The organism is Streptosporangium sp. NPDC048886, assembly GCF_055586905.1.
The window spans coordinates 280,276-336,577 of sequence record NZ_JBVJHH010000003.1; the positions used below are offsets into that span (position 1 = coordinate 280,276).

Annotated in this window: 53 protein-coding genes and 1 tRNA gene (1 of these 54 cut by a window edge); 32 read left to right on the plus strand and 22 right to left on the minus strand. The window is 71.0% G+C overall.

Annotated elements, in window-relative coordinates; genetic code table 11:
* Positions 1 to 200 precede the first annotated feature (200 nt).
* On the minus strand, positions 201 to 974 hold the full coding sequence (locus ACZ6R6_RS05365) for a Fic family protein (RefSeq protein WP_470090341.1): 774 nt from the start codon (positions 972 to 974) through the stop codon (positions 201 to 203).
* A 314-nt stretch (positions 975 to 1,288) separates the two neighbouring features.
* Between ACZ6R6_RS05365 and acs the strand changes: the two genes are divergently transcribed.
* Positions 1,289 to 3,274, plus strand: a complete 1,986-nt coding sequence (gene acs / locus ACZ6R6_RS05370) for an acetate--CoA ligase (protein WP_470090343.1) — start codon at positions 1,289 to 1,291, stop codon at positions 3,272 to 3,274.
* Positions 3,275 to 3,409: 135 nt separating this feature from the next.
* On the opposite strand, the gene ACZ6R6_RS05375 is transcribed toward acs, so the two are convergent.
* Entirely contained in the window at positions 3,410 to 3,649 is a 240-nt protein-coding gene (locus ACZ6R6_RS05375; RefSeq protein WP_470090345.1) for a hypothetical protein, read from the minus strand.
* 411 nt (positions 3,650 to 4,060) lie between these two features.
* On the opposite strand from ACZ6R6_RS05375, the gene ACZ6R6_RS05380 reads away from it, so the two are divergent.
* From ACZ6R6_RS05380 to ACZ6R6_RS05390, 3 genes are read left to right on the plus strand one after another with little or no spacing between them, the layout of a single operon-like run.
* The gene (locus tag ACZ6R6_RS05380) at positions 4,061 to 4,534 is read left to right on the plus strand and encodes a phage holin family protein (RefSeq protein WP_470090347.1); all 474 of its coding nucleotides are present in this window, start codon (positions 4,061 to 4,063) and stop codon (positions 4,532 to 4,534) included.
* A complete protein-coding gene (locus tag ACZ6R6_RS05385) occupies positions 4,531 to 5,454 on the plus strand; it encodes an alpha/beta fold hydrolase (protein ID WP_470090349.1) in 924 nt (307 codons plus the stop codon). Before ACZ6R6_RS05380 ends, ACZ6R6_RS05385 begins: the two co-directional genes overlap by 4 nt.
* A gap of 38 nt (positions 5,455 to 5,492) precedes the next feature.
* Entirely contained in the window at positions 5,493 to 6,014 is a 522-nt protein-coding gene (locus ACZ6R6_RS05390) for a DUF309 domain-containing protein (RefSeq protein WP_470090351.1), read from the plus strand.
* A 47-nt stretch (positions 6,015 to 6,061) separates the two neighbouring features.
* Here the strand turns inward: ACZ6R6_RS05390 and ACZ6R6_RS05395 are convergent, their stop codons facing one another.
* Positions 6,062 to 7,261, minus strand: a complete 1,200-nt coding sequence (locus ACZ6R6_RS05395; RefSeq protein ID WP_470090353.1) for a MarP family serine protease — start codon at positions 7,259 to 7,261, stop codon at positions 6,062 to 6,064.
* Positions 7,262 to 7,333: 72 nt separating this feature from the next.
* On the opposite strand from ACZ6R6_RS05395, the gene ACZ6R6_RS05400 reads away from it, so the two are divergent.
* Positions 7,334 to 7,885: a HEAT repeat domain-containing protein gene (locus ACZ6R6_RS05400; protein WP_470090354.1), complete on the plus strand. Its 552-nt coding sequence runs from the start codon at positions 7,334 to 7,336 to the stop codon at positions 7,883 to 7,885.
* Here ACZ6R6_RS05400 and ACZ6R6_RS05405 read toward each other — a convergent pair.
* A complete protein-coding gene (locus tag ACZ6R6_RS05405) occupies positions 7,835 to 8,476 on the minus strand; it encodes an NUDIX hydrolase (RefSeq protein WP_470090356.1) in 642 nt (213 codons plus the stop codon). The genes ACZ6R6_RS05400 and ACZ6R6_RS05405 overlap by 51 nt on opposite strands.
* A 75-nt stretch (positions 8,477 to 8,551) precedes the next feature.
* On the minus strand, positions 8,552 to 9,277 hold the full coding sequence (gene nth, locus ACZ6R6_RS05410) for an endonuclease III (protein WP_470090358.1): 726 nt from the start codon (positions 9,275 to 9,277) through the stop codon (positions 8,552 to 8,554).
* An 81-nt stretch (positions 9,278 to 9,358) separates the two neighbouring features.
* On the opposite strand from nth, the gene ACZ6R6_RS05415 reads away from it, so the two are divergent.
* Positions 9,359 to 10,039 carry a Crp/Fnr family transcriptional regulator gene (locus ACZ6R6_RS05415; protein WP_012887240.1) on the plus strand — a complete coding sequence of 227 codons (681 nt, stop codon included), beginning with the start codon at positions 9,359 to 9,361 and terminating at the stop codon, positions 10,037 to 10,039.
* A gap of 87 nt (positions 10,040 to 10,126) precedes the next feature.
* On the opposite strand, the gene ACZ6R6_RS05420 is transcribed toward ACZ6R6_RS05415, so the two are convergent.
* From ACZ6R6_RS05420 to ACZ6R6_RS05435, 4 genes are all read right to left on the minus strand, one after another.
* Positions 10,127 to 10,915 carry an MBL fold metallo-hydrolase gene (locus ACZ6R6_RS05420; RefSeq protein WP_470090360.1) on the minus strand — a complete coding sequence of 263 codons (789 nt, stop codon included), beginning with the start codon at positions 10,913 to 10,915 and terminating at the stop codon, positions 10,127 to 10,129.
* Positions 10,912 to 11,739 (minus strand): NUDIX hydrolase, encoded by an 828-nt coding sequence (locus tag ACZ6R6_RS05425; protein ID WP_470090362.1) that lies wholly within the window; start codon positions 11,737 to 11,739, stop codon positions 10,912 to 10,914. The genes ACZ6R6_RS05420 and ACZ6R6_RS05425 overlap by 4 nt, the downstream gene beginning before the upstream one ends.
* A gap of 191 nt (positions 11,740 to 11,930) precedes the next feature.
* A complete protein-coding gene (locus ACZ6R6_RS05430; RefSeq protein ID WP_306860652.1) occupies positions 11,931 to 12,389 on the minus strand; it encodes a RidA family protein in 459 nt (152 codons plus the stop codon).
* Positions 12,386 to 12,541, minus strand: a complete 156-nt coding sequence (locus tag ACZ6R6_RS05435) for a DUF4177 domain-containing protein (RefSeq protein WP_306860654.1) — start codon at positions 12,539 to 12,541, stop codon at positions 12,386 to 12,388. The genes ACZ6R6_RS05430 and ACZ6R6_RS05435 overlap by 4 nt, the downstream gene beginning before the upstream one ends.
* A 147-nt stretch (positions 12,542 to 12,688) precedes the next feature.
* Here ACZ6R6_RS05435 and bagA point away from each other — a divergent pair, with 147 nt between their 5' ends.
* Complete coding sequence (gene bagA, locus ACZ6R6_RS05440; RefSeq protein ID WP_470090364.1) at positions 12,689 to 13,693, plus strand: ATPase BagA; 1,005 nt, start codon at positions 12,689 to 12,691, stop codon at positions 13,691 to 13,693.
* The gene (gene bagB, locus ACZ6R6_RS05445; protein WP_470090366.1) at positions 13,690 to 14,877 is read left to right on the plus strand and encodes an ATPase BagB; all 1,188 of its coding nucleotides are present in this window, start codon (positions 13,690 to 13,692) and stop codon (positions 14,875 to 14,877) included. The genes bagA and bagB overlap by 4 nt, the downstream gene beginning before the upstream one ends.
* Positions 14,878 to 15,058: 181 nt before the next feature.
* Here the strand turns inward: bagB and ACZ6R6_RS05450 are convergent, their stop codons facing one another.
* Complete coding sequence (locus ACZ6R6_RS05450; RefSeq protein ID WP_306860659.1) at positions 15,059 to 15,355, minus strand: WhiB family transcriptional regulator; 297 nt, start codon at positions 15,353 to 15,355, stop codon at positions 15,059 to 15,061.
* A gap of 394 nt (positions 15,356 to 15,749) precedes the next feature.
* Here ACZ6R6_RS05450 and ACZ6R6_RS05455 point away from each other — a divergent pair, with 394 nt between their 5' ends.
* Entirely contained in the window at positions 15,750 to 17,852 is a 2,103-nt protein-coding gene (locus ACZ6R6_RS05455) for a transglycosylase domain-containing protein (protein WP_470090368.1), read from the plus strand.
* A 187-nt stretch (positions 17,853 to 18,039) separates the two neighbouring features.
* Here the strand turns inward: ACZ6R6_RS05455 and ACZ6R6_RS05460 are convergent, their stop codons facing one another.
* Positions 18,040 to 18,495, minus strand: coding sequence for a GatB/YqeY domain-containing protein (locus ACZ6R6_RS05460; RefSeq protein WP_306860663.1), 456 nt, complete (start codon positions 18,493 to 18,495; stop codon positions 18,040 to 18,042).
* A gap of 124 nt (positions 18,496 to 18,619) precedes the next feature.
* Between ACZ6R6_RS05460 and ACZ6R6_RS05465 the strand changes: the two genes are divergently transcribed.
* Positions 18,620 to 19,498 (plus strand): metallophosphoesterase, encoded by an 879-nt coding sequence (locus ACZ6R6_RS05465; protein ID WP_470090484.1) that lies wholly within the window; start codon positions 18,620 to 18,622, stop codon positions 19,496 to 19,498.
* Between the two features lie 33 nt (positions 19,499 to 19,531).
* A tRNA-Pro gene (locus ACZ6R6_RS05470) sits at positions 19,532 to 19,605 on the plus strand.
* Between the two features lie 41 nt (positions 19,606 to 19,646).
* Here the strand turns inward: ACZ6R6_RS05470 and ACZ6R6_RS05475 are convergent.
* The 4 genes from ACZ6R6_RS05475 to ACZ6R6_RS05490 all read right to left on the minus strand — a co-directional run bounded on the left by ACZ6R6_RS05475 (position 19,647) and on the right by ACZ6R6_RS05490 (position 23,102).
* Positions 19,647 to 20,612 carry a GDP-mannose 4,6-dehydratase gene (locus ACZ6R6_RS05475; protein WP_470090370.1) on the minus strand — a complete coding sequence of 322 codons (966 nt, stop codon included), beginning with the start codon at positions 20,610 to 20,612 and terminating at the stop codon, positions 19,647 to 19,649.
* Positions 20,613 to 20,615: 3 nt separating this feature from the next.
* Positions 20,616 to 21,821, minus strand: coding sequence for a class I SAM-dependent methyltransferase (locus ACZ6R6_RS05480; protein WP_470090372.1), 1,206 nt, complete (start codon positions 21,819 to 21,821; stop codon positions 20,616 to 20,618).
* Positions 21,822 to 21,999: 178 nt separating this feature from the next.
* On the minus strand, positions 22,000 to 22,683 hold the full coding sequence (locus ACZ6R6_RS05485; RefSeq protein ID WP_470090374.1) for an NAD-dependent epimerase/dehydratase family protein: 684 nt from the start codon (positions 22,681 to 22,683) through the stop codon (positions 22,000 to 22,002).
* 8 nt (positions 22,684 to 22,691) lie between these two features.
* A complete protein-coding gene (locus ACZ6R6_RS05490) occupies positions 22,692 to 23,102 on the minus strand; it encodes a cupin domain-containing protein (RefSeq protein WP_470090376.1) in 411 nt (136 codons plus the stop codon).
* A 377-nt stretch (positions 23,103 to 23,479) separates the two neighbouring features.
* On the opposite strand from ACZ6R6_RS05490, the gene ACZ6R6_RS05495 reads away from it, so the two are divergent.
* The 19 genes from ACZ6R6_RS05495 (at position 23,480) to ACZ6R6_RS05585 (ending at position 43,098) form a co-directional block, all read left to right on the plus strand.
* Positions 23,480 to 24,325: a phytanoyl-CoA dioxygenase family protein gene (locus ACZ6R6_RS05495; protein ID WP_470090378.1), complete on the plus strand. Its 846-nt coding sequence runs from the start codon at positions 23,480 to 23,482 to the stop codon at positions 24,323 to 24,325.
* 16 nt (positions 24,326 to 24,341) lie between these two features.
* The gene (locus tag ACZ6R6_RS05500) at positions 24,342 to 25,424 is read left to right on the plus strand and encodes a methyltransferase (protein ID WP_470090380.1); all 1,083 of its coding nucleotides are present in this window, start codon (positions 24,342 to 24,344) and stop codon (positions 25,422 to 25,424) included.
* A complete protein-coding gene (locus tag ACZ6R6_RS05505) occupies positions 25,393 to 26,139 on the plus strand; it encodes an rRNA methyltransferase (RefSeq protein WP_470090382.1) in 747 nt (248 codons plus the stop codon). The genes ACZ6R6_RS05500 and ACZ6R6_RS05505 overlap by 32 nt, the downstream gene beginning before the upstream one ends.
* A 186-nt stretch (positions 26,140 to 26,325) precedes the next feature.
* Positions 26,326 to 27,348 carry a GDP-mannose 4,6-dehydratase gene (locus tag ACZ6R6_RS05510; protein ID WP_306875422.1) on the plus strand — a complete coding sequence of 341 codons (1,023 nt, stop codon included), beginning with the start codon at positions 26,326 to 26,328 and terminating at the stop codon, positions 27,346 to 27,348.
* Positions 27,349 to 27,388: 40 nt separating this feature from the next.
* Positions 27,389 to 28,774, plus strand: coding sequence for an NDP-hexose 2,3-dehydratase family protein (locus ACZ6R6_RS05515; RefSeq protein WP_470090384.1), 1,386 nt, complete (start codon positions 27,389 to 27,391; stop codon positions 28,772 to 28,774).
* Positions 28,775 to 28,779: 5 nt separating this feature from the next.
* Entirely contained in the window at positions 28,780 to 29,808 is a 1,029-nt protein-coding gene (locus ACZ6R6_RS05520) for a Gfo/Idh/MocA family protein (protein ID WP_470090386.1), read from the plus strand.
* Complete coding sequence (locus ACZ6R6_RS05525; RefSeq protein WP_470090388.1) at positions 29,805 to 30,776, plus strand: NAD-dependent epimerase/dehydratase family protein; 972 nt, start codon at positions 29,805 to 29,807, stop codon at positions 30,774 to 30,776. Before ACZ6R6_RS05520 ends, ACZ6R6_RS05525 begins: the two co-directional genes overlap by 4 nt.
* Before the next feature lie 491 nt (positions 30,777 to 31,267).
* On the plus strand, positions 31,268 to 32,335 hold the full coding sequence (locus tag ACZ6R6_RS05530; protein WP_470090390.1) for a glucose-1-phosphate thymidylyltransferase: 1,068 nt from the start codon (positions 31,268 to 31,270) through the stop codon (positions 32,333 to 32,335).
* Positions 32,335 to 33,333 carry a dTDP-glucose 4,6-dehydratase gene (rfbB, locus tag ACZ6R6_RS05535; RefSeq protein ID WP_470090392.1) on the plus strand — a complete coding sequence of 333 codons (999 nt, stop codon included), beginning with the start codon at positions 32,335 to 32,337 and terminating at the stop codon, positions 33,331 to 33,333. The genes ACZ6R6_RS05530 and rfbB overlap by 1 nt, the downstream gene beginning before the upstream one ends.
* A 25-nt stretch (positions 33,334 to 33,358) precedes the next feature.
* On the plus strand, positions 33,359 to 34,387 hold the full coding sequence (locus ACZ6R6_RS05540) for an NAD-dependent epimerase/dehydratase family protein (RefSeq protein ID WP_470090393.1): 1,029 nt from the start codon (positions 33,359 to 33,361) through the stop codon (positions 34,385 to 34,387).
* 316 nt (positions 34,388 to 34,703) lie between these two features.
* Positions 34,704 to 35,360: a phytanoyl-CoA dioxygenase family protein gene (locus ACZ6R6_RS05545; RefSeq protein ID WP_470090395.1), complete on the plus strand. Its 657-nt coding sequence runs from the start codon at positions 34,704 to 34,706 to the stop codon at positions 35,358 to 35,360.
* Between the two features lie 35 nt (positions 35,361 to 35,395).
* On the plus strand, positions 35,396 to 36,667 hold the full coding sequence (locus ACZ6R6_RS05550; RefSeq protein ID WP_470090397.1) for a nucleotide disphospho-sugar-binding domain-containing protein: 1,272 nt from the start codon (positions 35,396 to 35,398) through the stop codon (positions 36,665 to 36,667).
* Positions 36,664 to 37,662, plus strand: a complete 999-nt coding sequence (locus tag ACZ6R6_RS05555; protein ID WP_470090399.1) for an SDR family NAD(P)-dependent oxidoreductase — start codon at positions 36,664 to 36,666, stop codon at positions 37,660 to 37,662. The genes ACZ6R6_RS05550 and ACZ6R6_RS05555 overlap by 4 nt, the downstream gene beginning before the upstream one ends.
* Positions 37,659 to 38,381 (plus strand): class I SAM-dependent methyltransferase, encoded by a 723-nt coding sequence (locus tag ACZ6R6_RS05560; RefSeq protein WP_470090401.1) that lies wholly within the window; start codon positions 37,659 to 37,661, stop codon positions 38,379 to 38,381. The genes ACZ6R6_RS05555 and ACZ6R6_RS05560 overlap by 4 nt, the downstream gene beginning before the upstream one ends.
* On the plus strand, positions 38,378 to 39,379 hold the full coding sequence (locus ACZ6R6_RS05565) for an aldo/keto reductase (protein WP_470090403.1): 1,002 nt from the start codon (positions 38,378 to 38,380) through the stop codon (positions 39,377 to 39,379). Before ACZ6R6_RS05560 ends, ACZ6R6_RS05565 begins: the two co-directional genes overlap by 4 nt.
* Complete coding sequence (locus ACZ6R6_RS05570) at positions 39,369 to 40,070, plus strand: FkbM family methyltransferase (protein WP_470090405.1); 702 nt, start codon at positions 39,369 to 39,371, stop codon at positions 40,068 to 40,070. The genes ACZ6R6_RS05565 and ACZ6R6_RS05570 overlap by 11 nt, the downstream gene beginning before the upstream one ends.
* Positions 40,064 to 41,011, plus strand: a complete 948-nt coding sequence (locus ACZ6R6_RS05575; RefSeq protein ID WP_470090406.1) for a phytanoyl-CoA dioxygenase family protein — start codon at positions 40,064 to 40,066, stop codon at positions 41,009 to 41,011. Before ACZ6R6_RS05570 ends, ACZ6R6_RS05575 begins: the two co-directional genes overlap by 7 nt.
* A complete protein-coding gene (locus ACZ6R6_RS05580; protein WP_470090487.1) occupies positions 41,008 to 41,829 on the plus strand; it encodes a class I SAM-dependent methyltransferase in 822 nt (273 codons plus the stop codon). Before ACZ6R6_RS05575 ends, ACZ6R6_RS05580 begins: the two co-directional genes overlap by 4 nt.
* A gap of 75 nt (positions 41,830 to 41,904) precedes the next feature.
* The gene (locus ACZ6R6_RS05585) at positions 41,905 to 43,098 is read left to right on the plus strand and encodes a twitch domain-containing radical SAM protein (RefSeq protein ID WP_470090408.1); all 1,194 of its coding nucleotides are present in this window, start codon (positions 41,905 to 41,907) and stop codon (positions 43,096 to 43,098) included.
* A 180-nt stretch (positions 43,099 to 43,278) separates the two neighbouring features.
* Here ACZ6R6_RS05585 and ACZ6R6_RS05590 read toward each other — a convergent pair whose 3' ends face one another.
* The 4 genes from ACZ6R6_RS05590 to ACZ6R6_RS05605 all read right to left on the minus strand — a co-directional run bounded on the left by ACZ6R6_RS05590 (position 43,279) and on the right by ACZ6R6_RS05605 (position 51,376).
* Positions 43,279 to 47,082 carry a type I polyketide synthase gene (locus ACZ6R6_RS05590; RefSeq protein WP_470090410.1) on the minus strand — a complete coding sequence of 1,268 codons (3,804 nt, stop codon included), beginning with the start codon at positions 47,080 to 47,082 and terminating at the stop codon, positions 43,279 to 43,281.
* Positions 47,083 to 47,129: 47 nt separating this feature from the next.
* Positions 47,130 to 48,164, minus strand: coding sequence for a ketoacyl-ACP synthase III family protein (locus ACZ6R6_RS05595; RefSeq protein ID WP_470090412.1), 1,035 nt, complete (start codon positions 48,162 to 48,164; stop codon positions 47,130 to 47,132).
* A gap of 258 nt (positions 48,165 to 48,422) precedes the next feature.
* Positions 48,423 to 49,901 (minus strand): multicopper oxidase family protein, encoded by a 1,479-nt coding sequence (locus tag ACZ6R6_RS05600; protein ID WP_470090414.1) that lies wholly within the window; start codon positions 49,899 to 49,901, stop codon positions 48,423 to 48,425.
* Positions 49,902 to 49,927: 26 nt separating this feature from the next.
* Positions 49,928 to 51,376 carry an NAD(P)/FAD-dependent oxidoreductase gene (locus ACZ6R6_RS05605; protein ID WP_470090416.1) on the minus strand — a complete coding sequence of 483 codons (1,449 nt, stop codon included), beginning with the start codon at positions 51,374 to 51,376 and terminating at the stop codon, positions 49,928 to 49,930.
* A gap of 194 nt (positions 51,377 to 51,570) precedes the next feature.
* Here ACZ6R6_RS05605 and ACZ6R6_RS05610 point away from each other — a divergent pair, with 194 nt between their 5' ends.
* Together ACZ6R6_RS05610 and ACZ6R6_RS05615 are read left to right on the plus strand one after the other, a co-directional pair.
* Positions 51,571 to 52,509 (plus strand): putative sugar O-methyltransferase, encoded by a 939-nt coding sequence (locus ACZ6R6_RS05610; RefSeq protein WP_470090418.1) that lies wholly within the window; start codon positions 51,571 to 51,573, stop codon positions 52,507 to 52,509.
* Positions 52,494 to 53,456 carry an NAD-dependent epimerase/dehydratase family protein gene (locus ACZ6R6_RS05615; RefSeq protein WP_470090420.1) on the plus strand — a complete coding sequence of 321 codons (963 nt, stop codon included), beginning with the start codon at positions 52,494 to 52,496 and terminating at the stop codon, positions 53,454 to 53,456. Before ACZ6R6_RS05610 ends, ACZ6R6_RS05615 begins: the two co-directional genes overlap by 16 nt.
* Here ACZ6R6_RS05615 and ACZ6R6_RS05620 read toward each other — a convergent pair.
* The 3 genes in view from ACZ6R6_RS05620 to ACZ6R6_RS05630 are tightly spaced (at most 14 nt apart) and all read right to left on the minus strand, a layout consistent with a single transcriptional unit that may run on beyond the window.
* Entirely contained in the window at positions 53,416 to 54,030 is a 615-nt protein-coding gene (locus ACZ6R6_RS05620) for a dTDP-4-dehydrorhamnose 3,5-epimerase family protein (protein ID WP_470090422.1), read from the minus strand. The two genes, ACZ6R6_RS05615 and ACZ6R6_RS05620, sit on opposite strands and share 41 nt — an antisense overlap.
* Positions 54,031 to 54,036: 6 nt before the next feature.
* Positions 54,037 to 55,290, minus strand: a complete 1,254-nt coding sequence (locus tag ACZ6R6_RS05625) for a methyltransferase domain-containing protein (RefSeq protein ID WP_470090423.1) — start codon at positions 55,288 to 55,290, stop codon at positions 54,037 to 54,039.
* A gap of 14 nt (positions 55,291 to 55,304) precedes the next feature.
* A protein-coding gene (locus ACZ6R6_RS05630) for a DegT/DnrJ/EryC1/StrS family aminotransferase (protein ID WP_470090425.1) crosses the window boundary here: on the minus strand, positions 55,305 to 56,302 show its 3' portion. The gene runs 124 nt beyond the window's last position; 998 of the gene's 1,122 nt are visible here — the last part of the coding sequence; its start codon lies off the right edge, out of view — the gene reads right to left on this strand; the stop codon is at positions 55,305 to 55,307.

Genomic DNA, 56,302 nt, shown 5'->3' on the forward strand with positions numbered 1-56,302 from the left:
GTGCGGGCCCACCGGGACGCGGGCCCACCGAGACGCGGGCCCACTGAGTCCACCGAGGCGCGGACCCGCTGCTGTGCGGGCCCGCTGAGACACGGATCCACTACGGCGCGGACCCGCGGGGACACGGGTCCGCTACAGCGCGGGCGAAGATCTCCGTGATCAGCCCGCGAGCGATCGCTGTCGGCCGCAGGCTGTCGAGATCAGCCGCGCTGCATGGCCTCGCATATCGCCGTGGCCTCCCGGACACCGAGGGTGACCGCCGAGGCGCAGTGCCGCACCCACTCCGCGACCCCGTCGGGGGTCCCGCCCAGATAGGCCCGCAGGCTCTCGGCGTAGGCCGCCCCGAGTTCGAGATGGCCCAGCTCGACGGCCGCCAGTGACTTCGGGTCCAGGCCGAACTCCACGAGCGTCAGCCGTTCGGCCGCCCGGGCGACCACCCCGTCCGCCGACCCGAACGGGCGCAGCACCACCAGTTCGGCGTGCACGATGGCGGCCAGCACCAGCGCGGGCGCCTTGGAGGTCCTGGTGACCAGGTCGACCAGCCCGTCGACCCGGGCCACGGTCTCCTCCGGCCCCGGCGCGGCGCCCAGGCCGAGGGGGTCGGGCGTCTCGGCGGCGGTCCGGGGACGGCCGAGGTCTTCGGTGAGACCGGCGGCCGCGAGGGTGTGCAGCCTGGCCAGCACCTGGCGGGGGGCCGCGCGCCAGGTCGGGCCGAGCCGCCCCAGCTCGGCCGAGACCCGCAGCGCCCCCTGGACGACGGGGTCGGTGACCTCCGGGATGGCCTCAAGCGGGACGTCCACACCGTCGAGGGCGGCGGACGCGCGGGCGCCGCGCAGCGCCGATCTGGCCGACACCTCCGGGCTCTTGCGCCGTAGCACGCGATGCCCGTAAAGCCGGTCCACGGCCTTGCGCGTGTCGGTGACCGCCTCAGGCACTCCGGGAAGTTCGGCGATGACAGCCAATGGGTCGCTCACGTTCCCCGACCCTACCGGCCGGTCAACAAGGCCCCGACCGCGCCACCGAAACCGGCGGCGGACCGTTCGGCGAACGCATACCGCCGTCCAGCGCACCGCCGTACTAAAGCGCACGGAATAACGCCTTCTACATTCCTATGGTGTCGAAAAGGCAACGTTTCTGCCCCACGATTACCCGGCGTTAAGGCGTTTGTGAACCGCTATGACCCCTATCACCGATTGGTACAGACCTGTCTAGACCTCTTGTGGCAAGCCCCTCTGGCCTGGTGAAGTGGGACACGACCAGTCACCTAGCAGTACGTAAGGAGTGCGCAGTGGCCCCGGAGACACCTGGTTCCGAGTCGCGTGAGACCCAGGAGACCTTGTCGAACCTGCTGCACGAGACCCGGCGGTTCGCACCTCCTGCCGACCTGGCCGCGGCCGCGAACGTGACCATCGACGCCTACGCCGAGGCGGAGCAGGACCGCCTCGCGTTCTGGGAGAAGCAGGCGGACCGACTGAACTGGTCCAAGCGCTGGGACTCCCCCCTCGAATGGAACGCGCCCTTCGCCAAGTGGTTCGTCGGCGGAGAGCTCAACATCGCCTACAACTGTGTCGACCGCCATGTCGAGGCCGGTCGTGGCGACAAGATCGCCTACCACTGGGAGGGCGAGCCGGAAGGCGACAGCCGCACTCTCACCTACTCGGACCTGCAGCGCGAGGTCGCCAAGGCCGCCAACGCGCTGCAGGAGCTCGGCGTCGGCAAGGGCGACCGGGTCGCCGTCTACATGCCGATGATCCCCGAGCTGCCGATCACCATGCTCGCCTGCGCCCGCATCGGCGCGATCCACTCGGTGGTGTTCGGCGGCTTCTCCTCCAGCGCGCTCAGCGGCCGGATCCAGGACGCCGACGCCAAGGTCGTGGTCACCGCCGACGGCGGCTACCGCCGGGGCGCGCCCAGCGCCCTCAAGCCGACCGTGGACGAGGCGGTCAAGGAGTGCCCGGGCATCGAGCACGTCCTGGTCGTGCGCAGGACCGGTCAGGAGGTGGCCTGGACCGAGAAGGACGTCTGGTGGCACGACCTCGTGGACCGGCAGTCCGACGCCCACCAGGCGCAGGCCCACGACTCCGAGGACCCGCTCTACATCCTCTACACCAGCGGCACGACCGGTAAGCCCAAGGGCATCCTGCACACCACCGGCGGCTACCTGACCCAGGTCGCCTACACCCACCACGCGGTGTTCGACCTCAAGCCGGAGACCGACGTCTACTGGTGCACCGCCGACATCGGCTGGGTGACCGGCCACTCCTACATCGTGTACGGCCCGCTGGCCAACGGCGCGACCAGCGTCATCTACGAGGGCACCCCGGACACCCCGCACCGCGGCCGGTTCTGGGAGATCGTGCAGAAGTACAAGGTCACGATCCTCTACACCGCCCCCACGGCGATCCGCACCTTCATGAAGTGGGGTGACGACATCCCCGCCAAGTACGACATGTCGTCCCTGCGCATCCTGGGCAGCGTCGGCGAGCCGATCAACCCCGAGGCCTACGTCTGGTACCGCGAGCACATCGGCGGCGAGCGCTGCCCGGTCGTGGACACCTGGTGGCAGACCGAGACCGGCGGCATCATGATCAGCCCGCTGCCCGGCGTCACCGCCGCCAAGCCCGGCGCGGCGATGCGCCCGCTGCCCGGCATCAGCGCCGACGTGGTCGACGACCAGGGCAACACCGTCGGCAACGGCGGCGGCGGCTTCCTGGTGCTCCGCGAGCCGTGGCCGGCCATGCTCCGCACGATCTGGGGTGACGACCAGCGCTACATCGACACCTACTGGTCCCGCTTCGAGGGCATGTACTTCGCCGGCGACGGCGCCAAGAAGGACGAGGACGGCGACCTGTGGCTGCTCGGCCGCGTCGACGACGTCATGCTCGTCTCCGGCCACAACATCTCCACCACCGAGGTGGAGTCGGCCCTGGTCTCCCACCCGAAGGTCGCCGAGGCGGCCGTGGTCGGCGCGACCGACCCGGTGACCGGCCAGGCCATCGTGTCGTTCGTGATCCTGCGCGGCAACGCCGAGGAGAGCGCCGACATCGCCACCGAGCTCCGCAACCACGTGGCCAAGACCTTGGGCCCGATCGCCAAGCCGCGCCAGATCCTGGTCGTCCCCGAGCTGCCGAAGACCCGCTCGGGCAAGATCATGCGGCGCCTCCTGCGTGACGTGGCCGAGAACCGCAGCATCGGCGACGTCACCACGCTGGCCGACAGCACGGTGATGAACCTCATCTCCGAGCAGCTCCCCAGCGCCAAGAGCGACGACTGAGCGGCGGCTGAGCGGCGGCGAGCGCCGTCCGGAAGGCGCGGTCCCCGACGCCGGGGCCGCGCCTTTCCCGTGCGGGCCGCCGCTGCCACCGGCCGCCCCCCGCCTCGCCCGATGTCTCGTCGGGACCGGCGGCGTTCACACGGCCGTCGCCGGGGTAGCGCCGGGCCTGATGACCAACGCGCACAGCGGCCCAGGCGAGGGGAGCTCCCCCGCCGAGCCGGCCGACCACCGCGTCCGCCCGTTCTCGGCGGGCTGCACGGCGTCCGCGTCCGTGCCTGCGTCCGCGTCCATGCCCGCGTCCGTGCCTGCGTCCGCGTCCATGCCCGCGTCCGTGCCTGCGTCCGCGTCCATGCCCGCGTCCGTGTCTGCGTCCATGCCTGTCCCTGTGTCCGTGTCCGTGCCCGCGAGGGGCACGCTCGGCGCTGAGGTCGTCGGCCCAGTGGTGCCGGGGGTGATCGCCGGACCGGTAGTGGGTAAGTTCCTCCATGTCTCCGGCGGGGCGCGGCCGGCCGTACGGCCCGGCTTGGCCAGACTGTCGGGGGAACTGCGCCGGCGGAGACATGGCCACCGTCTCGATACCGGCCGCAATCGGGTTCGCCGTGTGCCTGCTCATCGGCGACCGGGCCTACTGCGACGGCCCGGAACGGGTGAACGCGGTGACCGTCGGGGTGCTCCTGGTGAGCACCACGGCACCGGCCTCGCGGCGATCCTGCTCCGGGGGCGCGTGCACAACCACCTCAACGCGCAGGATGATGTCTGATACCGGCGCTTGATAGGAGATCGTTCATGACACTGAATCCACCCACGGAGCCGCAGGAGGAGTCGCTGGGCGCGCTGGTCGCCGCGGCCAGCGACCAGATCTCCACCCTGGTGCGCGCCGAGATCGAGCTGGCGAAGAGCGAGCTGAGGTTCGACGCCAAACGGGCCGGCATGGCCGCGGGGCTCTTCGGCGCCGCCGCGTTCATGGCCCACCTGTGCCTGATCCTGGCCTCCTTCGCCATCGCCTACGCCCTGGTCGAGCTGGGCGTGTGGACATGGCTGGCCTTCGCCATCGTCACCGTGTTCTACCTGGTCGTGGCCGGGCTGCTGGTCTTCCTCGGCGTCCGGCGGCTCAAGGGCCTGACCGGGATGAAGCGGACGCTGCGCTCGCTCAAGACCATCAAGAGCGGCGAGAGCGGGCTCGGCCCCGCCGCGCCGCCCGCTCCCCCCACCGCGGGCCAGGTCGGCACGCACCGCGAACCGGTGAGACCAGGCCAGTGAGCCGCCCCGACGAGTCCCTGGTCAGGGTGGAAGGCCCGTGGACCCACCGCTCCGTGCACGCCGGGGGCACCCGCTTCCACATCGTGGAGGCCGGCAAGGGCCCCCTGGTGCTGCTGCTGCACGGATTCCCGCAGTTCTGGTGGAGCTGGCGCAACCAGCTCGTCTCGCTGCCCGCGGCGGGCTACCGCGCCGTCGCCGTCGACCTGCGGGGCTACGGCGCCAGCGACAAACCACCGCGTGGCTACGACCTGCCCACCCTGGCCGGTGACGCGGCCGGGCTGGTCCGGGCGCTGGGCGAGACCGGCGCCATCGTCGTCGGCCACGACTGGGGCGGGCTGCTGGCCTGGACGATGTCCGTGCTCGACCCCAAGGCGGTCCTGCGGCTCGTCCCCGTCTCGGCCCCACATCCGCGCAGGCTCCGCTCGGCGCTGTTCGGCGACCCGTTCGGTCAGCTCAGGGCGGGCGCCTACGCGCTGGGGTTCCAGCTCCCCTTCCTGCCCGAGCGCCGCCTGACCGCCAACGAGGGCGCGATGGTGGGACGGCTGCTGGAGGAGTGGTCCGGGCCGGGCTGGCCGGAGAAGGAGGTGGCGAAGATCTACCGCGACGTCTTCCGCATCCCCACCGTCTCCCACTGCGCGGTGGAGTATCACCGCTGGTTCGCCCGCTCCCAGCTCCGCCCCGACGGGCTGCGCTACGCCAGGACCATGCGGAGCGAGATCGCCGCGCCCACTCTGCAACTGCACGGCGAGCTGGACCGGCACATCCTGCCCCGCACCGCCCAGGGCTCCAGCCGCTACGTGGCCGCCCCCTACCGGTGGCGGCTGATCGAGGGGGCGGGTCACTTCCCGCACGAGGAGCGGCCGGAGGAGTTCGACGCCGAGCTCATCGGCTGGCTGTCCGACCCCGAGCCCGACCGATGACCGTGAGACCCACCCCCGGAGGGGAGGCTCCGCGACCGATGAACGCGAAATACCAGGATCCCGACAGCAGGCCCCCGACCGCGAGAGACCAGGGTCCCGACGGCAGGCCCCCGACGGCGAGAGACCGGGATCCGGACGGCAGGCCCCGCAACCGGCGTCCCCGGGACGCCTTCGGCCGGCCGCTGCCCCGCGGGGCGGAGGGCGTGGAGCGCGTCCCGGACGACTACGCGCCCAGCGCCGACGAGGCCCTCGCCGAGGCGCGCCGGCTGCTCGGCGAGAGCCGGCCGTTCCACGCCCACGAGGTTCTCGAAGGCCGCTGGAAGACCTCTCCGGAGCAGGAGCGGGAGCTCTGGCAGGGACTGGCGCAGATCTGCGTCGGCCTCACCCACCTCCAGCGGGGCAACCGGCGCGGGGCCACGGCGCTGTTCGCCCGGGGCGCCGACCGGATCAGCCGGTACGGCATGCCGTACGAGGAGATCGCCCTGACCGCCCGGAAGCTGGGCGGCGTGGACGGTCCGGACGCCGGGGCGGCCATCGCCGCGATCAGGGACCTGCTCTAGCGGAGCCCGGCCCGCACGACCAGGGACCCGCTCCAACGGGACCCGGCCTAGTCGTTCTGGTCGCACTCCTGGGTGTCGACCCGGTTGAACAGCTTGGAGCCGTCTTCGGCGTCCGGCGACACCTCGGCCGCGGTCAGGACGTAACCGGTCTCCTGCTGGTCGAGCGCCGCCGCGAAGACGACGCCGTAGACGCGGCCGTCGGGGGTGAGCAACGGCCCGCCGGAGTTGCCCTGCCGGACCAGGCCGCGGATGGCGTAGACGTCGCGGACGACGGTCTTGCGCTCGTAGATGTCGCCGCCCTTGGCCTTCTGCTGGACCCGGATGCGGGCGGCGTTCATGGTGAAGCCGTGGCCGTGCGGGAAGCCCGCGACGATGGCGTCGTCGCCCTTCTTGGCGGTGCCGTCGAAGCGCAGGATGGGCATGTTCAGGCCGGGGACGTGGAGGATCGCGATGTCCCTGTCGGGGTTGTAGAGCACCACCCTGGCCGGGTGGGCGTTGTTGAGGTAGTCGGTGACCTGGAGGTCCTGGTCGACCCCCGCGACCACGTGGGCGTTCGTCATGATCTTGTTCTGGGAGTAGACGAACCCGGTGCCCTCGATGTGCCGGCGGCAGCTCGACGCGACGCCCTGGACCTTGACGATGCCCCGGCGGGCCCGGGAGAGCTGCGCGCCCTTGGGCACGCTCTGGTCGGGCGGTTCGACCTCGACGAGCTGGCTGCCCCCTATGGCGTCGAACACCTTGGGGAAGCCGGAGGTGTCGATGAAGTCCTTGAACGGCTTCTGGAAGTCCTTGGCCGCCTTCGGCATCGCCTGGTCGACGGTGCTGATCAGCAGGGACTTGTTGACCTGCTCGCTCAGCAGGGTGAACTGCGAGAAAGTGATCAGTGACCCGATCAGCCAGGCGATGATCAGCACCGAGAACGCGCTGGCGAAGGTGCCGCCGACCGCGTCGACCACCTTGGCGGGCTCCCAGGTGACGTGGCTGCGGACCACCGCGCCGATCGTCGAGGACGCGAACTGCCCGATCGTCGCGGTGAGGAAGACGATGACGATGGCCAGCAGCGCCCGCTCGGTCTCGCCGTCGATGATGGCGCCGGCGATCGGCGGGGCGATGAAGATGCCCAGCAGCCCGCCGCCGACGAATCCGACAAAGCTCAGGGCCCCGATGATGAACCCCTGGCGGTATCCCGACACCGCGAAGGCCACCATCAGGGCGATCAGGATGAGATCGAGGAGATCACCGCTCACCCCTTTACGGTATCCAGCCGCCGCCCCGCGCGTGCACCCCTTCTGGTAGGTCCCTGCGGTTATCGTGGTCATATGGCAACGATCGGGGGGTCGGCGGCCGTGGAGTCTCTCATCGAGACCGCGCTGCGGGACCAGGACCACGACGGCACGATCCGCTGGCACGCGATCACCATGCTGCACGCGCGGGGCGACCTGGAGACCTTCACCGCGGCCCGGCGGCTGTGCGCGGGCGACAGCGCCGCCGAGCGGATGCTCGGGGTCGACATCCTGGGCAGGCTCGGATTCGTCGACCGGAGCCTGCCGGTGCTGCGCTTCCTGGCCGCCAGCGAGGACGACCGCATGGTCCTCTACTCCGTGCTGATCGCCTTCGGCCATCTCAGAGACCGCCGCGCGCTGCCCTCGGTGATCGCCCTGGGCGAGCACATCGACCCCAGGGTCCGGTACGGCGCGGCCTACGCCCTGCCCAACATCATGGGCAGCCCGCCCGACCCGATGGGCCTGGCGGCTCTGCAGCGGCTGGCCAAGGACCCCGACGACGACGTGGCCGACTGGGCCCGCCTCGGCCTGGCCCTGTCAACGGGAGGCGAGGTTGACGACGTCGGGGGGCAGATCCTCGATCCGTGACCGGTCCCAGGGGAGCGCGAAGCCCGAGTCGGCGAGCACCCCGTCGAGCACTCCCGCGGTGAACCCCCAGACCAACAGCCCCCGCACCCGGAACGCGGGGCTGGAGTAACCGCTCGGGGTGCGCAGGTTGAGCCGGTTGGCCGGGTCGACGAGCTCGTTGATCGGGACGCGCTCCACCGACTCCACCTCGTCGGGTGAGGCCGCGTGCACCACGCAGGGGGTGTGCCACCAGCCCAGCACCGGGGTGACCCGGTTCTCGCTGTGCGAGACGTACAGTTCGGGCATCGTGCCGACCACGTGGACGCCGGACGGGTCGAGGCCGGTCTCCTCCCGGGCCTCGCGCAGCGCGGCGGGGATCGGGCCGCCGTCCTCGGGATCCACACCGCCGCCCGGGAACGCTGGCTGCCCGGCGTGCCGCCGCCCGCGTGAGCTGCGCTGGATCAGCAGCACGTCGGGGCCGGACGGCCCCTCGCCGAACAGCATCAGCACGGCCGCCGGACGCCCGCCCGAGACCGGCGGGCGCAGCCGCCGGGGCACCGGTGCCCGCGCGACCCGTTCGGCCAGCGTCTCCAACCATCCGGGCACTTCCACGGGCACACCTCCGGTCTCTGCAACACGGCGGCCCGTCCTGTGCTTCCCGGATCGCGGGAGCGGTCGCGGGAGCGGTTACGAGAAGGGGCCGGGGCGTACCAGTTTGGCGGCCTGGACGGGGTCGGTGGGGCCGATGCCGTACGAAGGGCAGAGCGCGGCGAGCGGGCAGACGCCGCAGGCGGGCCGGCGGGCGTGGCAGATGCGGCGGCCGTGCCAGATCAGCCGGTGGGACATCATCGTCCAGTCCCGTTTCGGGATGAGCCCCGCGACGACCTGTTCGATCTTGACCGGGTCGGTCTCCTCGCTCCAGCCGAAGCGGTGGGTGAGCCGCTGGAAGTGCGTGTCAACGGTGATACCGGGGACCCCGAAGGCGTTGCCGAGCACCACGTTGGCGGTCTTGCGGCCGACGCCGGGCAGCGTGACGAGGTCTTTGAGCCTGCCGGGGACCTCACCGCCGTGCCGCTCGCACAGGACCTGGGCCATGCCGATGATGCTGTTGGTCTTGGCCCGGTAGAAGCCCGTGGACCGGATGATGTCCTCCATCTCGGCCCGGTCGGCGCCCGCGTAGTCCTCCGCGGTCTGGTACTTCGCAAAAAGGATTGGGGTAACCATGTTGACCCTTTTGTCCGTACACTGCGCAGATAAGATCGTCGCGACCAGCAGCTCCAGAGGGTCGCGGAAGTCGAGTTCGCAGTGTGCGTCTGGGTAGGTTTCCGCCAGGATGCGATCCATCCGCCGGGCGCGACGGACCAGGGCAAGCTGGGATTCACCAGCGCGGCTGACGTTGCGGGGCACCCGCACAGCCTACGCGCATGGCCCCCTTGAGAGCTGCTCGGTGGGATAGGTCACAATGACTGCGTGAGCCGTGAAACAGGAGGCACTGTGAACACCGACGACGTGCTGGGCAAAGCCCCTCTGTTCTCGGCGCTCGACCGTGAGGGCGCCGCCGCGCTGCGCACGAGTGTCTCGGAAGTGGAGCTGTCCAAGGGCCAGACCCTGTTCAGCGAGAACGAGACCGGAGACCGCCTCTACGTGGTGCTCGAAGGCAAGATCAAGCTGTCCAGGACCGCGCCCGACGGCCGGGAGAACCTACTCAGCGTGCTCGGCCCGGGCGAGATGTTCGGCGAGCTGTCGCTGTTCGACCCCCGCCCCCGTACGGCGTCGGCCACCGCGCTGACCGACGTCCGCCTGGCGGGGCTCGGCCACGACGACCTCCGCCCCTGGCTGACCGGCCGGCCCGAGGTGGCCCTGCACCTGCTGCGGGCCCTGGCCCAGCGGCTGCGCCGTACCAACGACGTGCTGGCCGACCTGGTCTTCACCGACGTCCCCGGCCGGGTCGCCAAGGCCCTGCTCGACCTGGCCGAGCGCTTCGGCCAGCGGATCGACGACGGCGTCCGGGTCCACCACGACCTCACCCAGGAGGAGCTGGCCCAGCTGGTCGGCGCCTCGCGCGAGACCGTGAACAAGGCCCTGGCCGACTTCGCCCAGCGCGGCTGGCTGCGCATCGAGGCCAAGGCCGTGGTCATCATGGACCTGGAGCGGCTGCACAACCGCTCGCGCTAGGCCTGTCACCGGGGCTGCCCGGCGGTCGCGGCAGCCGGCGGGCGGGCTCGGCCGGCCGTCGAGACAGCCGGGCTGGGCGGGCTCAGCTCAGCCGTCGAGATAGGCGAGCTGGGCGCGGACCGACATCTCCGCGGCGGGCCAGAGCGACCTGTCGACCTCCGCGTAGACGATCTCGACGATCTCCGCCGGTGTCTTCGCGCCCCGTTCCCGCGCGTCGCGGATCTGGTCCAGCCGCCGCCTGCGGTGGGCGATGTAGCCCTCCAGCGCGACGGCCGGGTCGGGCAGCACCGGGCCGTGGCCGGGCAGCAGCGCCTGGGCCCCGACCTGCTCGACCCTGGCGCGCAGCCGGTCCAGGGACCGCAGATAGTCGGCGAGGTCACCGTCCGGGGCGATGACGGTGGTGCCCCGGCCGAGCACGGTGTCGCCGGTCAGCATCGCCCGGTCCTCCGGCAGCCAGAAGCAGAGCGAGTCGAACGAGTGGCCGGGCGTGCCCACGACGTGGAGCTCCAGCCCGCCCACGGTGAGCACGTCGCCGTCGGCCAGGCCCTCCTCGCCGAGCCGGTGGCCGGGGTCCAGGGCCCTGACCGGCGCGCGGACCAGCTCGGCGAAGCCTCTCGCGCCGCCGCTGTGGTCCTCGTGCCCGTGGGTGAGCAGGATCGCCGTCACCCTGCGCCCGCGGAGATGGTCGGCGACCCGCCGCAGGTGCGGCCCGTCGTCCGGTCCCGGGTCGACGACCAGCACCTCCTCCCCGCGGCCGATCACCCACGTGTTGGTGCCCTCCAGGGTCATCGGGGACGGGTTCGGGGCGAGCAGGCTGAGCGCGTGGGCCGTGCCGGACCCGTCCGGCCCGTCGAGGGGGATCCGCAGTCCGCTCATGCGGGACCGAGTCCGTAGTCGTCGTCGAGCACGATGCGCATCTCCCCGTCCACCTCCGCGATCTCGGGCATGAAGGTGACGATCTCACGCTCGGCCCCGAGCACGTCGGCCACGGTCGGGTAGTCGCTCAGCTCGCCGAGCGTGCGGTAGGTCGGGGGCATCAGGAAGATCTGGCCGTTCTTGGCCTGGTCGACCGCGTCCGCGGGCCGTACCCAGACGACCTGGTCGGCCTCGCCTCCGACGTCACGGGTGCGCTGGCCGGGCGGGAGGGCGGCGACGAAGAACCGGGTGTCGAAGCGCCGGTGCTCGACCTCCGGCGTGATCCAGTGCGCCCACGGACGGAGCAGGTCGGAGCGGAGGACCAGGCCCCGCCCGTCGAGAAAGTCGGCGAACGACAGGCTCCGGTCGATCAGGGCGAGCCGGTCGGCCTCCCAGTCGTCGCCGGTGGTGTCGGCCACGACGGACCGCGGGGACGGCCCGGCGAGCAGCACGCCCGACTCCTCGAACGTCTCCCGCACCGCGGCGCAGACCAGGCCGCGCGCGGTCTTCTCGTCCGCCCGGAAGACCGCTCCCCACTCCGCGGGCGAGGGGCCCGCCCAGGCGACTGCGTGGTCGGCGTCGCGGGGGTCCACCGAGCCCCCCGGGAAGACGTAGGCGCCCGCCGCGAAGGCCATGCTCGCCTTGCGCCTCAACAGGTAGACCTCGACGCCCTCGCGGAGGATGACCACGGTGGCGGCATCCCGGGCCGGGGCGGGCTCCAGCCGCCCGGCCAGGATGTCGCGCGCACGCTCACCGAACTCACCTGGGAGCGGAATACCACCCATTCAGACCCTCCACCCGAACAACACTCGGTTTCAGGTCCATCATGTGGCACCGCTCCCGCTCCGGACAATCGCCGGCGGACCGCGGCGACCGCCCGCGGACCCCGGCGGCCGCTCCAGCCGCCGGTGATCCCGGCGGCCGCCTCGGCCGCCGGGAGACCCCGGTGGTCGGCCCCCGGCGGCCTTCTCGACCGTCAGCGGACCTCGACGATCATCTCGACCTCGACCGGCGCGTCCAGCGGGAGGACGGCCACGCCGACCGCGCTGCGGGCGTGCTTGCCCGCCTCCCCCATGACCTCGGTGAGCAGCTCGCTGGCACCGTTGATCACCTGAGGCTGGCCGCTGAAGGCGGGGTCGCTGGCCACGAAGCCGACGACCTTGACGATCCGGACGATGTTCGACAGCCCTCCGGCCACCGAGGCGGCCGCCGCGAGGGCGTTGAGCGCGCAGGTCCGGGCGAGCTCGCGGGCCTCCTCGGCGCTGACCTCGGCACCGACCTTGCCGGTCGCCACGAGCTTGCCGTCCACCATCGGGAGCTGGCCCGAGGTGTAGACATGGTCGCCCGAGCGGATCGCCGGGACGTAGGACGCCAGCGGCGCGACGACTTCGGGCAGCGTCAGGCCGAGCTCGGCCAGCTTCTCCTGCGGCGTCACGGCTTGGGCCGCTTCAGGTAGGCGACCAGCTGCTCGGGGTTCGGCCCGGGCACGACCTGGACGAGCTCCCAGCCGTCCTGGCCCCAGTTATCGAGAATCTGCTTGGTCGCGTGGACCAGCAGAGGCACCGTCGAGTATTCCCATTTCGTCATGTGGGACACATTAGCGAGGCGGCCCCTGAACCCGCCCCTGGCGCCGTTCTCCGAGTGGGCAGGATCACTGTCACAATCCGTACCTGGAGCCCCGCCAGTGGACAGCTCCGACGAATCGTCAAGTAGTCGTTGGGTAGCCTTCGAGACGTGAGAGCTCGCGACACCGATTGGGACGGCGTACGCCTCCATGTCGTCACCGGTAAGGGCGGCACCGGGAAGACCACGGTCGCCGCCGCCCTCGCCCTCGCCCTCGCCGCGGACGGCCGCAAGGTCCTGCTGGTGGAGGTCGAGGGGCGGCAGGGGATCGCGCAGGTCTTCGACCTGCCGCCGCTGCCGTACGAGGAGCGGAAGATCGCCGTCGCCCCCCGTGGGGGGGACGTCTACGCGCTGGCCATCGACCCCGAAGAGGCCATGCTCGACTACCTCGAGATGTTCTACGGCATGCGCCGGGCGGGCAAGGCCCTGACCAAGATGGGGGTCGTCGACTTCGCCACGACCATCGCCCCCGGCTTCCGCGACGTCCTGGTCACCGGCAAGACGAGCGAGGCCGTCCGCCGCAAGGACAAGGACGGCCGGCGGATCTACGACGCGGTGGTGCTCGACGCGCCGCCGACCGGCCGGATCACCCGTTTCCTCAACGTCACCAACGAGGTGGCCGGGCTGGCCAGGGTGGGTCCGATCAAGAACCACGCCGACCTGGTGAACGGCGTCGTCGCCTCCCCCGAGACCGCGGTGCACTTCGTCACGCTCCTGGAGGAGATGCCGGTCCAGGAGACCCTGGACGGCCTCGCCGAGCTCCGCGCGGCCGGGCTCCCGCCCGGCGGGATCTTCACGAACATGGTCAGGGAGTCCCTGCTGCCCAAGTCCGTCCTGGACGACGTCGGCAAGGGCCGGTTCGACCCGGCCGAACTGGCGCTCGGCCTCAAGGCGTCCGGACTGGCGGACGGCAGCTCCGACGCCGCCGTCGTGGCCGAGGCCCTCGCCGAGGAGATCGTCGAGCACGCCCACCGCACCGGACTGGAGCGGCGCGAGAGGCTGTCGCTGACCAAGGCCGGCCGCCCCCGCTACGAGCTGCCGCTGCTGGCCGACGGGGTGGACCTGGCCGGGCTGTACGAGCTGGCCGAATCGATCCACACGCAGGGAGCAGCATGAGCGAGCGCAGCGAGCGGTCCGGCAGGCAGCGGGCCGTCCCCGTCCTCGACCTCGACGCCATCATCGACGACCCGGGCACCCGGATCGTCGTCTGCTGCGGCTCCGGCGGCGTCGGCAAGACCACCACCGCGGCCGCGCTGGGGCTGCGCGCGGCCGAGCGCGGCCGGTCGGCCGTGGTGCTCACCGTGGACCCCGCCCGGCGGCTGGCGCAGTCGATGGGCCTGACCGAGCTCGACAACACCCCCAAGCCCGTCGCGGGCGTGCGGGGCGAGGGCCGGCTGCACGCCATGATGCTCGACATGAAGCGGACCTTCGATGAGATCATCGAGGCCCACGCGGACCCCGAGCGGGCCCGCCAGATCCTGACGAACCCCTTCTACCAGTCCCTGTCGTCCAGCTTCTCCGGCACGCAGGAATACATGGCCATGGAGAAGCTCGGCCAGCTCCGCCGGTCGGGCGACTGGGACCTGATCATCGTGGACACCCCGCCCTCCCGCTCCGCGCTCGACTTCCTCGACGCGCCGGAACGCCTGGGCCGCTTCCTCGACGGCCGGTTGATCCGGCTGCTGATGGCCCCCGCCAAGGCGGGCGGCCGCAGCGCGTTCAAACTGCTCAACGCCGGGTTCGGCCTCGTCGCCGGGGCCATGACCAAGCTGCTGGGCGCGCAGGTGCTCAAGGACCTGCAGACGTTCGTCTCCGCCCTCGACGCCGTCTTCGGCGGGTTCAGGGTCCGCGCGGAGCAGACCTACCGGCTCCTGCAGGCCCCCGGGACCGCGTTCGTCGTCGTGGCCGCGCCCGAGCGCGACGCGATGCGCGAGGCGTCGTACTTCGTGGAGCGGCTGGCCGAGGAGCGCATGCCCCTGGCCGGGCTGGTGGTCAACCGGGTGCACCGCGCGCCGGCGGCCGTGCTGTCGGCGGCGCGCAGCACCGCCGCCGCCGAGGACCTGGAGTCGCGGGGCGAGCACGAGCTGACCGCCGCCGTGCTCCGGCTGCACGCCGGCCGGATGCAGCTGGCCGCCCGCGAGCACCGCGAGCAGGAGCACTTCTTCTCCGCCCATCCCACGGTGCCCGTGGCCCAGGTCCCCGCCATGTCGGAGGACGTGCACGACCTGGAGGGGCTGCGTCGGGTCGGCGAGCTCCTGGCCGCCCAGCAGGACCTGGAGGGCGTCCAGCAGAGCGCCTGAACGGCGGGGTCCGTAACCGGGCAGCACGCCCGCGAGGCTCCGGAGCACTCCGCTCCGGAGCCTCGCGGCGGAGCACGCCTCCGGCCTGAGCGGACCCCGGGCCCCAGGGCACGCCCCGGGGACTCCGGACATGAGAAAGGTACGGCTGGCGCGGGGCGCCAGCCGTACGGGATCGGCGGGCTCAGCCGGCGATCAGCTCATTCGTCCGTTCGTACTCCTCCTTGGCGACCTCCAGGAGGTCCCGCCAGGAGTCGACGTCCGGCCGCCGGCGCAGCAGCGCCCGGCGTTCGCGCTCGGTCATCCCGCCCCACACCCCGAACTCGATGCGGTTGTCCAGCGCGTCGGCGAGGCACTCGGTCCGGACCGGGCATCCTCGGCAGATCAGCTTCGCTCGGTTCTGGGCAGCGCCCTGAACGAACAGCGCGTCAGGATCCGCACCCTTACAGGCAGCACGGGAGGTCCAATCCGTGATCCACATTCGACCCCACTCCCCTTAGGTGGTCAGTCGTGACTTGGGGCCGACGGGCGCGGGCGTCGAGCCTCCGTATTCAATTGCCGCAGAAGGAGAACGTACGCAACCAGACGTTCGGGCCGACAGACCCCGGCGGGACCAATTTCTCGCATGGTCATCAGCGGCCATGTGGCCGGGAATGACTAGTCACCTGACCCGGTACGTACTCGACGCGAGCTGAAATAGTGTTCCGTTACCGTTTGGGTCATCCGTCCGACGTACCCTTGGACTCGTGCAGGCTCAAGGCAAAGATCAGAAATCGGCGGTCGGCAACGTCGCGCGGCTGCTCGCCGCGGCTGTCGCCGCAGGCGTATTGGTCGCTGCCATCGCGCTTCCGGCGGTGGGTGGCGCGGGGTTGACCGTGAATTCCACCACGGAGGAGCTGCACCTGCTCCCCGAGGAGCTCAAGGAGCCCCCTCTCCCGGAGAAGACGACCCTGCTGGACGCGGACGGCAAGCAGTTCGCGCAGTTCTACTACGAGAACCGCGAGTCGGTGACGCTCGACCAGGTCGCCGACATCATGAAGACCGCGATCGTCTCGATCGAGGACTTCCGGTTCTACGAGCACGGCCCGATCGACATCGAGGGCACCTTCCGCGCGGCGGTGAAGAACGCCACGGGCAGCGGAGGCATCCAGGGTGGCTCCTCCATCACCCAGCAGTACGTCAAGCAGGTGCTGTTCAACAGCGCGGAGACCGAGGAGGAGAGAGAGGCCGCGATCGCGCCGACCTTCTCCCGCAAGCTGAACGAGCTGCGCTACGCGATGGCCATCGAGGAGAAATACACCAAGGCCGAGATCCTCGAGCGCTATCTCAACATCTCCTACTTCGGCGCGAGCGGCTACGGCATCCAGGCCGCGTCCAAGCGGTTCTTCGGCAAGCCCGCCGCCAAGCTGAACCTGTGGGAGGCGGCCACCCTCGCCGGGGCCGTGCAGGACCCGAACGGGACCGACCCCAACGGGGGCAAGGCCAAGCAGCGGCTGCTGCTGCAGCGGCGCAACATCGTCCTGGACCGGATGGCCGAGCTCGGCAAGATCACAACGCAGGAGGCCGCGGAGGCCAAGGCCAAGAAGCTCGGATACAAGGACATCTCCGCCCCCGGCGGCTGCGAGACGAGCCCGTATCCCTACTTCTGCGTCTACGTCCGCGAGGAGATCCGCAACAACCCCGAGTTCGGCAAGACCCCCGCGCAGCGCGAGAAGCGGCTCCAGCGCGGCGGCCTGACGATCAAGACGACGCTCGACCCGAAGACGCAGAAGGCCTCCGAGAAGGCCCTGCGCGAATACGTCAAGACCAGCGACAAGCCCGTCGCCGCGCAGGCGATGGTCGTCCCCGGCACCGGCGCCATCAAGGCGATGGCCACCAGCCGGAAGTTCGGCAGGGACAAGAAGAAGAACGAGACCAGCATCAACTTCGCCGCCGACGGCCTGCACGGCGGCGGCGCGGGCTTCCAGGCCGGCTCCACCTTCAAGCCCTTCACCCTGCTGACCGCGCTGGACAAGGGGATGAAGCTCAACGACGGCAACAGCACCGGGTCGGTCTACTACGCCCCCAGCTACGGCGCCTTCCGCGACTGCGAGGGCAACCGGGTCGGCGACCCCAAGCACGACGTCCACAACTCCAGCGAGGGCGGCGGCGGCTTCAAGACCCTGACGACCGGCACGCTCGGCTCGGTGAACACCTTCTTCCTGAAGCTCGAGGAGCAGGTCGGCCTCTGCGACGTGGTCAAGATGGCCAAGAAGCTGGGCATCAAGCGGGCCGACGGGGGCAAGCTCCGTGAGGTCCAGACGTTCACGCTCGGCGTCAACGAGATGGACCCGGTGACCGTGTCGGCCGCCTACGCGACGATCGCCGCCCGCGGCACCTACTGCAAGCCCATGGCCATCACCGAGATCCGCGACCGCGACGGCAAGATCACGCCGTACAAGCCGAAGTGCAGCCAGGTCCTGGACGAGGAGGTCGCCGACGCGGCCACCCACATCATGTCCGGGGTGTTCACCAAGGGCACGATGACCGAGGTCGGCGGGATCGGCCGGCCGGCGGCGGGCAAGACCGGCACCACCGACGGCTACACCGCCGCCTGGTTCGCCGGCTTCACCCCCGACCTCGCCTCCGCGGTCAGCCTCGGCGACCCGCGCGGCGCCTTCAAGCACGACCTGGTCGGCGTGACCATCGGCGGGCGCTACTACAGCTACGTGTACGGCGCCTCGATCTCCGGCCGGATCTGGAAGAGCTCCATGCTGGGCGCCCTGAAGGGCGTCGATCCGAGCTCCTTCACCCCGGTGAACACGGGCCGCTTCGGGGGCTGCTCCGGCGCCTGCGCGCCGCCGCCCGTCAGGAAGCCCGGCAACGTGGACGGCGACGGGCCGCCCCAGGACAACGGCAACATCATCATCGACGACGCCAACGGCGGCCTCCCGAACGACGGCGACCCCGGTGAGCTGACCATCCCCGTCATCCCGTAGAACCGGCGGGGCCCGCGCGGACGCCGGAGCCCCCCGTAGAGACGCCGGAGCCCTCCCTGAGACATCGGGGAGGGCTCTCGTCACACCAAAGGTCATACCGCCGCCAGGCGGGCCCACAGCGCCGCCCAGGGCGGGCGTGCGGCCCGGCTCGGGACCCCGCTGCCCGGCTCGGGACCTACGGCCCGGCTCAGGCCGTCAGGCGGGCGCGCACGGCCTGCGCCACCCGGCCGCCCTCCGCCCGCCCGGCGACCTTGGGGTTGAGGACCTTCATGACCTGCCCCATCGCCTGAGGCCCGGCGGCGCCGGTCTCGGCGACGGCCTCGTCCACGAGCTTGCCGAGCTCCTCGTCGGAGAGCTGGGCCGGGAGGTATTCCTCCAGCACGGCCTGCTCGTCCACCTCGGCCTGCGCCTGCTCCGTACGGCCGGCGCCGCTGAACGCCTCGGCCGCCTCCCGGCGCTTCTTGGCCTCCTTGGTCAGCACCTTGATGATCTCGTCGTCGGAGAGTTCGCGGGCCGTCTTACCGGCGACCTCCTCGACGTTCACGGCCGCCAGGGCCATGCGGATCGTCCGCGTGCGGATCTCGTCCCTGCTCTTCATCGAGGCCGTGAGGTCGGCCTTCAGCCTGTCCTTCAATGTGCTCATGTGCTCCATCTTGCCGTCTCACCAGCTCGCCACAGCCCAAGTCTCCTTCAGGGAGCTCGATGTCGGGCATGATGAAAGGGTGAGGAAAGCAGCCGCGGTGCCCCTGTCCCTGCTCGGTGTCGGCATGGCCGGCCTCGCCTACGCCTCGGTCGTCGAGCGCAACGCCTTCCGTCTGCGCCGCTTCGACGTGCCCGTGCTGGAGCCCGGCCAGCGCCCGGTGCGCATCCTGCAGCTGTCCGACCTGCACCTCACCCCGGGCCGGCGGATGCTCATCAACTGGGTCCGCTCGCTGGGCGACCTCAAGCCCGACCTGGTGGTCAACACCGGCGACTCCATCGCCCACCCCGACGCGATCGGCCCGCTCCTGCACGCCCTGGAGCCGCTGCTGTCGCGTCCGGGCCTGTTCGTCTACGGCTCCAACGACATGTACGCCCCGCGCCCCAAGAACCCCGCGCGCTACCTCTGGCGCACCTCCAAGGGCGACCACGCCCAGAAGATCCCCTCGCTCCCCTGGGAGGAGCTGGGCTCCGCCATGGCCGTCGAGGGCTGGCTGGACATGAACAACACCACCGCCCGCATCAAGGTCGGCGATCTCGACGTGGCCGTGGGCGGCATCCACGACTCCCACATCAACCTCGACCGCTACGACCTGATCGCCGGCCCCGCTCCCGCCGAGGCCGACCTCCGCCTCGGCGTCATGCACTCCCCCGAGCCCCGGAACATGACCCGCTTCGCCTCCGACGGCTACCAGCTGCTGCTCGCCGGCCACACCCACGGCGGCCAGCTCTGCATCCCCTTCTACGGCGCCCTGGTCACCAACTGCGGCATCGACCGGGCCCGCGTCAAGGGTCTGAGCCGCCACGACTCCGCCTACCTCCACGTCTCCGCCGGGCTCGGCACCAGCCCCTACTCCCCCGTCCGTTTCGCCTGCTTCCCCGAGGCCAGCCTCCTGACGCTGGTGCCCCGCCGCCGAAGTGACGCAAGCACCCGCGAAGTCCGCTAGACTTTCCCAAGCACGAGCAAGACCGACGTGCACCGGGGTGTGGCGCAGCTTGGTAGCGCGCTTCGTTCGGGACGAAGAGGTCGCAGGTTCAAATCCTGTCACCCCGACGTAGCAGTACTTCCCGAGGTGAAGGGCCATCTCTGAGAGATCAGAGGTGGTCCTTTTCGCTTTCCGGCCACCGGGGGGCGGTTCCGTCCGCGGACTGGTCCCCGCACCGCGCCTCTCCGCCCGGTCCGGCTCCGCCCAGTTCGGCCTGGAGCAGCCTGCGGATCATGCCGGTGAAGTCCACCGTGGGCCGCCAGCCGGTGACCGCGCGCAGGCGGCCGGCGTCGCCGACCAGAGGCCTGCCGCCGCGGTGCGGCAGGGCGGGGTCCTGGCGGACGTAGCGCCGCCAGTCGAGCCCGGCGAGGCCGAAGGCGGTGGCGGCGAACTCCTCGACCGTGTGCGGTTGTCCGGTGGCCACGACGAAGTCGCCGGGGCCGTCCGCCTGGAGCACGGCGGCCATGGCGGCCACGTAGTCGGGGGCGTACCCCCAGTCGACGGTGGCGCTCAGCGAGCCGAGCGTGACCTCTTCCGCCCGCGCCGCGGCCCGTACGATCTTCCGCGAGACGAAGCCCGGCCGCCGCAGCGGCGACTCGTGGTTGTAGAGGATCCCCGCTGAGACGAAGACCCCCCGTTCCCGGTAGGCACGGCAGTGCAGGAGCCCGGCCGCCTTGGTGATCCCGTAGAGCGAGGTCGGGCGGAGCGGGGTGGACTCGTCCTGCACGGCCGTCTCCGGCTCTCCGAAGACGTGGGAGGAGGCGGCGTAGAAGAGCCGCCCCGCCGGGGCGTGCGCCAGCAGCGCCTCGGCGAAGTACACCACCGGCAGGGTGTTGACCTCGTAGGAGGCGCGGGCGTCCGCGGGCCCGTCCTGCGCCGGGCCCTGCACGGCCGCCAGCAGGTAGACCTCGTCGGGCCGGACCGTCTCGACCAGCCGGACCACCTCGTCCCGGCGGGTGATGTCGGCGACCTCACCTCTGCCCACGGCCACGACGGCGTCGCCCCGCCGGGCGAGCAGCTCGCGCAGGAGCGTGCCGTCCTGGCCGTGGGCGCCGACCACGAGGCAGGTCGCCACGGTTCACACCACTTCCAGCTCAGGCAGCGGGAAGACGAGCTTCCCGCCCGACCGCAGGAAGTCGCGCTCCCTGGCGATCATCGACTCCCGGTAGATCCACGGCAGGACCAGGAACTGGTCGGGGCGGCGCGCCCGGGCCTCCTCCTCGGAGACGATCGGGATGCCGGTGCCGGGGGTGTAGCAGCCGAACTTGTCCTGGTTGACCTCGGCGACGCAGGGCAGGTCGGCCTCGCCGAGCCCGCAGTACTGCAGGATCACGTTGCCCTTGGTAGAGGCGCCGTAGCCGAGGGTGAGCAGGTCCCGCTTCCGTGACTCGTCGAGGAAGTCGAGCAGCCGGTCGCGGTGCTCCCTGGTCCGGCGGGCGAACGCCGCGTAGGGGAGGTCTTCCTCACCGGCGCGGATCCGGGCCAGGGCCGGTCCGTCGGCCCTGCGGCCGGCTGTGTTCCTGGCCAGGACGACCGAGAGGCTGCCGCCGTAGACCGCGTTCAGCTCGGCGTGGACGACCATCAGGCCGGTGCGCTCGGCCATCCACTCGATCTGGCGGAGCGCGTAGTAGTCCAGGTGTTCGTGGCAGACCACGTCGTAGGCGGTGGAGTGGAGCATCGCGGGCAGGTAGCTCTGCTCGATCACCCAGATGCCGTCGTCGGTCAGGAGGTCGCGTACCTCCTCCATGAAGTCCATCGGGCGCGGCAGGTCGTAGAACATCGCGATGGAGGTGACGACCTTGGCGCGGCGCCCGCCGAGCAGGTCGCGCGCGAAGAAGTCGGGGATCAGCTCGACGTGCGGCGGATAGAACTCGGCGAAGGCGGCGGCCGCGGGATCCACCCCGACCAGGGCGGGGCCGTCGGCGGGATAGGCCGACAGCAGGGTGCCGTCGTTGCTGCCGATGTCCACCACCAGGTCGCCGGGGCCGAGATCGACCAGGTCCCTGATGGCGGCGACCTTGCCGCGCAGGTGGTCGGCCATGGAACGGTTGAGACTGGAGCGGTAGCCGTAGTGCTCGCCGTACATGAGCCCGAAGTCGGCGGTGTGGCGCAGCTGCACCAGGCCGCAGCCGCTCGGCGAGCAGACCACCAGCTCCAGCGGGACCTGCGGCACGGGCTCGTCGCGGGTCCGGGGGAAGACCCCGGTGAGCGCCTGCGGGCCGAGGTCGAGCACGGGCAGCAGCTCGGTGTTGTCGCAGATGCGGCAGCGGTCGATGACCGTCATGTGACCTCCGCCGGTCCGGTGACCGGTCGGCCGGCCCTTGATGCCGTCACCTCGTTCGGACGTTGTCATGCTTCTCCAGATCGTGCTCGACCATGAGCTGAGTGAGTTCGTTCGACCATGAGCTGAGTGGGTTCGGTGGAACGGGTCCGAGAGGCCGCCGGAGAGTCCGCTGAGCGCTTCATCCTCGGCCGGCTCCGCATCTCGCGCTGAGCCAGCCGACCACGTCCGCGGCGACCGGCCAGTCCGCCTCAGGTGTGGTGACCAGGGGGAACTGGTCGTCGATCCGGTCGCTGTCGAAGGTGGAGCGCGAGCCGACGGCGTCCCTGATCTCCCGTAGGGTGATCGTCGTCCTGGCGCCCACCTCCCACAGGCCCTCGGCCTCCAGGTGGGTGGCCACCCACCGGCCGCACCACTCGACCGGGGCGAAGCTCTGGCGTGACTCGCCCGCCGTGTAGACCGGCTGGTTTCCGATCATGTCCATCAGGACGCCCTTGACGTAGGCCGTGCCGTACATGGGGCCCAGGCGGACGACCAGGTTGCCCGCGCAGAGCTCCTCCGCCTCGGCCCGGTGCCCGCCGTAGGGGGTGTCCGGCTGGGTGCGCGCGGAGATGCTGCTGATCTGGACGAACCTGTCCCACTCCCACTCGCGCAGGAACGCCCGGGTCTTGACCACCGTCTCGCGGTGGTCGTCGGCCGGGTGGTGCCGCGCCCAGTAGCGGCGTGACGGGCAGGCCGCGTTGATCAGCACGTCGAACGGGCCGCTGCGCCGTACTTCCTCGTAGTTCTCGCGGCTGACGGGGACGGCCACGGCCCCGAGCGCCTGGGTGATGGCCGCTCCGACGAAGCCCCGTGCGCCGGCCACCGCGACCCTCACACGCGCCCCAGGGTGTGCGGCAGGGGCTCGACCTGCACCAACGGGGGGTCGCACTCGTCCCAGGGCTTGGTGAGCATGGCGATGAACGTCAGCGACGAGACGGCGTGGACGGTGTGCATGACCCCGCTCGGCGTCCTGGTGCAGACTCCCCGCGAGACGTGGATGAACTCCTCGGGACAGTCCGGGTCGTCGGCGTCGTCCTTGGTGACCAGCACGCCTTCGCCCTCGACGAAGAGCAGGTATTCGACGAAGTGCGGATGGTAGTGCAGGCCGCGCACCTTTCCCGGGTGCAGGTGCAGCATGTTGAATTCCAGGATGGGATCGGGTGGCACCCAGGTGAAAATGCCGCCGCGCCCGTCCCTGATCGTCTCCAGATTGCAGGACGGTTTGAGCACTTCGATTTTCATGCGGCCTCCACGGGTGAAAGACGTTGGGCTGCCCATAAGAAAAGCCGCGATCCGCCCCGGACGGCGTCTCCGCCGATTCTCCGGAAAGGTGCCGCGGACCGCGTGGTCGAAGGCCCCGGCCTCCGGTCCCGCCCGGGGTCCGGGGGTCGAGCCGGCGGGCTGCCACCGGCCGGCGACGACGGGCCTGCGATCAGCCGCCACGTCACGGATCCACCTCCCGTTCTATTGGGCGCAGGAGTTATCGAGGCTAACTCCCCCCGGGGGAATCGGATCTGAGGGAAATGCTAGTTCTTGGCCCGCGCGGGCCGCCGTGGGTTGGTTCCGGGATATAACGATCTCCAGGCGGCGGATTACTTGCCTATTCCATAAGGAGTGCGATGGGCGCCCAGGTACTCACAGATGAGCAGATCGAGAGCTTTGTCTCAGACGGCTTCATCCGGCTGGAGGGCGCGTTTCCCAAGGAACTCGCCGCCCAGGCTCGCGACATCCTCTGGAAGCAGCTCGGCATGGATCCGGACGATCCCACGACCTGGACCAGGGAGGTGGTCAGGCTGGGGGCCCAGGCCGACGAGCCGTTCGTGCGCAGCGCCAACACCCCCGCCCTGCACGCCGCCTACGACCAGTTGGTCGGGCCCGGGCGGTGGAGGCCCATCGAGCAGGTCGGGACGTTCCCGGTCCGCTTCCCCGGCGCCCGGAGGCCGGAGGAGGCCGAGGACTACGGCTGGCACATCGACGCCGGTTTCCTGGCCGCCGAGGCGGAGGCGGCCGGCGGCCCGGACTGGGAGGGCGAGCAGGCGCTCGTCCCACCCGACTACGACAAGATCTTCCGGTGCAACACGGTGTCGCGCGGGCGGTCGCTGCTGCTGCTGTTCCTGTACTCCGACACCGGGGACCGGGACGCCCCCACGCTCATCCGCGTCGGCTCCCACCTGGACGTGCCGCCCCTGCTCGAGCCGTACGGCCCGGAGGGGACATATCTGAAGGCCGGCGACGTGGGCGCGGGCCGGCCGCTCGCCTCGGCCACGGGTGAGGCGGGCGACGTCTACCTGTGCCACCCGTTCCTGGTGCACACGCCCGTCTCCAACACCGGCACCCGGCCCCGGTTCATGGCGCAGCCGTCCCTGCAGCCGGTCGGGGAGCTGGAGCTCGCCCGGGCCGACGGGCGGTATTCGGCGGTCGAGCGCGCGATCCGCCTCGGCCTGGGCCGGGAGGACGGGCGCTAACGCCATGGAGGAGCAGGTGGAGAGGAACCCGTGGCCGGACCTGTTGCGGCTCGTCTTCGGCGGCAGGGCCACCCAGGTGGTCGGGCTGGGCATCCGGCTGAAGCTGCCCGAGGCGATCGGTGACGGCGAGCGTTCGTCGACGGACCTCGCGGCCGAGTACGGCGTGCCGGAGCGCACGATGCTGCGGCTGCTGCGCGGGCTGGCCGCGCTGGAGGTGCTCACGGAGACGGGCCCGGGCCGCTTCGCGGTGGCCCCGGTGGGGGCGCTGCTCCGCGGTGACCGGCCGGGGTCGCTGTACGCGCTCGCCCGCATGCTCACCGACCCCGCGATGCTGACCGCCTGGCAGAACCTGGAGTTCAGCGTGCGCACCGGCCGCCCCGCGTTCGACGAGGCGTTCGGCACCGACTTCTTCGGCCATCTGAGCGGCGACCCCGAGCTGTCGGAGCTGTACAACACCGCGATGAGCCAGGGGACGCGGGGCGTGGCCGGGGCCCTCGCCCAGAGCTACGACTTCGGGCGTTTCGCAACCGTCGTGGACGTCGGCGGCGGTGACGGAACGCTGATCGCCGCGGTCCTGCGCGAGCACCCCGGGCTACGGGGAGTGATCTACGACAGCCCCACCGGCGCGTCCCGGGCGGAGGAGACCCTGCGCCGGGCCGGTGTCGCCGGACGCTGCCGGATCGAGGCCGGCGACTTCTTCGCCGGCGTCCCGGACGGCGCCGATCTCTACCTGCTCAAGAGCGTCGTGCACGGCTGGGGCGACGAGCGGGCGGCGACGATTCTCCGGCACTGCGCGCGGGGCGTCACCGAGCACGGGCGGATCCTGATGATCGAGCACGTCCTCCCCGACACGGTGCCGCCGGGCGCGGACCCTCTCCCCTACCTCAACGATCTCAACCTGCTCGTCAACGGCAGCGGTCTGGAGCGGACCCGGGGCGACTTCGAGCGACTGTGCGGGAAGGCCGGCCTCACCCTGGGTGAGGTCACGCCGCTGCCGCCGACCGACTTCTGCCGGCTCGAGGCGCGACCCGGGATAACATGGGCGCTGAACGAGGAGGACGGGCAGGTTGGCGTACCGGTACGAGACGACGCGGGCTGACTACAGCGATCTCGCCAGCGGCGCCGTGCTCCACTCGGCCCCCGGTTTCCCCGCCTTCCCCGTGCGGCTCGTCTCCGAGATCTTCCAGCGGGCGCTCGCGCTACGGGGTGGCGACGAGCCCGCCGTGGTGTGGGATCCGTGCTGCGGGAGCGCATACCTGCTGACCGTCCTGGGGCTCCTGCACCGCCGCCGCATCGGGGCGCTGCTGGCCTCGGACGTCTCCAGCGAGGCGCTGCGGATCGCGCGGGCCAACCTCGACCTGCTGACCGACACCGGGCTGCGGGCCCGGGCCGCCGAGCTGACCGACCGGGCCGAGCGTTTCGGCAAGCCCGGCTACGCCGAGGCCGCCGAGGCGGCCGGGCGGCTGGCCGGACGGCTCGCCGCCGACGGCGGGCCGGTGCCGTACGCCCTGCAGCAGGCCGACGTCTTCGACCGGGCCGGGCTGGCGGCGGCGATCGCCGGGCACCGGCCCGACGTGGTGATAACCGATCCGCCCTACAGCGAGCAGACCGTGTGGCAGGGGAGCCGCGCGGACGAGGGCCTGCCGGAGATGCTGTCGGCGCTGGCGGCGGTCCTCCCGCCGCGCGCGGTGGTCGCGGTGACCGTCCGGGGTCGCCGGGTGCCCGCCGGCGCGGGCATGCGCCCCCGCCAGTCGTTGCGCGTCGGCACCCGGGCCGTGGCCCTGTTCACCGCAGCCGACCTCACCGGGGCCTGAGCATCACCGCCGCCGGCCTCGCCGGGGCCTGAGCCGCCCACCGGTCCACTAGTAAATTCACTATATTGCTTTCGCAATTAGTGATACCGGTAAGAATGTCGCGTATCGTGAGCGGCGGCAACGGGTGATGCGCCCATTTTTCTATGGTCTCATGGCTGGGAGATTATCCTGACTAGGCGAGCACTGATCACTGGGATTACCGGCCAGGATGGCACCTATCTCGCGGAACACCTTCTCGATGCCGGTTATGAAGTATTCGGAATGATACGCGGACAGGCCCCGCCGGCCGTCCGCGGCGGGCGGCGGCCGAACCCGGAGGTCAGGCTCGTCAGCGGCGACCTGCTGGACCAGGCCAGCCTGGTCGCGGCGGTGGACCAGGTCCGGCCCGACGAGGTCTACAACCTCGGGGCCCTGTCCTACGTCCCCATCTCGTGGCGGCAGTCGGCCACTACCGCGGAGATCACCGGGATGGGCGTGCTGCGCATGCTGGAAGCCCTCAGAATCGTCGGCGGCATAACGGCGTCGCGGACCCCGGGGCCGGGGCAGCCGCGCTTTTATCAGGCGTCCTCCTCGGAGATGTTCGGGAAGATTAGGGAAACCCCGCAAAATGAGCTCACGCCGTTTCATCCGCGTAGCCCGTACGGCGTCGCGAAGGTGTTCGGCCATTACACGGTGCAGAACTACCGTGAGTCGTACGACATGTTCGCGGTCTCCGGCATTCTCTTCAACCACGAATCACCGGTGCGCGGTCCGGAGTTCGTGACCCGGAAGGTGTCGCTCGCCGCGGCCGCCATCAAGCTCGGCCTGCGGGACTCCCTCCGGCTGGGGAACCTGGAGGCCGAGCGCGACTGGGGGTTCGCCGGCGACTACGTGCGCGGCATGGTGCTGATGCTCGGCCAGGAGAAGCCGGAGGACTTCGTCCTGGGCACCGGCGTCACGCACAGCGTGCGCGAGCTGGTCTCGATGGCCTTCGCCCACGTCGGCCTCGACTGGCGCGAGCACGTGGTGGTGGACCCGGCCCTGTTGCGCCCCGCGGAGGTCGACCTGCTGTGCGCCGATCCGGCGAAGGCCAGGGAGCGGCTCGGCTGGAAGCCCGTGGTCTCCTTCGAGGAGATGATCGCCCTGATGGTCGACAGCGATCTGCGGCTGCTGTCGGACTCGCGGCACGCCTCCGACGGTCACGTGACCGAGTTGGCCGCACTGTGGTGAGCCGCCGTACCGTACGGCTCCAGACACCTAAGGACACGTGATGACGTCGGCAGATCTGGATAGCCACCGTAATATCGACGCCCGGGTGGACGGAGTGGGCGAGGGATTCCTGTCCTGGTTCGCCGAGCGGGTCCGGATGTCCGGCTGCCAGGTGGATCTCACCCCGCTGAACGAGCTACGCGGGTGGGCGTTCGACGAGGCCACGGGGAACCTGGCGCACGAGAGCGGCCGGTTCTTCGTGGTCGAGGGCCTGCACATCCGCACCACCTACGGCCCGGTCCACGAGTGGAGCCAGCCCATCATCAACCAGCCGGAGATCGGCATCCTCGGCCTGCTGGTGAAGACGGTCGACGGTGTGCCCTACTGCCTCGTGCAGGCCAAGATGGAGCCCGGCAACCTCAACACCATGCAGCTCTCGCCGACCGTCCAGGCCACCCGGAGCAACTACACCCGCATCCACCGGGGCGGCGGCACCAAATACCTGGAATACTTCACCCGCCCGCGGGCCGGGCGGGTCCTGGTCGACGTCCTGCAGTCCGAGCAGGGCTCCTGGTTCCTGCGCAAGCGGAACCGGAACATGGTCGTCCAGGTCGACGACACCGTGCCCGCCGCCGACGGGCACTACTGGCTCTCCCTCCACGAGATCCGGCAGCTGCTGAGGGTCGACGGGCTGGTCAACATGGACACCAGGACCGTGCTGTCCTGCCTGCCCGACTCCTTCCTGGCCGGCCCCGGCGGCGCGCTCGCCGAGGAGGGGGTGGCCGCGGCGCTGGTCCGGTCCGTCAGCGGGGAGGGCAGGCCCCATCACAGCGCGGCGGCCGTGCTGAGCTGGTTCACCTCGGCCAAGTGCCGGCACGAGCTCGCGGTACAGCGCGTGCCGCTGCGCGGGCTGCCCGGGTGGCGGCGCACGCCGGAGGAGATCACCCATGACGACGGACGCCACTTCAGCATCGTCGGGGTGACCGTGCGGACCAACCATCGCGAGGTGGCCGAGTGGAACCAGCCGCTGCTGTATCCCCAGGGGCGCGGGCTGGTCGCCTTCGTGGTGAAGAGCATCGGCGGCGTGGCCCACCTGCTGGTCCACGCGCGGTTCCAGGCGGGCCTGCTGGACATCATGGAGATGGGGCCCACGGTCCAGTGCAACCCGGAGAACTATCCGGGCGCCCGGCCGGAGTTCCTCGACTACGTGCTGCAGGCGCCGGCCGAGCGGATCGTCTACGACACGGTCCTCGCCGAGGAGGGTGGCAGGTTCTACCACTCGCAGAACCGCTATCTGCTGCTGGAGGCCGGTGAGGACTTCCCGCTGGAGGTGCCGGACGACTTCTGCTGGGTCACCGCCCACCAGCTCACCACCCTGCTGCGGCACGGCTACTACATCAACGTGGAAGCACGCAGCCTGCTGGCCTGCCTGCACAGCCTGTGGTGACCAGCGTGTCGGAGAGAACCCCGGCCCCGCGCCCGGTCCGGCTCGGCCTGCTCGGCTGCGCCGACATCGCGCGGCGCCGTACCCTTCCGGCGATCCTGCGCGAGTCCTCGGCCGAGCTGGTGGTCATCGCCGCCCGGGAGAGGGCCAAGGCCCGCATGTTCGCCGACGAGTTCGGCGGCGAAGCCGTCAAGGGCTACCAGGCTCTCCTGGACCGGCTGGACGTCGACGCCGTCTACATCCCGCTCCCGGCCGGGCTGCACCACAAGTGGATCGTCCGGGCGCTGTACGCCGGCAAGCACGTGCTCGTGGAGAAGCCGCTGACCACGCGGTACGCCGACACCGTGGAGGTCGTGGAGCTCGCCCGGTCGCGGGGCCTGACGCTGATGGAGAACCTCACCTTTCTACGGCACGGCCTGCACGCCGCCGTCCAGCGCCTGGTGGACGCCGGGGAGATCGGCGAGCTGCGCATGGTCGACGGCGCCTTCGGCTTCCCCCCACTCGATCCCAGGGACATCCGCTACCGGCCGGACCTGGGGGGCGGCGCCCTGCTCGACGTCGGCGTGTACCCCCTGAGCGCGGCCCGGCTCTTCCTCGACTCCGACCTGGAGGTGGTCGCCGCCACCCTGAAGGAGGACCCGGAACGCGGCGTCGACGTGGCGGGCAACGCGCTGCTGTGCACGCCGGACGGCCGGACGGCGCAGATCTCCTTCGGGTTCGAGCACTCCTACCGGTGCGAGTACACGCTGTGGGGGAGCCAGGGGCGGATCTTCGTCGACCGCGCCTACACTCCCCCGCCGACGTGGCGTCCGGTGATCCGGCTGGAGCGCCAGCAAGAGAGGCGGGAGCTTGTCCTGCCGCCCGAGGACCAGTTCGCCAACACGCTCCGCGCGTTCGTCCGGGCCGTGGGCGCTGCCGAGCGGCCCGAGCAGCCGGCCGACACGGCGGCGATCCGCGTTCAGGCGCGGCTGGTCGACCAGATCCGGGACCGGGCGCGGCTCCTGCGGGACCATGAGCTGAGTAGGGGGCACAGGTGAGTGACGGTCGCGTCATCGTGCTGGGCGGCACGGGGTTCTTGGGCCGCCAGGTGTGCATGGATCTCGCCGCCTCGGGCGATGACGTGCTCGCCGTGGCCAGGACCGCGCCCCGCCCCGCCCCGCCCTACCGGTTCCGCTCCCTTGACGTCTCCCGGCTGCCGACCGGGGACCTGGCCTCGGTTCTGGCCGCCGAGCGCCCGGACGCCGTGGTCAACGCCACAGGCGGCAAGTGGGGGCTGTCCGACCGCGAGCTGGAGGCCAGCTGCGTGGTGCCGACCCGCCGCCTCCTGGCGGCGCTGGAGCGGCTCAGATACCGGCCGCGCCTGGTGCACCTGGGTTCGGTGCTGGAGTACGGTCCGATCGCTCCCGGCGGCCGGACGTCCGCGGCGCAGCCGCTCCGCCCCACGACCACCTACGGCAAGACCAAGCTGGCCGCGACCCAGGCCGTCCTGACGGCGGCCGCGGCGGGGACCGTGGACGCCATCGTGCTGCGGATCGCGAACGTGGCCGGTCCCGGCACGCCGGCGGTCAGCCTGCTCGGGCGGGTGGCCGGTCAGCTCGCCGAGGCCGCCGCCGGCGGAGAGCCCGCGAAGGTGGAGCTGACCTCCCTGCGCGCCCACCGCGACTACGTGGACGTCCGGGACGTGTCCGACGCCGTCCTCGCCGCGACGCGGGCCCCGGTCACGGGCACGGCGATCAACATCGGGCGGGGGGAGGCCGTCCCCGTGCGCTCGCTCGTCGAGCTGCTCATCGAGGTGAGCGGGGTCGCCGCCCACGTGGTGGAGCTGCCGACCCCGGCCGGGGCGCCGGATCTCGGCGACTGGACCAGGGTCGACCCGCGTCCGGCCCGGGAACTGCTCGGCTGGAGCCCGCGGCGGACCCTGCGTGACTCGGTGCGCGGGCTGTGGGAGGAGGTCAGGGCGCGGACGGGGGTGCCTGAGCGGAGCTCGGCCGCCCCGGGGCAGTAGCGCTCGGCCGCAGACCGCGATCCCGCGGGCGCGGCGGCCGGGAGCGCGGCGGCTCCACGGCCGGCCAGGACCGCGACCACCCACGATCGGCCGGGTCCGCGACCCGCCGCACGACCGGCCGGGACCGCGGCCGCGCCACGGCCGGCCCACCGCCCCGACCGGCGAATATCTCAGCCGCCGGGAAAAACCGAAAGTCGGGCGATAATCCACGCCGTCGAATTCAGGCCGGTGGGAACTCCGCCGGGCAAAGGGACCGGTTTCGAGATGCCTCCGCGCCGGAACGGAATCCGCCGCCCCCGTCGCCGACAGGCGGTCCGCATTTCGGTAACGAGCCGTACATCCGATCCGGCCCGGCCGGAATGAGACGGCGGCGATATTAGGGAAATCACGAATCAAACTTCGATAACTTTACGAAGAACTCAGATCGCCGACACAACTGGAGTCTTCGTGAACCAGCCTGTCATTCTGGGCCTGTCCTTCAGAGCCGACTCGTGAAGGCGCTTGTGCTGGCGGGCGGGGTCGGCTCGCGCTTACGGCCGATCACTCACACCTTGGCCAAGCAGCTCCTTCCGATCGCCAACAAGCCCGTGCTGTTCTACGTCCTGGAGTCGATCCGCGACGCCGGGATCCGCGAGGTGGGGATCGTCGTCGGCGACACCACCGCGCAGGAGATCGAGAAGGCGGTCGGGGACGGCTCGGACTTCGGGCTGGAGGTGACCTACCTGCTGCAGAACGAACCCCGCGGGCTGGCGCACGCCGTCCTCATCGCCTGCGACTACCTCGGCGACGACGACTTCGTGATGTACCTGGGCGACAACTTCGTCGTCGGCGGCATCAACGACCTCGTCGACCGCTTCCACCGCGGACGTCCCGAGGCCCAGGTCATGCTCACCAAGGTGGCCGAACCCCACGCGTTCGGCGTCGCCGAGATGAACGAGGACGGCCGGGTCGTCGGCGTCGAGGAGAAGCCCCGGCACCCCAAGAGCGACCTGGTCCTGGTCGGCGTCTACGTTTTCAGCCCGGCCGTGCACAAGGCGATAGCGGAGATCAAGCCGTCCTGGCGGAACGAGCTGGAGATCACCGACGCGATCCAGTGGCTGATCGACCAGGGGCACCGCGTCGAACCCACGGTGATCTCGGGCTACTGGCGGGACGCCGGGAGCCTCGGCGACATCCTTGAGCTGAACCGCTTCGTCCTGGAGGGCATCGAGTCCTCCGTGGTGGGGGAGGTGGACGCGGCCAGCGAGCTGATCGGTCCCGTCGTGGTGGAGTCCGGCGCGGTCGTCTCCGGCTCCCGCATCGTCGGCCCGGTCGTCCTCGGCGCCGGATCGGTCGCCCGTAACTCCTACCTGGGGCCGTTCACCTCCATCGACCGCGACTGCACGGTGATCGACAGCGAGATCGAGTGCTCGATCGTGCTGCGCGGCGCCCGCATCGAGGGGGTCGGCCGCGTCGAATACTCGCTGATCGGCCGCGAGACGCGGGTGACCGCCGCCGACATGCCCAAAGCCCATCGACTCGTCCTGGGCGACCACAGCGACGTGCAGGTCAGCGGCTGATGCCCCGCGTCCTCGTCACCGGCGGCGCCGGTTTCATCGGCTCGAACTACGTCCGCGAACTGCTCTCCGGCGCCTACCCCGCCTGGCGCGACGCCGAGGTCACCGTCCTGGACAAGCTGACCTACGCGGGCAACCCGGCCAACCTGGAAGCCGTCAAAGACCGGCTCACCTTCGTGCACGGCGACATCTGCGACGAGAACCTCCTCGCCGACCTCGTGCCCGGCCACGACGTGGTGCTCAACTTCGCCGCCGAGTCGCACGTCGACAGGTCCATCGTCAGCTCCGCCGAGTTCGTGCGCACCAACGTGCTGGGCGTCCAGGCCCTCATGCAGGCCTGCCTGGACGCGGGCGTCTCCCGCGTCGTCCAGGTCTCCACCGACGAGGTCTACGGCAGCATCGACACGGGCTCGTGGGACGAGGAGACCCCCCTGGCGCCCAACTCCCCGTACTCGGCGGCCAAGGCGGGCGGCGACCTGATCGCCCGCTCCTACGTCCGCACGCACGGGCTGCCGGTCAGCATCACCCGCTCCGGCAACAACTACGGCCCCTACCAGTATCCGGAGAAGGTCATCCCGCTGTTCGTCACCCACCTGATGGAAGGGCGGGACGTGCCGCTCTTCGGGGACGGCCGCAACGTGCGTGACTGGATCCACGTGGACGACCACTGCCGCGGGATCCAGGTCGTCGCCGAACACGGGGAGGTGGGCGAGGTCTATCACATCGCGGGGACCGCCGAACTGAGCAACCTGCAGCTCATCCAGCGCCTGCTCGACGCCTGCGGCGCCGGCTGGGACCGGGTCGAGCGGGTCCCCGACCGCAAGGGCCACGACCGCCGCTACTCGTTGTCGGACGCCAAGGTGCGGCGGCTGGGCTACGCGCCCCGCGTCGCGTTCGAGGACGGCCTGCTCCAGACGGCCCGCTGGTACGAGGCCAACCGCGACTGGTGGGAGCCGCTCAAGCGGCGGACCGGCGGAGCAAGCGTCCACAGCCGCGTATAGCCGCCCATAGTCTCAAGGAGCTCGAATGACTCATTGCCTGGTGACCGGCGGAGCCGGTTTCATCGGCTCCCATCTGGTGGAGCGCCTGCTCGGGGACGGGCACGCGGTCACCGTTCTCGACGATCTCAGCGGCGGCAGCAGGGGCCGCGTTCCCGCCGGCGCCGATCTGGTCGTCGGCTCGGTGACCGACGAGGCGCTCGTCGACTCCCTGTTCGCCGAGCGCCGGTTCGACCGGGTCTTCCACTTCGCCGCGTTCGCGGCGGAGGCGATCAGCCACTCGGTCAAGAAGCTCAACTACGGCACGAACGTGATGGGCAGCGTCAACCTGATCAACGCGTCGCTGCAGACGGGGGTGTCGTTCTTCTGCTTCGCCTCGTCGGTGGCGGTGTACGGCCACGGCGAGACGCCCATGCGGGAGTCCTCGACCCCGGTCCCGGCCGACAGCTACGGGAACGCCAAGCACGTGGTCGAGCGCGAGCTCGAGGTGACGATGCGGCTGCAGGGGCTGCCCTTCACCGCCTTCCGCATGCACAACGTGTACGGCGAATGGCAGAACATGCGCGACCCCTACCGCAACGCGGTGGCCATCTTCTTCAACCAGATCATGCGCGGCGAGCCGATCACGGTCTACGGGGACGGCGGCCAGGTGCGGGCGTTCACCTACGTCCAGGACGTCGTGGACGTGGTGAGCCGGGCCCCGGAGACCGAACGAGCCTGGGGCCGGGCCTTCAACGTGGGTTCGGCGAGCACCAACACGGTGCTGGAGCTGGCGCAGGCCGTACGCGCCGCGGCCGGGGTGCCCGAGCACCCCATCGCGCACCTGCCGGCCCGGGACGAGGTGAAGGTGGCCTACACGGCCACGGAGGAGGCCAGGTCGGTGTTCGGGGACTGGAGCGACACGCCGTTGTCCGAGGGCCTCGCGCGGACCGCGAAGTGGGCGGCCGATGCCGGCCCGACGGAACTGAAATCGTCCTTCGACATTGAAATCGGCGGCCACCAGGTGCCGGAATGGGCGCGGTTCGTGGAGAAACGGCTGGGCTCGGCCGGAAGTTGACTGTGGTGAAAACACTAGTCCCCTTCCCCAAATGAATGGATAGGGTCAAGTTCCATGAACCGCGGAGTAATTGCGCGCCGGACGCGGGGACCGGAGCCCTGGATAAACGGTTCCGAATATGACGGGTTTCGTCATGCCGACGGCTCCGCCCAGGATTATCCGCTGAATAGGGATCCGGCGGACCGGGCCCGTGCTCTCTCCGCGCCGTTCCCACACGCCAGGCGCGTTCTCAGACTCGGGGCGCCGGAGGGCACGGACGCCCCGGCGTGCGACACCGTCACCGTCCGCCGAAGGGATTGACCAAACGATGAGCCCGGTGGTGCGAGACCATAGCCGGCAGGTCCTGCGGTTCCGCGAAGACGGCTTCGCCTGCGCCGGACCCGTGTTCGACGACGACGTGGTGCGACGGCTCAGAGCGGGCGCGGAGAGGCTGATCTCCCGCTTCACGGAGCATGGACACGTCTCCGACGACTACTGGAACTACGAGGTCGACGGGGAACCCCCGGTGCTGTACCGCATCCACAACCTTGAGAAGCAGGACTGGCCGGAGGCCGAGCTGCTGTTCCGGGCGGAGTTGAGCGACCTCGCCGCCGAGTTCATCGGTTCCCCCGCCGTCCCGACGGCTTTCGCGCTGGTGCTCAAGGAGCCGTACCGGGCGGCCGGGGTGCCCTGGCACCGGGACCGCGCCGACGTCGCGCCCCACACGGTGTGCAACCTGAGCGTCTGCCTGGACACGGCGGGTCCGGAGAACGGGTGCCTGGAGGGGGTCCCCGGTTCGCACCTGCTGCCGGACGACGCGGACGTCGTGTCGGTGCGCGACAGCGGCCCCAGGACGCCGATCGCCGTGCAGGAGGGCGACGTCGTCGTGCACGACGTCCGGCTCGTGCACGGGTCGGGACCGAACCCCACCGAGAAGTGGCGCAGAACGATCGTCATCGAGTTCGCGGACCCCGAGATGTCCCTCACGTCCTGAACGTCCGGCCATCGAACACCGCCAGAAGGGATCTCATGAGGGTTCTGTTCACCGTGTCCAACTGGGCCGGGCATTACATGTGCATGGTGCCCCTGGCGTGGGCGTTCCGCGCGGCCGGGCACGAGGTCCGGGTGGCGTGCCCACCGCAGCAGGTGCAGGGGGTCGCCTCGACGGGGCTGATGCCCGTGTCGGTGCTCGACGCGCCCGACATGATGGAGAGCGCCCGGCTGGCCTTCTACGTCCAGGCGCTCTACACCCCGCAGCAGACTCCCGAGGTGCCGCTGCCGCTGCACCCGTTCACGGGGCAGGCGCTCGACTCGCTCCGCGACTTCGACACGAGCCTGCTGGGCGACTTCTGGAAGGACACGGTCACCTCGATCCAGCGCAGCTACGACGGCGCCGTGAACTTCGCCGCCGCCTGGCGCCCCGATCTGGTGGTGCACGACATCATGGCGGTGGAGGGCGCGCTGATCGGCGCGCTCCACGACGTGCCCAGCGTCTACTTCTCGCCGGGTTTCATCGGCACGATCGAGACCGAGCCGGGGCTCGACCTCGTGGCCAACGACCCCCTCTCGTGCTTCGAGAAGTACGGCGTGGACTGGACCCGCCACAAGATCAAATATGCGGTGGACCCTTCGCCGGACGTGGCCGTCCCGCCGATGGGCGACGCGCTGCGCATCCCCATCAGATACCAGCCCTACAACGGGGCGCAGGATCTGGACCCCTGGATGTTCGGTCCCGCGAAGGGGAAACGGATCTGCCTGGTCTGGGGCAACTCGGCGACGGGCGTCTTCGGGGAGCAGCTCCCCGCGCTGCACCACGCGATCGACTCCGCCGCCCAGCACGGCGCGGAGGTCGTGCTCACCGCGGCCCTGTCGGAGGTGGAGCGCCTCGGCCCGCTCCCGCCGAACGTGCGGGTGCTGCGCAACTGCCCGCTCGAACTGATCCTGCCGAGCTGTGACCTGCTCATCCACCACGGCAGCGCCAACTGCTACATGAACGGGCTCGTGATGGGCATCCCGCAGCTGTCCCTGGCCCTCAACTACGACGGGCGGATCTACGGCAGGCGGCTCGACCCGTTCGGGGCGACCAAGACGTTACCCGGCCTGACGGCCACCCGGGAGGAGATCGACAAGGCTCTCGCCGCCGTGCTGTTCGATCAGCAGTACGGCCGGGAGGCCGCCGTCATGCGTGACTCCCTCGCCACGGCGCCGACCGCCACGCAGGTGGCCGACCTGCTCATCAGACTCGCGGCGACGGGCGGACTGACCGGCGAGGACGTCGCCGAGCTTGCGGCCGCCCGATGACGGCCACGACCCTGGAAGGCGCGCGGGTCGTCGTCACGGGCGGCGCCGGCTTCATCGGATCCCACCTCTGCGAATCGCTGATCGCCCAGGGCTGCTCGGTGATCTGCGTGGACAACATGTCCACCGGCGATCCGGAGAACCTCGCGGAGGTCGAGCACTCGCCGCGGTTCCGGCTGGTCCGGGCGGACGTCACCGAGCCGTTCACCGTCGACCAGCCGGTCGACCACGTCGTGCACCTCGCCTCACCGGCCTCGCCGCTCGACTACCTCCGCATGCCGCTGGAGACGCTGCGCGTGGGTTCGGCGGGCACGGAGAACGCCCTGCGGGTGGCGGTGGCGCACCGGGCGCGTTTCGTGCTCGCCTCGACGTCGGAGGTCTACGGCGACCCCGCGCAGCACCCCCAGCTGGAGTCGTACTGGGGCAACGTGAACCCGGTGGGCCCACGCGCCGTGTACGACGAGGCCAAACGCTACGCCGAGGCGCTGACGGCCGCCTACCGCCGCACGCTCGGCGCCGACACGGCCATCGCCCGGCTGTTCAACAGCTTCGGGCCGAGGATGCGCCGCAACGACGGCCGCATCGTGCCGACCTTCATCGACCAGGCCCTGACCGGCAGGCCGCTGACCATCAACGGCTCCGGCGAGCAGACCAGATCTCTGTGCTACGTGGACGACACGGTCAGGGGCCTGCTGGCCCTGATGTGCAGCTCGGTGCCCGGGCCGGTCAACATCGGCGCCACCCAGGAGCTCTCCGTGCGCGAGATCGCCGAGCTGATCGCCCGGGAGGTCGGGGTCGAGCTCCGCACCGTGTCCCAGTGCCTGCCGGTCGACGAGCCGGGCCGGCGCTGCCCCGACATCGAGGCGGCCAGGACCCAGCTCGGCTGGAAGCCGGAGATGCACGTCGCCGAAGGGCTGCGCCGGACCCTTGAATGGTGGTCGACAGCCTACGCCGGAGGGACACCCAGCCGGATGGACACCGCGAGTGAGGTCGTATGAGCAACGTGAAGCAGACGTCGAAGAAGCCCCCGCTGCAGAGCATGGGTGATCTCAACTGGGTGTGGGAGTGGAGCTCGCCGGAGGAGATGCAGATCCAGCTCGCCGGCACCCAGCCGAGGGACGAATACCTGCGGGACCGCGTCGACCGGGCGGACTGGGTGGCCGAGCGGTTGGGGCTGACCCCGGAGGCGGAGATCTTCGAGATCGGCAGCGGCGAGGGGATCATGGCGAAGGTGCTCGCCCCCCGGGTGCGCAGCGTGCTCTGCGCCGACGTCAGCCAGTCGTTCCTCGGCAAGGCGCGCGCCACCTGCCGGGACCACGCCAACGTCTCCTACCACCACATCGAGAACGACTTCCTGGAGAAGCTGCCCACGGCCGGCTTCGACGCGGGGTTCTCACTCAACGTCTTCATCCACTTCAACGTCTTCGAGATCTACCTCTACCTCCGCGAGATCAGGCGGATCCTGCGGCCCGGCGGCCGCTTCGGCTTCAACTTCGTGGATCTCGGCGAGGTGACGCGCGACTTCTTCCACCACTACGCGGACCGCTACCGCGAGGCCAACCCGGTGGAGTTCAAGGGTTTCCTGACCTGGCACGGGGCCGACCTCATCGTCAAGATCGCCAAGGAGGCGGGGCTGACCCCCCTTCTCGACGAGTTCGTCGACGAGAAGGGCGTCGGCTTCCTGATCCTGCGGCGCGACGAGGAGCCGGCCGCGTGAGGCACCGCTCTCTCGGCGCGGACGGCCCTCTGGTCTCCTCGATCTGCCTGGGCACCTGGGCGCTCAGCGGCCTGTGGGGCGGGCGGATCGAGCCCGGCGTGGAAGCCGTGCGCCGCGCCTTCGACCTGGGCGTGAACTTCTTCGACACCGCCCACGCGTACGGCGACGGCGCCGCCGAGGCCGCGCTCGCCCGGGGGCTGGGCGACCTGCTGCGCGGCCGCCGCGCGGAGGTGGTGATCTCGACGAAGGGCGGCCTGGAGACCCGCGGGAACACCGTCGTCCGCAACAGCGACCCCGCCTTCCTGCGCGCCAACCTCACCGACAGCCTGCGCACCCTGGGGACCGACTACGTGGACGTGTTCTTCGTCCACTGGCCCGACCCGACCGTCCCGCTGGCGGAGACCGCGGGCGTGCTGACGGACTTCGTCAAGGAGGGCCTGGTACGGCACGCGGGGGTCTCCAACTTCTCGGTGGCCGAGATGACCGAGTTCGCCGCGGCCGCTCCCGCGGACGTCGCGCAGGTCCCCTTCAGCCTGCTCGCCCGTGGCGCCGAGCGGGACGTCCTGCCCCACTGCCGGGACGCCGGGGTGGGGATCATGGGCTGGTCGGCGCTCGCCCACGGCCTGCTGACCGGCGCGCTGCGGCCGGACCACTCCTTCGCCCACGACGACTGGCGCGCCTACTCCCCGATGTTCAAGGGGGAGCGGTTCGCCCGGCTGCTGAAGCTGGTGGACCTCCTGGCCGTCTTCGCCGCCGAACGCGGCTGCACCGTGGCCCAGCTCGCGCTGGCGTGGGTGCTCGGCCATCCCGCGGGGGTGGTGCCCGTCATCGGGGCCCAGTTCCCCGAGCACATCGAGGACAGCGTGAAGGCGGTGGACGTCCGGCTCACCGAGGCGGACCTGGCGGAGCTCGACCGCCTGGTGGCGGGCGCGCCGTCGGTGGGACCGGAGGCCGGGCCGCCGAGCAGGACCGGGGACGGTGGCGGACATGCGGCCTGAGGCGGGACTCGCCGGGATGAACGACTGGTACGACGAGCTCACCGTGCAGATCATCGAGCGGGTCTGCTCCCCGACCGCCAACACCGTCGACATCGGCGCCGGCGGTGGGGACATCCTCGCACACCTCCTCCGCGCCGCGCCGCGGGGCCGGCACTTCGCCGTGGAGCCGCTCCCCGAGCTCGCCGACCGCCTCGACCGGGAGTTCCCCGGCGTCACCGTCGTGCGGGCCGCGGCCTCGGACCGGGCGGGACGGGACGGCTTCGTGCACGTGCTCTCCAACCCCGGCTACAGCGGGCTGCGGCGCAGGCCCTACGACCGGGAGAACGAGACCCTGGAGGACATCGTCGTCGACACCGTGCGGCTGGACGAGGTCGTCCCCGCCGACGTGAGCGTCGACCTGATCAAGATCGACGTGGAGGGCGGGGAGGTGGTCGCCCTGCGTGGCGCCGCCGAACTGCTGCGCCGCTGCCGCCCGGTCGTCATCTTCGAGCACGGCGGCGACCGCACCATGCGGGAGTACGGCACGACCAGTGCCGACCTGTGGTCGCTGCTGGTCACGGAGCTGGATTACGGACTGCACACCCTCCCCGGGTGGCTGGAGCGCTCGCCCGCCCTCGACGCCGGGGACTTCGCCGCCGCCCTGCGGGAGCAGTGGTACTTCGTCGCGGACCAGAGAGGCCAGGCATGGTGAACCCGAATACCGCGGCACGGCCGGAGGACGCCGTCCTGCCCGAGTGCCACATCCGGGAGACAGGCGTGCTCCCCGAGCACCTGACCGCGTTCCGGCGGCAGGGGGTGCTGGCGCTGCGCGGCCTGCTCGACCCCGTCGAGTTGGAGGCCGTGCAGGAGGCCGCCGGGTCGCTGATCGACGACGCGTGGCGCACCCGGTCCATGACCGACACCATCTGGACCCAGGAGCCCGACCACCCCGACGCGGCCCCGGTCCGGATCGAGTACGTGGTCGACAAGTCCCCGGTGATCGCCCGGCTGGCGGGCCACCCGCTCCTGCTGCGCGTGATGGAGGCCCTGGTCGGGCCCAACCTCATCCCCACCTGGGACAGCATGGTGTTCAAGACCACGGCGGGCGCTCCCCGGCTGTCCTGGCACCGCGACGGCGAGATGTACGCCGACGCGGTGGGCGTCACCGGGGCGGGCCGGGTGATCGACGTCGGCGTCTACCTCGACCCGGCGCCGGAGGACAACTGCGTCTGGTGCATCCCGCAGTCCAACTACTGGGACGACGACCGGATCACCGCGACCGCCGAGCGGCTCAACGCCAGCGAATGGGACACCACGGGCGCGATCCCGGCGGTGATGCGGCCCGGTGACGTGCTCCTGCACAACATCCTGACGCTGCACGGCGCCCCGGCCGTGCAGGGCAAGCAGCGGCGGGTCGTCTACTTCGAGTATCGGCCGGCGGAGGTGGAGTGGCAGCTCGGCCCGCACGTCCCCGAATACGTCGGCCGCAAGCAGCAGGTGCTGCGCTCCTGCGTCGCGCAGCGCGCGGCGGCGCACGAGCACCGGGACGAGGAGCCCTTCGACTACTGCCCGGCCGAGCCGTTCCGGCACTGGGTGGGCCGCCCCGACCTCACCACGCTCCGCTTCCCCCACGAGGAGAACTGGCGTTGGTGAACCTACTGAACCGGGTGCCCGGCCTGTTCGGCGGCTCGCGGGCCGGCGCGGCGGAACGCTCCCTGGATGAGGTCATGGCCGAGCGGTTCCGGGAGCGGGTCGATCCCCGGCCGGGCGACTGGGCCTACGCCCACCTGCTCGATCTGCGCCAGGCGCTCGCCGAGACGCTGCGCGACGCCTCCGGCGTCTGGCTCGACTACGGCGCGGGCACCGCCCCCTACCGGGATCTGTTCTCCGCGGCGGAGGTGCGGACGGCCGACTTCCCCGACGGGGAGGCCTACCGGGCCGACCACGCGCTCGACCCCGACGGCCGGTGCCCCGTCCCGGACGGGACGTTCGACGGCGTGCTGTCCACCCAGGTCCTGGAGCACGTCACCGATCCGGACCAGTACCTGCGCGAGGTGTTCCGGCTGCTGCGGCCCGGCGGGCGGCTGGTGCTGTCGACCCACGGCGTGTGGGAGGAGCACGGCGGCCAGGACCTGTGGCGCTGGACCGCGGACGGCCTGGCCGTCCAGGCCGAGCGGGCGGGGTTCGCGGTCGACCGGACGACGAAGCTGACCTGCGGCCCGCGCGGGCTGCTGCTCCTGCTCCGCCGGCACGGGCGCGAGCACGGCTGGCCCGGGGGCGGCGCCGTCGGGCTCGCGCTGGGCGCCCTGTGGTGGATCGACCGCCTCCGGCCGCGGGCGGTCGACGACTACCTCCAGAACGCCTTCGCCGGCCTCGGCCGCAGCGAGGGGCCGGCCGAACCGTTCTACCTGGACATCCTGCTCGTCGCCAGGAAGCCCCCGGGGCGGGCCGCCGAGCCGGACAACAGTTGATCTTCCCTCGGCCGGCGGCGGGAGCCGCCGGCCGTCCCGTTGGAGTCGAATCCACCTGACCGTTAGGGCACTGGCATGACGAACGGCGAGGCAGCCGCGGGGAGCATGTGCGTGCTCCCCTGGATCCACCTGTGCGCGTCCATCGACGGCGTCTACGGCCGGTGCTGCGTGGACGACGCGATGTACCACAACGAGCTGTACGAGCAGCAGGACGAGCCGGAGTTCACGCTCAAGGAGGACGCGATCGGCTGCTCGCCCCGGTCCCGGTACGCGCGGGACAACCCGGACCGGGTCATGGGGGTGGAGGAGGCGTTCAACAGCCCCAACATGAAGCGGACCCGGCTGGCCATGCTCGCCGGGGAGCGGGTGGCCGCGTGCTCGTACTGCTACCACCGGGAGGACCGCGGCGCCCTGTCGTACCGGCAGGAGATCAACGGGCGCTTCCGGGACACGGCCGACTTCGACGCGCTGGCCGCCCGCACCGCGGCGGACGGCACGGTCGAGGACTTCCCGTTCTTCCTGGACATCAGGTTCGGCAACACCTGCAGCCTGCGCTGCGTGATGTGCACCTATCCGGTGAGCTCGGGATGGGGGGCCAAGCAGCGCCCGCCGTGGTCGTCGGCGGTGATCGACCCCTACCGCGACGACGAGGAGCTGTGGAAGACGCTGCGGGAGAACGCCCACCTGATCCGCCGCCTCTACTTCGCCGGCGGCGAGCCGTTCATGCAGCCGGGGCACTTCGCGCTGCTCGACCTGCTGGTCGAGACCGGGAACGCCGGCAACGTGGACATCGTCTACAACTCCAACCTCACGGTCCTGCCCGAGTCGGTCTTCCCGAAGTTCCGGCACTTCAAGAGCGTCGGGATCGGCGCGTCCTGCGACGGCGTCGGCGAGGTCTTCGAGAAGATCCGGACGGGCGCCGACTGGGAGACCTTCGTCGGGAACGTGCGCCGCGCCAAGACCGAGGTGAAGCTGTGGCTGCAGGTGGCGCCCCAGCGGGACAACGTGTGGGGGCTGCGGGACCTGCTGGCCTTCGCCCGGGACGAGGGTCTGGACATCGACCTGGCCAACGTCGTGCAGTGGCCCGCCGATTTCTCGGTGACCAACCTGCCGGAGGCGGACAAGGCGGCCGCCACCGAGGAGCTGACCTCCCTCGTCGAGTGGTGCGCCGACCTCGGCTGGGACAAACCCGCCGAGGACCTGCGGGCGCTGCGGACGTTCATGAACGCCGCCGATCCCACCGTCCTGGCCCACGAGGGAACGGTGTGAGCACGGCGGTCCGGAGCTCCGGCCGCGGCCGGTGAGCCGCTGAACGGGAGGGCCGCCCGGCCCTCCCGTTCCCGTCTCTCCGTGGTGCGGTCCCCGGCCGGAGCCGCCGCGCGAGGCGGGCTCCGCCGCGGGCCGTGGCGCGGTCCGCGCTCCTCCGGCCAGGGGTCCGCGCTCCTCCGGCTAGGAGGACGCCGCGGTCTCGGACAGCAGCCCGACCAGGTGGTCGGCGATGGCGGTGACGGTGGGCCGCTGCCAGAACACGGTGGCCGGCAGGCTGTGGCCCAGGCGCTTCTCCAGCCGCCGCCGGATCACCACCGTCATGACGGAGTCGAGCCCCTGCTCGGCGAGCGGGCGCCGCAGATGCAGGTCCGCCACGGGCAGTCTCATCTCCTTCGCGATCTGGCCGCGGACCTCCTCCAGGACGCGCTCGCGCAGCAGTTCGGGCGGCAGGTCCGCGAACGACATGACCTCCTCCGCCGTTCCCGGCCCGTCGTCGGCGACGGCCGCCGGCGGCTGTTCGATCACGGGGTAGCGCAGGCCGGGAAGGCTCGCCAGCACCCGGCCCGCCTCGTCGGCGACCAGGGCGTCGACCGTGTCCGGCCGCTCGGGGTCGGGCACGACCTCGACGAGCACCGCCTCCGGCGGCAGCCCGGACACGGCCACCTCGTCGATGTGCACCACCATGCGCAGCAGCGGGATCCCGGGGAAGGCCGCCGGCGCTATGGACATGACCGCGTCCAGCACCGGCGCCCAGGTGGTCGTGTCCGCCGACCGCACGCGCGCCCGCAGGGCTCCGTTGCCCGACAGCAGCTCCTCGACGGTCCAGTCGAACCCGGTCGACGGCACGCCGACCTCGGCCAGCCGCCGGTGCACCAGGCCGGGGTCGGCCGGCTCCAGGCGGTACTCCCCCGGGTCCACCAGCGACCGCGGCCCGGCCTCGGCCGTCTCCGCGACCGTGGCGTCGGTGTGGACGAGCCAGTCGGGGTCCTCGCCGACGTCGTCGCCGACCGTCCGCGACGCCAGGCGTACGGCGGCGCCGTCGTGCACGACCTGGATCTCCCTGCGGCCGGCCGTCATCAGCGGGTGCCGCATCGCCACGTCGGTCAGCACCGGCGGCGTGCCGTCGCGCGAGGCCGCGTCGAGGAAGGTGGCCACGAGCACGGCGGCCGGAACGATCTCCACGCCGTTGAGCGCGTGGCTCCCCGGGTAGGGGCGGTTGGCGTCGTCGAGGACGGTCCGCCACACCCGCAGCGGGCTCCCGGCGATGCCGCTCCTGGCGCCCAGCAGGGTGGCGGACGCCACGTCGTGGCCGCGGCCTCCGCCTCCGGCCCGCCGGGCCGGCCGGTGCCAGTGCCTGCGGTGCCGCCAGGGGTAGACCGGCAGCGTGGCCAGTCCCCCCTCCGGGTGCAGGGCCCGCCAGTCGACGCCGATCCCGTTGCAGTGCGCGCCGGCCACGCCGGCGAGGAAGGCACGCAGCTCCGGGGCGTTCCTGCGCAGCGTCGCGCCGACGAAGAAGTCCTCGGAGCCGATCTCGGCCAGCGTCTCGTGGATCGAGTGCGTCACCACCGGGTGCGGCGAGATCTCGACGAACGCGCGGTAGCCGTCGCCGGCCGCCGCGGTGACGGCGGCGGCCAGGCGCACCGGGTTGCGGAGGTTCGCCGCCCAGTAGGCGCCGTCGGCCGTCATCGCCGCGCGCGGATCGTCCAGGGCGGTGGTGTAGATCGGGATGCGCGGGCTCCGCGGCGTGAGGCCGGCCGCGGCGGCCGCCAGGTCGGCGAGCAGCGGGTCCATGTGCGGGCTGTGGAAGGCCACGTCGGAGGCGACCCTGCGCACCCCGACACCCTCGGCCGACCACCGCTCGATCAACGCCTCGATCGCGTCCTGGCCCCCGGAGACCACCGTCGAGACCGGTGAGGAGGCGATCGCGGCCACCAGGTCGTCGTGGTCGCCCAGCCGCGCGGCGGCCTCCGCGAACGGCAGGGTGACCATCGCCATCGCGCCCTTGCCCGAGGCCCGGCGCAGCAGCGACGAGCGGCGGCAGATCAGCCGGGCGCCCTCCTCCACCGTCAGGATCCCCGCGGTGACGGCCGCCGGGATCTCCCCCACCGAGTGCCCGATCACGGCGTCCGGGGACACCCCGCGGGAGCGCCAGAGCTCGGCGAGCCCGAGCTGCATCGCGAAGATCATGGCCTGGACCCGGTCGACCTCGTCGAAGTCCCCGTCGAGGATCGCCTGCCGGGGGGAGAAGCCGATCTCCTCCAGGAAGATCGGCTCCAATGCGTCGATCACCCCGGCGAACGCCGGCTCGGAGGCCAGCAGTTCCCGTCCCATGCCGGACCACTGTGAGCCGTGCCCGGAGAAGACCCAGACCAGCTTCCCGTCCTGCGTGACGGGCGACCCGGTGACGGCGCCGTCCGCCGGCTCGCCGGCGGCCAGCCCGCGGAGCGCCGCGACGAGCCCGTCGCGGTCGGCGGCCACGGCGACCGCCCGGTGGGTGAGATGTGACCGGCGCAGGGCCAGGGTGTGCCCGGTGGAGGCCAGGCCGCCGCCCCGCGCGACGTGGTCGGCCAGCGCCCCCGCCCGGTCCCGCAGCGCGGCCTCCGACCCGGCCGACAGCGGGAAGAGCGTCTCGGTCCGGAGCGGGCCCGCCGGGCGTGGCGCCTGCCGTTCCGGGGCCTGTTCGAGCAGTACGTGGGAGACGGTCCCGCCGTAGCCGAAGCCGGACACCCCGGCGCGGCGCGGATGCGCCCGCTCGGGCCACGGCGTGTGCCCGGTCACCAGGCGCAGCCCCAGCCGGTCCCACTCGATGGCGGGATTGGCCTCGGTGACCAGCAGGTTGGCCGGGATCTCCGCGTGGTCCAGTGCGAGGATCGCCTTGATGACCCCGGCGATGCCGGCGGCGCCCTCCAGGTGGCCGATGTTCGACTTCACCGAGCCGATCAGGCACGGCTCCTCGCGGTCCCGCCCGTACACGGCGCCGATCGCCGCCGCCTCCATCGGGTCGCCGAGCGGGGTACCGGTGCCGTGGGCCTCGACGTAGCCGACCGTGCCCGGCTCGACCCCCGCCGAGCGCAGGGCCCCGGCCATGACGTGCTCCTGCGCCTGGCCGCACGGCGCCATGATCCCGTTGGTCCAGCCGTCCTGGTTGACCGCGCTGCCACGCACCACGGCCAGCACCCGGTCGCCGTCGCGCTCGGCGTCGGCCAGCAGCTTCAGCACCACGACCCCGCAGCCCTCGCCGCGGCCGTACCCGTCGGCTGTGGCGTCGAACGACTTGCTCCGGCCGTCGGGCGCCAGGGCGCCCGCGGCGCCCAGCGTGAGCGACTGCCCCGGTGAGACGAGCAGGTTCACCCCACCGGCCAGCGCGAGCGTGCTCTCCCCCAGCCGCAGGCTCTGCGCGGCCAGGTGCAGGGCCACCAGCGACGCCGAGCAGGCGGTGTCCACGGTGAGGCTCGGCCCGCGCAGGTCGAGCGCGTGGGAGACGCGGTTGGAGACGGCGCAGGTCGCGGCGCCGATGCCGGTCCAGGCGTCGATGCTCGGCAGGTCCTCCAACTGGCGGCCGCCGTAGTCGTAGGTGCAGACGCCGGCGAAGACACCCGTGTCGGTCCCGGCCAGGTCCTCGGGCGGGATGCCCGCGTGCTCCAGCGCCTGCCAGGCCACCTCCAGCAGGATCCGCTGCTGCGGGTCCATCAGCTCGGCCTCGCGCGGGGAGATCCTGAAGAACTCCGCGTCGAAGCCGTCGATCTCGGTCAGGAAGTTCCCCGCCCGGATCACCCGCCGCAGGGCGGCCTCGAACTCGGGGCCGAGCTCGCGGTAGCCGTCCCAGCGCTCCGGCGGCACCTCGCCCGTGGTGTTGCCGCCGCGGGCCAGCAGCTCCCAGAACTCCTCGGGTGAGTTGACGTCTCCGGGAAGGCGGCAGCCGATCCCGATCACGGCGACCGGCTGGGGGGCCGCCGGGGGCGGCTGGAGTCCCTTGAGTTCCACGAGCATCCTCTGCTGTCGGATTTCTGAACGGATGAGACCCTGGGGCGTCACTTCTCCCACGCCGGCGACTCCAGGACCTGGACGATCACACAGGACACGACGAGGCCGGGCGCGGTGCCGAGCATCAACATGTGGTCGCCCGGTCCCAGCTCGCCCGTACGGACCAGGTGCTCGAAGGACAGGATGTGGTCGCTCGCGCCGCAGTGCCCGATGGTCCGGCCGAACTCCCAGGTCGAGCGGGTCATCGGCAGGCCCCAGGCGGCCATGACGCGCTGCTCGACGACCTCCCTGGAGTAGTTCATGAAGGCGACCCGCGTGATGTCGCCGATCTCGATGCCCGACTCCTCCAGGGCCTGGTCGACCAGGGCCGTCGTGTGCTCGGGCATCGTGGCCATCGCCACCGACGCCGGGCTCCGGGTGGCGAACTGCTGCCCGATCCGGGCGCTGAAGTCGGTGGGGCGTCCCCGGGTGATGCTCGGCGGGAACAGCGGCTCGTCGCCGCGGTGCAGCGCCTCCGCCTCCGGGATCGTCCTCGAACACACCGAGCGGAGCCGCGCGAACCCGGGCCGCTTGGTCAGGACCAGCGCGGAGGCGGCGTCCCCGCCGATGAAGCCGGGCCCCATCCGCCAGCGGTCGATCAGCGGCGTGCCGTAGTTGTCGGCGGCGACGAGCAGCGCGCCGGCGCGCTCGGGTACGGCCAGCAGATGGCTCGCCGCCAGCTCCATCGCGCCGAACAGGCCGTTGCACCCCTGGCGGATCTCCAGCGCCAGCAGGTCGCCGCCCACCAGATGCCGCTGCAGGTAGGAGTGCGGCGGCCAGCCGTCCGGGCCCTGGTGCCAGGTGCTGGCGTACAGCAGCAGATCGAAATCCAGGGGAGAGCCGCCCCACCGCTTGACCGCCTGCTGCGCGGCGCGCAGCGCCATTTCCGGGGGCGGTGTCTCACCCGCGACCGCCGCGCCGCCCAGCTCGTGCGACTTCACGTCCTCCGCGGGGTAGAGACCACGCTCGACGGCCCATTCGACATTCACCGTCGGCGGGACGAAGGCTCCCAGGGCGTTGATGAAAACATTCGGTGTACGCACGGATCAATCTTCCCAATCTCTATGCGGCCCCTTTCGGCGCGTGTTAACCCTATAATCTGAAATGAAAAACCGATTTAGGAATTCACCTAGGAATTCCTGTCCGCCAGATTTACCGGCGTTTGTGTGAGGCTTTCACGCGGCCCGCGGCGGACGCGCGCGGGCCGCGGCTCCGTTGACACGCCGGAGGCCCGGGTCTTCGCGGTGAAGACCCGGGCCGGGGCGTGCGGCGGCGCCATGCCCCTGGGATTCATCCAGGGATCAGGGAACGATCTCCATCTGGGCCATCATGCCCAGCGCCGAGTGCTCCAGATAGTGGCAGTGATACATGTACCGCCCCGTATAAGGCGTCCGGAAGGTCATCTGGATGCGCACCGTCCCTCTCGGCGGGAGGTACACGGTGTCCTTGAGCCCGGCGTCCTCGGGGAGCGGCGGACCGCCGTCCCTGCTCAGCACCTGGAACTGCACCAGGTGCATGTGGAAGGGGTGGTCGAAGGGGATCGGTTCCACGTCCGCGTTGACGATCTCCCAGATCTCGGTGGCGCCCTGCCTGATCTGCAGGTCCACCCGGTCCGGGTCGAACGGCCTGCCGTTGACCAGGCCGACCGGCGGCCTGGCCGACATGTCGAAGCTCATCGACACCTTACGCTCGACCGTGGCGGCGCCGAGCGCGGGCAGCGGGACCAGCTCGGCGGGCACGCTGCTGTGATCCCGCCCGTGCGCGGCCGACACGTCGAAGCGCAGGATCGGGTTCTCCCCCTCGTACAGGTACAGCGGGCTGTCGTCCAGCCGCCGGGAGAAGTCCACCACGATCTCCACCCGCTCGCCGGAGGAGATCACCAGCTCCTCCCGTGTCACCGGCGCGGGGAGCAGCCCCCCGTCCGAGGCGATCTTCGTCATCGGCACGCCGCCCATGTTCAGCCGGAAGACGTGTTTGAGGGAGGCGTTGAGCAGCCGGAACCGGTATCTGCGCGCGGCGACCGGGAAGTACGGCTGCGCCTTGCCGTTGGCCAGGACGGTCGTCCGGTTGTCGGGGTGGCCGAAGACCAGGGCGCCCTTCTCGTCGAACTGGGCGTTGCGCAGCATGATGGGCACGTCGTACCTGCCGCTGGGCAGGTTGAGGCGTTTCTCCGCCTTGTCGTGGATCAGGTAGAAGCCGTGCAGGCCGCGGTAGACGTGGTCGGCTTCCAGGCCGTGCGTGTGGTCGTGGTACCACAACGTCGCGCCGCGCTGCGCGTTCGGGTAGTCGTACACCCGGGTCGCCCCGGGTGCGATGAGGTCCATGGGATGGCCGTCGTTGGCCGCCGACACGTGACCGCCGTGCAGGTGCACGTTGGTCAGCTGGTCCAGCTCGTTGACGAAGGCGACCTTCACCGGGCGGCCCGCCCTGGCCCGGATGGTCGGGCCGACGAACTGCCCGCCGTAGGTGAGCGCGGGGGTGCGCAGGCCGGGGATGATGTCCACCTCCGCCGCCCGGATGGGCAACGTGTAGGTGTCCACGCCTCCCGTCGTCCGCGAGGGCGCGAGCACGGGCGGCACGGGCATCCGCTCGGTGAACGGGGTGAAGGTCACGTGCGTGGCGCCCACCGTGCCGGCGGAGGGCTGTGGCACGTGGCCGCCGTGGTGCCCCAGGTGCCCGATCCCGGACAGGGCCGTCGGGGTGTCCCCGAGGAAGCGCAGCACTGCGCCGCCGCCCAACGCGGTGACGCCGAACGCGAGTAAGCGTCGTCGGTTCAGCATGTGAGTTCCTACCGGGGGTCGGGGCTTCAGCCCAGCGGCCTGGATCGCCCGATGCCCAGCGTGGGGCTGGTCATCAGGTACAGGCCGGTGGTGGAGTCGAACAGGTCGTGGGCGTCGAGCTTGCCGGGCGCCTCGCTGACGGGCGCGTTCAACGTGTTGGCCGAGGCCATGAGGCGGGCCTGCTCGGCGGCGAGGAACAGCTGCTGGACCGAGTTGTCCTGATCGGCGGCGGGCTGGGCGACGCCCTCGTGCCGGCCCTCCGCGGCGTCGTCCATGTCGGCGATCCCGGCGACGAGCTGGGCGAACGCCCTCGCCCCGTCGACCTTCTCGTACTCGGTGTCGGCCCTGTCGTGCACCAGCGCGTCGGCCAGCCCGAAGTAGGACTCCTTGCCCGCCTGCTGCTGGTAGACGCCCGCGACCAGGGTGAACAGGCGCTCATAGGCGTTGCGGTAGAGGGACTCGTAGAAGGCGCGGGCCTCCTCCTCGCTGACGTCGCCGTTGAGCGTGCCCATGATGGACGCGGCGGCGAGCATGCCGCTGTAGAGCGCCAGATGCACGCCCGTGGACAGCAGCGGGTCGAGGAAGCAGGCGCTGTCGCCCGCGGCGAAGTATCCGGGCCCGCAGAAGCTGTCGGCGACGTAGGAGAAGTCCTGCTCGACCCGGACGCCGGGCTGGTAGGTCCCGTTCTCCAGCAGGCCGCGCACCGAGGGCGACTCCTCCACCAGCGACGCGAGCATCGCTTCGAGGGACTCGTGCTCCTTGCGCCGCTCCAGGAACCGCGTCTGGTGGGTGACGAACCCGACGCTGTAGCGGTCGCCACGCAGCGGGATCACCCAGTACCAGCCGTCGGGGGCCGAGATCACGTTGATGCCGCCGGCCGGGGAGCCCGGGAGCAGCGACCCGCCCTGCCAGTAGCCCCAGATGGCGACGTTCTTGAACGTCTCGGTCGGACGGCGGTTCTTGAAGTGCTGCGAGGGGATCAGCCCGGCGCGCCCCGACGCGTCGACCACGAAGTCGAACTCGGTGGTGCGCAGCTCGCCGGACTCGGGATCGGCCCACTCGGCCGCGACGGCGCGGTCACCGTCGAACAGCACCCTCTTCACCGTGGCGCCCTGGATGACCTCGGCGCCCTGTTTCGCGGCGTTGTTCAGCAGGACGTGGTCGAACTCGTCGCGGTCGACCTGCCAGGACCGCACGCCCGGGCCGAAGATCTTCGACCAGTCGATCGCCCAGTCCTCCTTGCCCCAGCGCAGCATCACGCCGTTCTTCTCGGTGTAGCCGCAGGCGTCGACCTCGTCCAGCGCTCCCACGTAATCGACGATCGTCCGGCACGAGGAGGCGATGGACTCGCCGATGTGGTAGCGGGGGAACGTCTCCTTCTCCAGCAACCGCACCGACAGACCCGCTCTGGCGAGCAAGGCCGCAGCGGTCGATCCGGCCGGGCCTCCGCCGATGACCAAGACTGTGCTGGGCATTGAGCTCCGATCATAAAGTTCGCAACGGCCTGAATGGCGTGGGCCATGTGAATGGACGCCCACTCTACGTGCCGCCGAAAATTGGAATCAATGACCCGTGAAAGGTCTAGTAGAACCGCTAGTGCGACGCCACCGCCCTAGGTCGGACCGGCGACGATTGCTATCGTTGGCCCTCCATCCCGTAAGGAAAACCAATGGACGAAGAGTACGGCCGGAGCCCGCTCTGGGAACGGTACGGCAGGACCAAAGTGACGAAGGAGGCCGTCACCGATCTGGCCAACTTCAAGTCCAACGAGGTGAACTTCAAAATGGCCCTCTGGGATCCGGGGGTCAATGGTGTACGGTATCTGAAGACCTTGGTCTTCAATCTGAGCGCCGGCCTGAGCGAGGCCAACTGGGCCAGGCTCCGCAGAATTCACAACCGTGACGTGGGAAATCCCATCGCCGTCAGATACGACGGCGAAACGGTCTGCATGGACTATTTACAGGCCGTGTTCGAGGTGGAGTTCCTGGCCGGCCGCCTCGACCTGGACGGATCGGCGGTCCTGGAGATCGGCGCGGGGTACGGCCGGACCTGCCACGCGATCATGTCCAACCACGATCTCGCCTCCTACCACATAGTCGATCTGGAGAATTCGATCCAGCTCTCTCGGGCCTACCTGGGGGCGGTGCTGGAGGAGGAGCGGTTCGCGAGGATCCGCTTCCACTCCGTGGACGAGGCGGGCGGAGTCGACGCCCTGTTCCGGGACCTGAGTTTCGACCTGTGCATCAACATCGACTCGTTCGCGGAGATGAACGCGCGGACGGTACGCGCCTACCTCGACCGCATCGCGGTGACCTGCCGCCACCTCTACGTGAACAATCCGGTCGGGAAGTATCTGGACAAGAGCCTGGACGGCCACTCCCAGGGGGACGAGGTCGTCGCCCTGGCGCTGCGCACCGGGCCGCTGCGGGACGTCATCGACATCCACGACAACCGCGCGGTCGAGGCGCAGTCGCGCAAGTTCCTCACCGCCTACGGGCCGGGCGACGGCTGGCGGTGCGTCGCCGAGGGCCGGTCCGTTCCGTGGACCTACTACTGGCAGGCGCTCTACCGCAACGACAGAGGCGTGGGCGGATGGCCCGGCCGCTGATCACGGTGCTCGGCGCCTCGGGGTTCGTGGGCTCCGCCGTTCTGGCGGCGCTCGCCGAGCGCCCGGTCAGCGTACGGGCCGTCTCCCGCAGGCCGGCCGCGGTGCCCGCCACCGGCCCGGCCGAGTTCGAGGTGCGCGCGGCCGACCTCACCGACGCCGAGAGCCTCGCGGAGGCGGTGGCCGGGTCCGACGCGGTGATCCATCTCGTGCTCGACGCCTCCGGCTGGCGCGGGGCCGACGACTCCGCGACCGCGCGGGTGAACGTGGACGTGCTGCGCGACCTCGTCGGATGCCTGCGGGCGGGCCGTGGGGGACGTCCCCCGGTGGTCGTGTCCGCCGGTTCGGTCTCCCAGGTGGGTCCGCCGCCCAGGCTGCCGATCGACGGCACCGAGCCCGACCGTCCCCAGACCTCCTACGACCGCCAGAAGCAGTCGGCGGAGGGCCTGCTCAAACGCGCCTCGGAGGCGGGGGCCGTCCGCGGCGTCTCCCTGCGGTTGCCCACGGTGTTCGGCGACGGCCCCGACCGGGGCGTGCTGGCGACGATGACACGCCGCGCACTGGCCGGTGAGGCGCTCACCATGTGGCATGACGGCACGGTCGAGAGAGAGCTGCTCTACGTCCACGACGTGGCGGACGCCTTCGTCGCGGCACTCGACCACCCGGACGCCCTGGCCGGCGGGCACTGGCTCCTCGGGCGCGGCCGGGGCGAACGGATCGGCGACGTCTTCCGGACCATCGCCGAGCTCGTGTCCGCGCATACGGAGCGCCCGCCGGTCCCGGTCGTCTCCGTCCCGCCGCCCGCGGACGCCCGGCGGACCGACTTCCACAGCGTGGTGGTCGACTCGTCGGCGTTCCGCTCGGTCACCGGGTGGCGGCCCCGGGTGCCGCTGCGCGAGGCCCTCACCCTCATGGTGCACGCCCTGGCCGGAAGCCCGCCTCGATCTTGACGCACGTCTGGTAGTCCGGCAGCAGGCCGGCGGCCAGGGCCTGGTCGAGGCGGGGCGCCGTCCGGTCCCGGTCGGACAGGACGGGCTCGACGTCCTCGGGGATGGGCAGGTTCAGCGCGGGGTCGAACGGCGACAGCGCCAGCTCGTTCTCCGGCACGTACTCCTGGGACAGGGTGTAGGACATCATGCTGTCGTCCTCCAGCGCGACGAACAGGTGGCCGACGCCCACCGGGAGGTAGAGCGAGCGGCGGTCCCGGGAGTCGAGGACGACGGCGTCCCACCGCCCGAACGTGGGGGACCCGACCCGCACGTCGACGACCATGTCGAGCACCCTGCCCCGCGGGCAGTGGACGTGCTTGGCGGTGCCGGGCGGCGCCGCCGTGAAGTGCAGGCCCCGGACCACGCCCCGGCGGGAGACGCTGTAGCTGAGCTGTCGCACCGGGAACAGCGGGTATCCGGCCGTCTCGACGAACGCCGACTCCTCGTACGGCGACAGGAAGACCCCCCGGTGGTCCGGGAAGACGGTCGGAGTGAAGGCGAACGCGCCCTCGACCGCCAGCTCGCGTGCGTGCATGTCGGCTCAGCTCTCCACGTGAACCCTGGGAACGTAGAGGATCCACCGGCCACCGGCCCTGCGGAACTCCTGCTCCTTGGCCATGATCTCGTCCGCGTGGTTCCAGGCGAACAGCAGCGCGTAGTCGGCGGCGGCGGCGGAGAACGCCTCCGCCGGCCGGACCGGGATGTGCGCCCCGGGGGTCAGACGGCCCTGCTTCGTCGGCGTCGTGTCGCAGACCCACGACACCAGCTCGGGTCCGATGCCGCAGAAGTTGGTCACGGTCGCGCTCTTGGCGGTCGCGCCGTAGGCGACGACCCGCTTCCCCTCCGCCTTCAGCCGCCGGAGCAGGGCGAGCAGGTCGTCGCGGATGCCGTTGACGTCGGCCGCGAAGCGGCCCAGCCGCTCCGGGCTCGCGACGCGGCGGTCCTCCTCCTCGGCGATCAGCCGGGCGACGCTTGCGGCGGGCCTGCGGGCCCCGGCCCGCGCGATCGTGTAGCGCACCTCGCCACCGTGCACCGGCAGCCGCTCCACGTCGACCAGCTCGAACCCCAAACGCCCGGCCATCGCCTGCACCGAGCGCGCGGTGAAGAAGAAGAAGTGCTCGTCGTAGATCTGGTCGAACGACGTCTTCTCCAGGATGTCCCCCAGATAGGGGTCCTCGAAGACGAAGACGCCGTCGGGGGCGAGCAGCGCGTCGACCCCCTGGAAGACAGACTTCAGGTAGGGGATGTGGCAGATCGTGTTGGCCGCGTAGATGACGTCGGCCGGGCCCTCGGCCGCACGGACCTCGACCGCGGTCGACTCCTCGAAGAAGTCGCCACGCACCCGCAGGCCGCCCGCCCTGGCCACGTCGGCCACCTTCCCGGACGGCTCGAACCCCAGGTGCCGGACGCCGGCCTCGTGGATGGTCCGCAGCAGCACCCCGTCATTGGAGCCGATCTCGACCATGAAGGGGTCGGGCCCGGTCAGCTCGGTCTCCAGAAAGCGGCGCGCGGTGTGCGCGAAGTGTTTCTGCATCACCGCCGACCCGGACGAGTAATACGGGTAGTCCTCGTGGAACATCTTCTCCCGCGGGACCTCCTCCATCAGCTGGACCATCGTGCACGCCTCGCACACGCCGACCGAGAGATGGAAGAAGAACTCCCCGGCCAGGTCCGGCTCGCTGAGGAATCGGTCGGAGAGCGGCTGACGGCCGAGGTCGAGGAACTCCACGACGGCGCCCTCGCACACCCGGCACGTGCCCGTGGGCCGTGTCCCTCCAGCAGCAGCAGACATCATGATCTCCTTAACCGTCAGAGTGTCGCCAGCACCTCGCGCAGAGCCCCGATCACCTTGTCCTGGAGGTCGATCGGCATCGACGGGTACATGGGGAGAGAGAAGATTTCCTTCGCCAGCCGTTCGGTGACGGGCAGTGAGCCGTCCGCGTATCCGAGTCGCGAGAAACCCGTCATGATGTGAACCGGCCAGGGATAGCTGATGTTCAGCAGAATATCGTGATTCTTGAGCTGTTCGATGATTCTGTCGCGCTGTGGATGGCGCACCACGTAGAGATAATAGACGTGTTCGTTTCCGGCGGTCACCGGCGGCAGCACGAGACCGGTTGATCCGACGATGTCCCGCAATCCCTCGGCATAACGGGCGGCCACCGCGCGGCGGCCCGCGATGTAATCGTCGAGGCGCCGGAGTTTCCGCCGTAAAATCTCCGCCTGCACCTCGTCCAGACGGCAGTTGTGACCGGGCGTCTGGACGACGTAATAAACTCTGTCCATTCCGTAATAGCGCAGTTGCCGCAGGCTCCGCTCGACGGCCGCGTCGCCGGTCACGACCGCGCCGCCGTCCCCGTAGGCGCCCAGCACCTTGGTGGGGTAGAAGGAGAACGCGGCGGCGGTGCCCATCGTGCCGGCGGTCCGGCCGTGGTGACGGGCGCCGTGCGCCTGGGCGCAGTCCTCCAGGACGGACAGGCCGTGTTCGGCGGCCAGCCTTTCGAGCGGGGCCATCTCCACGCACTGGCCGTACAGGTGCACCGGGAGCAGCGCCTTGGTCCGCGCGGTGATCGCGCCGGCCACCAGGCCGGAGTCCATCAGGTAGTCGTCCTCGCGCACGTCGACGAAGACCGGCGTGGCGCCCACGGCGTCGATCGCCAGGACCGTCGGGGCCGCCGTGTTGGAGACGGTGATCACCTCGTCGCCGGGGCCGACGCCCAGCGCCTGCAGGGCCAGCTTGATGGCGTTGGTGCCGTTGTCCACTCCCACGCAGTGGGGCATGCCGTGGTAGGCGGCGAATTCCTCCT

Excerpts from the sequence above, each read along its gene's own strand:
- ACZ6R6_RS05375 (WP_470090345.1), bottom strand. The coding sequence starts at position 3,649 with ATGGACGCAGACACGGACGCGGGCATGGACGCGGACGCAGGCACGGAC.
- ACZ6R6_RS05380 (WP_470090347.1), top strand. The coding sequence starts at position 4,061 with ATGACACTGAATCCACCCACGGAGCCGCAGGAGGAGTCGCTGGGCGCG.
- ACZ6R6_RS05390 (WP_470090351.1), top strand. The coding sequence starts at position 5,493 with ATGAACGCGAAATACCAGGATCCCGACAGCAGGCCCCCGACCGCGAGA.
- ACZ6R6_RS05400 (WP_470090354.1), top strand. The coding sequence starts at position 7,334 with ATGGCAACGATCGGGGGGTCGGCGGCCGTGGAGTCTCTCATCGAGACC.
- ACZ6R6_RS05420 (WP_470090360.1), bottom strand. The coding sequence starts at position 10,915 with ATGAGCGGACTGCGGATCCCCCTCGACGGGCCGGACGGGTCCGGCACG.
- ACZ6R6_RS05425 (WP_470090362.1), bottom strand. The coding sequence starts at position 11,739 with ATGGGTGGTATTCCGCTCCCAGGTGAGTTCGGTGAGCGTGCGCGCGAC.
- ACZ6R6_RS05435 (WP_306860654.1), bottom strand. The coding sequence starts at position 12,541 with ATGACGAAATGGGAATACTCGACGGTGCCTCTGCTGGTCCACGCGACC.
- bagB (WP_470090366.1), top strand. The coding sequence starts at position 13,690 with ATGAGCGAGCGCAGCGAGCGGTCCGGCAGGCAGCGGGCCGTCCCCGTC.
- ACZ6R6_RS05450 (WP_306860659.1), bottom strand. The coding sequence starts at position 15,355 with ATGTGGATCACGGATTGGACCTCCCGTGCTGCCTGTAAGGGTGCGGAT.
- ACZ6R6_RS05460 (WP_306860663.1), bottom strand. The coding sequence starts at position 18,495 with ATGAGCACATTGAAGGACAGGCTGAAGGCCGACCTCACGGCCTCGATG.
- ACZ6R6_RS05465 (WP_470090484.1), top strand. The coding sequence starts at position 18,620 with ATGGCCGGCCTCGCCTACGCCTCGGTCGTCGAGCGCAACGCCTTCCGT.
- ACZ6R6_RS05480 (WP_470090372.1), bottom strand. The coding sequence starts at position 21,821 with ATGACGGTCATCGACCGCTGCCGCATCTGCGACAACACCGAGCTGCTG.
- ACZ6R6_RS05490 (WP_470090376.1), bottom strand. The coding sequence starts at position 23,102 with ATGAAAATCGAAGTGCTCAAACCGTCCTGCAATCTGGAGACGATCAGG.
- ACZ6R6_RS05495 (WP_470090378.1), top strand. The coding sequence starts at position 23,480 with ATGGGCGCCCAGGTACTCACAGATGAGCAGATCGAGAGCTTTGTCTCA.
- ACZ6R6_RS05515 (WP_470090384.1), top strand. The coding sequence starts at position 27,389 with ATGACGTCGGCAGATCTGGATAGCCACCGTAATATCGACGCCCGGGTG.
- rfbB (WP_470090392.1), top strand. The coding sequence starts at position 32,335 with ATGCCCCGCGTCCTCGTCACCGGCGGCGCCGGTTTCATCGGCTCGAAC.
- ACZ6R6_RS05540 (WP_470090393.1), top strand. The coding sequence starts at position 33,359 with ATGACTCATTGCCTGGTGACCGGCGGAGCCGGTTTCATCGGCTCCCAT.
- ACZ6R6_RS05550 (WP_470090397.1), top strand. The coding sequence starts at position 35,396 with ATGAGGGTTCTGTTCACCGTGTCCAACTGGGCCGGGCATTACATGTGC.
- ACZ6R6_RS05555 (WP_470090399.1), top strand. The coding sequence starts at position 36,664 with ATGACGGCCACGACCCTGGAAGGCGCGCGGGTCGTCGTCACGGGCGGC.
- ACZ6R6_RS05560 (WP_470090401.1), top strand. The coding sequence starts at position 37,659 with ATGAGCAACGTGAAGCAGACGTCGAAGAAGCCCCCGCTGCAGAGCATG.
- ACZ6R6_RS05570 (WP_470090405.1), top strand. The coding sequence starts at position 39,369 with ATGCGGCCTGAGGCGGGACTCGCCGGGATGAACGACTGGTACGACGAG.
- ACZ6R6_RS05575 (WP_470090406.1), top strand. The coding sequence starts at position 40,064 with ATGGTGAACCCGAATACCGCGGCACGGCCGGAGGACGCCGTCCTGCCC.
- ACZ6R6_RS05585 (WP_470090408.1), top strand. The coding sequence starts at position 41,905 with ATGACGAACGGCGAGGCAGCCGCGGGGAGCATGTGCGTGCTCCCCTGG.
- ACZ6R6_RS05600 (WP_470090414.1), bottom strand. The coding sequence starts at position 49,901 with ATGCTGAACCGACGACGCTTACTCGCGTTCGGCGTCACCGCGTTGGGC.
- ACZ6R6_RS05605 (WP_470090416.1), bottom strand. The coding sequence starts at position 51,376 with ATGCCCAGCACAGTCTTGGTCATCGGCGGAGGCCCGGCCGGATCGACC.
- ACZ6R6_RS05610 (WP_470090418.1), top strand. The coding sequence starts at position 51,571 with ATGGACGAAGAGTACGGCCGGAGCCCGCTCTGGGAACGGTACGGCAGG.
- ACZ6R6_RS05615 (WP_470090420.1), top strand. The coding sequence starts at position 52,494 with ATGGCCCGGCCGCTGATCACGGTGCTCGGCGCCTCGGGGTTCGTGGGC.
- ACZ6R6_RS05620 (WP_470090422.1), bottom strand. The coding sequence starts at position 54,030 with ATGCACGCACGCGAGCTGGCGGTCGAGGGCGCGTTCGCCTTCACTCCG.
- ACZ6R6_RS05625 (WP_470090423.1), bottom strand. The coding sequence starts at position 55,290 with ATGATGTCTGCTGCTGCTGGAGGGACACGGCCCACGGGCACGTGCCGG.